At 48.8% G+C, this 57,671-nt stretch carries 47 protein-coding genes and 1 tRNA gene (1 of these 48 running past the window's edge); 32 read left to right on the forward strand and 16 right to left on the reverse strand.

The genetic code is table 11. From position 1 onward, the window contains the following. The first annotated feature begins 649 nt into the window (after positions 1–649). The gene (locus H141_RS0100005) at positions 650–892 is read left to right on the forward strand and encodes a DUF4282 domain-containing protein (RefSeq protein WP_019674184.1); all 243 of its coding nucleotides are present in this window, start codon (positions 650–652) and stop codon (positions 890–892) included. Between the two features lie 47 nt (positions 893–939). Here the strand turns inward: H141_RS0100005 and sbcB are convergent, their stop codons facing one another. Continuing rightward, entirely contained in the window at positions 940–2,370 is a 1,431-nt protein-coding gene (gene sbcB / locus H141_RS0100010) for an exodeoxyribonuclease I (protein ID WP_019674185.1), read from the reverse strand. A gap of 182 nt (positions 2,371–2,552) precedes the next feature. Between sbcB and H141_RS0100015 the strand changes: the two genes are divergently transcribed. The 4 genes from H141_RS0100015 to H141_RS0100030 all read left to right on the forward strand — a co-directional run bounded on the left by H141_RS0100015 (position 2,553) and on the right by H141_RS0100030 (position 8,441). Next, positions 2,553–3,578, forward strand: a complete 1,026-nt coding sequence (locus tag H141_RS0100015) for an isoaspartyl peptidase/L-asparaginase family protein (RefSeq protein WP_019674186.1) — start codon at positions 2,553–2,555, stop codon at positions 3,576–3,578. 65 nt (positions 3,579–3,643) lie between these two features. Then, positions 3,644–4,063 carry a CBS domain-containing protein gene (locus H141_RS0100020; protein WP_019674187.1) on the forward strand — a complete coding sequence of 140 codons (420 nt, stop codon included), beginning with the start codon at positions 3,644–3,646 and terminating at the stop codon, positions 4,061–4,063. Between the two features lie 62 nt (positions 4,064–4,125). Beyond that, positions 4,126–8,022: an ATP-dependent RNA helicase HrpA gene (hrpA, locus tag H141_RS0100025; protein WP_019674188.1), complete on the forward strand. Its 3,897-nt coding sequence runs from the start codon at positions 4,126–4,128 to the stop codon at positions 8,020–8,022. 119 nt (positions 8,023–8,141) lie between these two features. Further along, a complete protein-coding gene (locus H141_RS0100030) occupies positions 8,142–8,441 on the forward strand; it encodes a PilZ domain-containing protein (protein WP_019674189.1) in 300 nt (99 codons plus the stop codon). 51 nt (positions 8,442–8,492) lie between these two features. Here the strand turns inward: H141_RS0100030 and H141_RS0100035 are convergent, their stop codons facing one another. Then, complete coding sequence (locus tag H141_RS0100035) at positions 8,493–9,698, reverse strand: class I SAM-dependent rRNA methyltransferase (protein WP_019674190.1); 1,206 nt, start codon at positions 9,696–9,698, stop codon at positions 8,493–8,495. A gap of 98 nt (positions 9,699–9,796) precedes the next feature. Here H141_RS0100035 and H141_RS0100040 point away from each other — a divergent pair, with 98 nt between their 5' ends. Together H141_RS0100040 and H141_RS0100045 are read left to right on the forward strand one after the other, a co-directional pair. Then, positions 9,797–10,795 (forward strand): NAD(P)H-quinone oxidoreductase, encoded by a 999-nt coding sequence (locus H141_RS0100040; RefSeq protein WP_019674191.1) that lies wholly within the window; start codon positions 9,797–9,799, stop codon positions 10,793–10,795. Between the two features lie 70 nt (positions 10,796–10,865). Further along, entirely contained in the window at positions 10,866–12,332 is a 1,467-nt protein-coding gene (locus H141_RS0100045) for a hypothetical protein (RefSeq protein WP_019674192.1), read from the forward strand. 3 nt (positions 12,333–12,335) lie between these two features. Here the strand turns inward: H141_RS0100045 and H141_RS0100050 are convergent, their stop codons facing one another. After that, complete coding sequence (locus H141_RS0100050) at positions 12,336–13,730, reverse strand: MFS transporter (RefSeq protein ID WP_019674193.1); 1,395 nt, start codon at positions 13,728–13,730, stop codon at positions 12,336–12,338. A gap of 4 nt (positions 13,731–13,734) precedes the next feature. Further along, a complete protein-coding gene (metG, locus tag H141_RS0100055) occupies positions 13,735–15,792 on the reverse strand; it encodes a methionine--tRNA ligase (RefSeq protein WP_026349115.1) in 2,058 nt (685 codons plus the stop codon). 150 nt (positions 15,793–15,942) lie between these two features. On the opposite strand from metG, the gene apbC reads away from it, so the two are divergent. The 4 genes from apbC to H141_RS0100075 all read left to right on the forward strand — a co-directional run bounded on the left by apbC (position 15,943) and on the right by H141_RS0100075 (position 19,160). Then, complete coding sequence (apbC, locus tag H141_RS0100060) at positions 15,943–16,896, forward strand: iron-sulfur cluster carrier protein ApbC (protein WP_019674195.1); 954 nt, start codon at positions 15,943–15,945, stop codon at positions 16,894–16,896. Positions 16,897–16,898: 2 nt separating this feature from the next. Next, on the forward strand, positions 16,899–17,489 hold the full coding sequence (gene dcd, locus H141_RS0100065; protein WP_026349116.1) for a dCTP deaminase: 591 nt from the start codon (positions 16,899–16,901) through the stop codon (positions 17,487–17,489). A gap of 184 nt (positions 17,490–17,673) precedes the next feature. Continuing rightward, positions 17,674–18,570 (forward strand): DMT family transporter, encoded by an 897-nt coding sequence (locus H141_RS0100070; protein ID WP_019674197.1) that lies wholly within the window; start codon positions 17,674–17,676, stop codon positions 18,568–18,570. Between the two features lie 14 nt (positions 18,571–18,584). Further along, positions 18,585–19,160, forward strand: coding sequence for a glutathione S-transferase family protein (locus H141_RS0100075; RefSeq protein WP_019674198.1), 576 nt, complete (start codon positions 18,585–18,587; stop codon positions 19,158–19,160). Positions 19,161–19,174: 14 nt separating this feature from the next. On the opposite strand, the gene H141_RS0100080 is transcribed toward H141_RS0100075, so the two are convergent. The 3 genes from H141_RS0100080 to H141_RS0100090 form a co-directional block, all read right to left on the reverse strand. Continuing rightward, complete coding sequence (locus H141_RS0100080; protein WP_019674199.1) at positions 19,175–19,732, reverse strand: YaeQ family protein; 558 nt, start codon at positions 19,730–19,732, stop codon at positions 19,175–19,177. 83 nt (positions 19,733–19,815) lie between these two features. Continuing rightward, positions 19,816–20,508, reverse strand: coding sequence for a superoxide dismutase (locus tag H141_RS0100085; RefSeq protein ID WP_019674200.1), 693 nt, complete (start codon positions 20,506–20,508; stop codon positions 19,816–19,818). A 242-nt stretch (positions 20,509–20,750) separates the two neighbouring features. Beyond that, a tRNA-Pro gene (locus tag H141_RS0100090) sits at positions 20,751–20,827 on the reverse strand. A 135-nt stretch (positions 20,828–20,962) separates the two neighbouring features. On the opposite strand from H141_RS0100090, the gene H141_RS0100100 reads away from it, so the two are divergent. From H141_RS0100100 to H141_RS0100135, 8 genes are all read left to right on the forward strand, one after another. After that, positions 20,963–21,835, forward strand: a complete 873-nt coding sequence (locus tag H141_RS0100100) for a DMT family transporter (RefSeq protein ID WP_019674201.1) — start codon at positions 20,963–20,965, stop codon at positions 21,833–21,835. A gap of 119 nt (positions 21,836–21,954) precedes the next feature. Next, positions 21,955–23,067: a 1-acyl-sn-glycerol-3-phosphate acyltransferase gene (locus H141_RS0100105; RefSeq protein ID WP_019674202.1), complete on the forward strand. Its 1,113-nt coding sequence runs from the start codon at positions 21,955–21,957 to the stop codon at positions 23,065–23,067. Beyond that, entirely contained in the window at positions 23,067–23,918 is an 852-nt protein-coding gene (locus H141_RS0100110; protein WP_019674203.1) for an EamA family transporter, read from the forward strand. The genes H141_RS0100105 and H141_RS0100110 overlap by 1 nt, the downstream gene beginning before the upstream one ends. Further along, positions 23,919–24,164 (forward strand): DUF2960 domain-containing protein, encoded by a 246-nt coding sequence (locus H141_RS0100115; protein WP_019674204.1) that lies wholly within the window; start codon positions 23,919–23,921, stop codon positions 24,162–24,164. Between the two features lie 65 nt (positions 24,165–24,229). Further along, positions 24,230–25,357, forward strand: coding sequence for a M14 family metallopeptidase (locus H141_RS0100120; protein ID WP_019674205.1), 1,128 nt, complete (start codon positions 24,230–24,232; stop codon positions 25,355–25,357). A gap of 40 nt (positions 25,358–25,397) precedes the next feature. Then, positions 25,398–25,721, forward strand: a complete 324-nt coding sequence (locus H141_RS0100125; protein WP_019674206.1) for a zinc ribbon domain-containing protein — start codon at positions 25,398–25,400, stop codon at positions 25,719–25,721. A gap of 4 nt (positions 25,722–25,725) precedes the next feature. Then, positions 25,726–26,007 carry a YeaC family protein gene (locus tag H141_RS0100130; protein WP_019674207.1) on the forward strand — a complete coding sequence of 94 codons (282 nt, stop codon included), beginning with the start codon at positions 25,726–25,728 and terminating at the stop codon, positions 26,005–26,007. Then, complete coding sequence (locus H141_RS0100135) at positions 25,997–28,735, forward strand: DUF349 domain-containing protein (protein WP_019674208.1); 2,739 nt, start codon at positions 25,997–25,999, stop codon at positions 28,733–28,735. The genes H141_RS0100130 and H141_RS0100135 overlap by 11 nt, the downstream gene beginning before the upstream one ends. 37 nt (positions 28,736–28,772) lie before the next feature. Here the strand turns inward: H141_RS0100135 and ansA are convergent, their stop codons facing one another. After that, entirely contained in the window at positions 28,773–29,789 is a 1,017-nt protein-coding gene (ansA, locus tag H141_RS0100140; RefSeq protein WP_019674209.1) for an asparaginase, read from the reverse strand. Positions 29,790–29,887: 98 nt separating this feature from the next. Further along, positions 29,888–31,768 carry a signal peptide peptidase SppA gene (gene sppA, locus H141_RS0100145; protein ID WP_019674210.1) on the reverse strand — a complete coding sequence of 627 codons (1,881 nt, stop codon included), beginning with the start codon at positions 31,766–31,768 and terminating at the stop codon, positions 29,888–29,890. Between the two features lie 178 nt (positions 31,769–31,946). On the opposite strand from sppA, the gene H141_RS0100150 reads away from it, so the two are divergent. The 4 genes from H141_RS0100150 (at position 31,947) to H141_RS0100165 (ending at position 37,631) form a co-directional block, all read left to right on the forward strand. After that, the gene (locus H141_RS0100150) at positions 31,947–33,965 is read left to right on the forward strand and encodes an NADPH-dependent 2,4-dienoyl-CoA reductase (protein ID WP_019674211.1); all 2,019 of its coding nucleotides are present in this window, start codon (positions 31,947–31,949) and stop codon (positions 33,963–33,965) included. Between the two features lie 264 nt (positions 33,966–34,229). Further along, the gene (glgC, locus tag H141_RS0100155) at positions 34,230–35,471 is read left to right on the forward strand and encodes a glucose-1-phosphate adenylyltransferase (RefSeq protein ID WP_019674212.1); all 1,242 of its coding nucleotides are present in this window, start codon (positions 34,230–34,232) and stop codon (positions 35,469–35,471) included. 15 nt (positions 35,472–35,486) lie between these two features. Continuing rightward, on the forward strand, positions 35,487–36,902 hold the full coding sequence (locus H141_RS0100160; RefSeq protein WP_420834570.1) for a glycogen synthase: 1,416 nt from the start codon (positions 35,487–35,489) through the stop codon (positions 36,900–36,902). Between the two features lie 171 nt (positions 36,903–37,073). Then, positions 37,074–37,631, forward strand: coding sequence for an NAD(P)H nitroreductase (locus H141_RS0100165; protein WP_019674214.1), 558 nt, complete (start codon positions 37,074–37,076; stop codon positions 37,629–37,631). A 77-nt stretch (positions 37,632–37,708) separates the two neighbouring features. Here H141_RS0100165 and asnS read toward each other — a convergent pair whose 3' ends face one another. Then, entirely contained in the window at positions 37,709–39,109 is a 1,401-nt protein-coding gene (asnS, locus tag H141_RS0100170) for an asparagine--tRNA ligase (protein ID WP_019674215.1), read from the reverse strand. A gap of 103 nt (positions 39,110–39,212) precedes the next feature. Between asnS and H141_RS0100175 the strand changes: the two genes are divergently transcribed. Then, a complete protein-coding gene (locus H141_RS0100175) occupies positions 39,213–39,596 on the forward strand; it encodes a hypothetical protein (protein ID WP_019674216.1) in 384 nt (127 codons plus the stop codon). Here the strand turns inward: H141_RS0100175 and bioA are convergent. After that, a complete protein-coding gene (gene bioA, locus H141_RS0100180; RefSeq protein WP_019674217.1) occupies positions 39,586–40,857 on the reverse strand; it encodes an adenosylmethionine--8-amino-7-oxononanoate transaminase in 1,272 nt (423 codons plus the stop codon). The genes H141_RS0100175 and bioA overlap by 11 nt on opposite strands. A gap of 114 nt (positions 40,858–40,971) precedes the next feature. On the opposite strand from bioA, the gene bioB reads away from it, so the two are divergent. Genes bioB through bioD form a run of 4 tightly spaced genes read left to right on the forward strand, consistent with a single transcriptional unit; the run spans position 40,972 to position 44,714 of the window. After that, positions 40,972–42,021 carry a biotin synthase BioB gene (gene bioB / locus H141_RS0100185; protein ID WP_019674218.1) on the forward strand — a complete coding sequence of 350 codons (1,050 nt, stop codon included), beginning with the start codon at positions 40,972–40,974 and terminating at the stop codon, positions 42,019–42,021. Between the two features lie 2 nt (positions 42,022–42,023). Continuing rightward, a complete protein-coding gene (gene bioF, locus H141_RS0100190; protein WP_019674219.1) occupies positions 42,024–43,187 on the forward strand; it encodes an 8-amino-7-oxononanoate synthase in 1,164 nt (387 codons plus the stop codon). After that, on the forward strand, positions 43,184–44,011 hold the full coding sequence (gene bioC / locus H141_RS0100195) for a malonyl-ACP O-methyltransferase BioC (protein WP_240473067.1): 828 nt from the start codon (positions 43,184–43,186) through the stop codon (positions 44,009–44,011). Before bioF ends, bioC begins: the two co-directional genes overlap by 4 nt. Then, complete coding sequence (gene bioD / locus H141_RS0100200; RefSeq protein ID WP_019674221.1) at positions 44,001–44,714, forward strand: dethiobiotin synthase; 714 nt, start codon at positions 44,001–44,003, stop codon at positions 44,712–44,714. Before bioC ends, bioD begins: the two co-directional genes overlap by 11 nt. 92 nt (positions 44,715–44,806) lie before the next feature. Here the strand turns inward: bioD and pepE are convergent, their stop codons facing one another. Next, on the reverse strand, positions 44,807–45,508 hold the full coding sequence (gene pepE, locus H141_RS0100205; protein ID WP_019674222.1) for a dipeptidase PepE: 702 nt from the start codon (positions 45,506–45,508) through the stop codon (positions 44,807–44,809). A 167-nt stretch (positions 45,509–45,675) separates the two neighbouring features. Here pepE and htpX point away from each other — a divergent pair, with 167 nt between their 5' ends. The 4 genes from htpX (at position 45,676) to H141_RS0100235 (ending at position 51,623) form a co-directional block, all read left to right on the forward strand. Continuing rightward, positions 45,676–46,536: a protease HtpX gene (htpX, locus tag H141_RS0100210; protein WP_019674223.1), complete on the forward strand. Its 861-nt coding sequence runs from the start codon at positions 45,676–45,678 to the stop codon at positions 46,534–46,536. A 177-nt stretch (positions 46,537–46,713) separates the two neighbouring features. Then, positions 46,714–47,850 (forward strand): pyridoxal-phosphate-dependent aminotransferase family protein, encoded by a 1,137-nt coding sequence (locus H141_RS0100220; protein ID WP_019674225.1) that lies wholly within the window; start codon positions 46,714–46,716, stop codon positions 47,848–47,850. 125 nt (positions 47,851–47,975) lie between these two features. Further along, positions 47,976–51,311: a S41 family peptidase gene (locus tag H141_RS0100230; protein WP_205620314.1), complete on the forward strand. Its 3,336-nt coding sequence runs from the start codon at positions 47,976–47,978 to the stop codon at positions 51,309–51,311. Between the two features lie 75 nt (positions 51,312–51,386). Continuing rightward, entirely contained in the window at positions 51,387–51,623 is a 237-nt protein-coding gene (locus H141_RS0100235; RefSeq protein WP_026349120.1) for a TIGR02647 family protein, read from the forward strand. A gap of 36 nt (positions 51,624–51,659) precedes the next feature. Here H141_RS0100235 and H141_RS0100240 read toward each other — a convergent pair whose 3' ends face one another. From H141_RS0100240 to H141_RS0100255, 4 genes are all read right to left on the reverse strand, one after another. After that, complete coding sequence (locus tag H141_RS0100240) at positions 51,660–53,597, reverse strand: transglutaminase TgpA family protein (protein ID WP_019674229.1); 1,938 nt, start codon at positions 53,595–53,597, stop codon at positions 51,660–51,662. Further along, entirely contained in the window at positions 53,591–54,520 is a 930-nt protein-coding gene (locus H141_RS0100245) for a DUF58 domain-containing protein (protein WP_019674230.1), read from the reverse strand. The genes H141_RS0100240 and H141_RS0100245 overlap by 7 nt, the downstream gene beginning before the upstream one ends. Next, positions 54,517–55,425, reverse strand: coding sequence for an AAA family ATPase (locus H141_RS0100250; protein ID WP_019674231.1), 909 nt, complete (start codon positions 55,423–55,425; stop codon positions 54,517–54,519). Before H141_RS0100250 ends, H141_RS0100245 begins: the two co-directional genes overlap by 4 nt. Before the next feature lie 175 nt (positions 55,426–55,600). Continuing rightward, a protein-coding gene (locus H141_RS0100255; RefSeq protein WP_019674232.1) for a S8 family serine peptidase crosses the window boundary here: on the reverse strand, positions 55,601–57,671 show its 3' portion. The gene runs 419 nt beyond the window's last position; only the last 2,071 of its 2,490 coding nucleotides appear in the window; its start codon lies off the right edge, out of view — the gene reads right to left on this strand; the stop codon is at positions 55,601–55,603.

A 57,671-nucleotide genomic window follows, 5' to 3' on the forward strand; every position in this document is an offset into this window, starting at 1 on the left:
ATGGCGATCCCATGCGACAAAAACGTCAGGAACGTTTTTGGACAGCTTTAGCTGGCCGCGAAGCGGCGAACCCCAGGGATGGGGTGAGCAATGTAGTACACCGCCGCGCACCCTCCATGGCGCGCCCTTCCGGCTCGGCCGTCCCGGGGCCTCGCTTTCGACGCTGAAATAGCTCCATGTCTTCGCTATTTCCGGGCGCATCTCAACCCCAGCGCTGCGCTTGTGGCATTTCGAAACACTTCCGTGTGTTTCGCCCTTCGGGCCGTCGCATACGACGTCCTAAAACGCTCCCGGCGTTTTAGTGCTCGCCCCATCCCTGGGGCTCGTCCCGTTGCGACCTGCCTGCGGCAGTCTAAATTCGTTCCTGACGAATTTGTCGCCATGCTAGTTTATAGCTCCGAACTTATTACTAAGTTTTTGTCGCCGATGGCATATCAGGGGGCGCTTTGGCCTGCTCCTTTGCAAAAGGGGGAACTAGGGGGATGAATGTCGCCATACTGATCATCACTTTAAATTCTTGTTTTATAATAACTTGATTCAAACACATGTCGGAGTTGTTCATCGGTAAGAACTACTTTATGGTGACATGGACTGTTAGTGTGCCACTACAGTGTTACAGCTTGAAAAATAATAAAAAAAGGATATGACAATGAGAGATATACTATTTTTTGATGCAATGCTTACTCCGAAAATCATCACATTTGTGTATTGGTTACTTTTAGTTGCTGTGTTATTTAGTGGTCTGGGAGCGATGTTTACCGCATACGGAAGTTTTTGGTCCGGGCTGGGTATTTTAGTATTTGGTAGTATCGGTGTGCGGATATGGTGTGAATTATTGATCGTACTGTTTAAAATTCATGAAAACCTGAAAAAACTGGCAGATAAAGAATAATAGTTAACACCGGCCAGGCCGGTGTTTTTCATTGTAGCACACCTGCTCTAAAGGCTTTGGACATACATATACAGGGCTTTTAGAATCTTCATTTTTTGTTCGTCACTGGCATGCTCGTGTGCCAGGTTTTCAAGCGCCAGACTGAAATCTTCCATTGTAAGATTAGGGTTGTCCAGACCATGCATCAGTTTATCAGTACGATAACGTTGCCACTTTTGCTGTTCACTATCGCTTAAACTTTGCGGATAATTACGGGCCCGGTATAAAAACAATAAGCTGTTTAAACGCTCATCGCTAAATACCGGTGCATTTACCGCAAGTTGCTCCGGTGGTAACTGATGAAGCTGAATCATTTTTTGTTTATCAGCATCACTGATAAAGCCATTGTATAGCATATAATCCGGATTGCTTTCATTTGGGTATTCAGCTGTCTGCTGATAAAGCTCGATAACTTTTTGCTGTAATTCCCGGTGTTGTTTAAACCATTCCAGATGTTCAAGACAACGAGTCCGGTCAATTCCCAGTTCAGTAGCGCGTTCGCCGCTAAGCGTCTTAGCATTAGCAAGCACCGGGCACTTATTTAAATGAATTAACTTCAGACCAAGCCGCTCTTCACCCTCCGCCAGATCAGCATTGCGGGTATAGAGTTTGCTGTTTAACGCCTCAAGATCGTCCTGTAACAATGGAGTAGGGTCAGCTTGCAGGTTGTAGCAAATAACCGCATTTTTATTGGTAGGGTGAAAAGCCAAAGGCACTATCCAGCTTACGCAACCTGAGCTGGCAGGAAATTTTGACGATACATGTACCAGCGGTGTCAGGCCGGCGATATCAATCAACTCGCTTACTTTGGCTTTTTTTCGCAGTTCAAATAAATAGCTGAATAATTTTGGCTGGTGTTGTTTGATTAGCTTGGCAATGGCAATGGTCGCGTAAACATCGGATAAGGCGTCATGTGCCTGTTCATGTGCCAGGCCATTAGCTTTGGTTAAATGTTCCAGCTTAAAACTGGGACTGCCATCTTCCCGCAGTGGCCAGTTAATGCCTTCTGGTCGCAGTGCATAACAGGCACGAACGACATCAATTAAATCCCAGCGGCTGTTACCATTTTGCCATTCACGACCATAAGGCTCGTAGAAATTACGATATAAACTGTAACGGGTTACTTCGTCATCAAATCGCAGGCTGTTGTATCCGAGTACACAGGTGGTAGCTTCACTAAACCGCTCAACGATTTTTTGCATAAACTCTGTTTCGTTCAGGCCTTTTTTATTGCAGAGTTGTGGTGTTAAACCGGTAATCAGAGCCGCTTGCGGATGAGGTAAATAATCATTTGCCAGCTGACAGTACCAGACATCAGGTTCACTGATAATATTTAACGCGGTATCAGTACGAATGCCTGCAAATTGGGCCGGACGATCTCGTTTTGGATCGGCTCCCCAAGTTTCAAAATCATAAAAATACAGGCTGTTATTGTTCATAAATAGATGCTTAGAAATAAAAATTTTAGCCATTATAGCAAGTTACTATCGGGCTGCACCCGTTTAGTGCTATAAAACATCTACACGGCCGTCGCAGTGCTATGCTGTTTTATCGAGTTAAGCTACTACCAGCAGGCTAACCCGGCATAGTCTTTTGCACCACAAATGAGATAAGGTTTACTATGAAATTAACAACGCTACAAGCAATTACCTTAAGTTTGATTGCGGCTACCGCATGTTATAGCAGCGCGAGTATACCGGCAGGCATTGTTATCCATGGCGGTGCGGGCACTATTGACCGCAGCAAGATGACAGATGAACAACAGAAAAACTACGAAGCTGTGCTGGCGGATGCGGTAAACCAGGGTTACGAATTACTTGCTGCCGGTGGCAGCAGTTTAGATGCAGTGACGCTGGCTGTTACCGTGCTGGAAGATTCGCCATTGTTTAATGCCGGCAAAGGAGCTGTTTACACCTGGGATGAAACCCATGAGCTGGACGCTGCTATTATGACAGGGCAGGATCGCAACGCCGGTGCTGTCGCCAGCGTGACTAATGTTAAGAATCCAATCTTATTAGCCAGGGCAGTAATGGAGCAATCTGAGCATGTTATGTTAACCGGCAAGGGGGCAGAGCAATTTGCTACGGCCCAAAAACTGGAGCTGGTTAACAACGACTATTTCAATACTGAATTTCGCTATGAAGCCTTAAAACGGGCAAAGCAAGCACAGCAAAAGTTACCTCATCAGGCGGTTATCGTTGCAGATCCTAATTGGAAAATGGGTACTGTAGGAGCTGTGGCTATTGATAACAATGGGAATCTAGCTGCTGCTACGTCAACCGGCGGTATGACTGCTAAACGCTGGGGCCGGGTAGGTGATGTTCCGGTAATTGGTGCAGGTAATTTTGCCGACAATAGCAGCTGCGCAGTATCTGGGACTGGCCATGGCGAATATTTTATCCGCTACAATGTTGCGGCGGATATTTGTGCCAGGGTTAAATATCAGGGTAAATCAGCTGCCTCTGCTGGTAGAGAAGTTATTCAAGAGCTGTTGCAGGCAGGTGGTACCGGGGGAGTTATCATTGTTGATAACAAGGGGAAACTTAGCTGGGCGTTTAACACTCAAGGTATGTATCGTGCGAAACGTAATCATAGCGGAATCGTTGTCGAAATTTTCGCCGATCAAATTGAAAAAGCAGGCAATTAAGCCAGCGTTGGCTAAACTAATTAGCGAGAGGCAGGTTGCATTTGGATGTTTTTGGAGGGGAATTGATGGACTTACTGAAAGTAGCCGATTATATGCATCGTCACCCGGTAACCTTCACTGTTGATATGCCAGTTGAACTGGCTGTTGATCGGCTAATTAAAGGCCGCCAGACGGGGGGGCCGGTAGTTGATAGTAATAATAAGATTGTTGGTTTTGTCTCTGAACAGGATTGCCTGGCGCGGATGCTGATGTCAACCTATCACGACCAGCAGTCGGCGAGGGTAGCGGAGGTGATGAGCGTTGAGGTGTTAACCGTTAAAGCCTATTATGGCATTATCGATTTAGCACAAATGATGCTTAAAACTAAGCCTAAGGTTTACCCGGTTGTCGATGACGACGGCTACTTATTAGGCATAATTACCCGCACCGATGTACTGGGGGCGATAGACAAAGAATTACATTCTCACTATCGGCGTGTAGTTTAACGCTAGACCTAAACCCCGCTAGCTTGGTAGCATGACGCCCTCTGATTTATGAGGGTGTTATTTTGTCTGTTGAGCCCGTATTAACCGCTTCATCATTATATTCCGTATTAAATGATTGTCTGCTGCAGGACCAATTCCGGCTGCGCCGGCGCTTAGCTAATTGCAACAAAATCGCTGACGAGGCTGCCTTGCAACAGCTTTTGCAGAAAATAGCAACCGACATCCAACGCTCTGTAGCAAAGCGGGAACTACGCCTGGCTGCCGTGCCAGCCATTAGTTACCCGATGGAGCTGCCGGTCGCCGCTAAGAAAGACGATATCAAAGCAGCGATAGCAGCAAATCAGGTAGTAATAATTGCCGGGGAAACGGGGTCAGGCAAAACTACCCAGATCCCCAAAATCTGTCTGGAACTGGGCCGTGGCGTAGCCGGCAGCATAGGTCACACTCAACCCCGGCGGTTAGCCGCGCGCAGCGTAGCCGACCGGATAGCAGAAGAACTGGGTTGTCAGGCCGGACAACAGGTGGGGTACAAAATCCGCTTTGGTGATCACACCACAAGTCAGACTTTGGTTAAGCTGATGACTGACGGTGTATTACTGGCCGAGATGCAGCAGGATCGTTTTTTAAATCAATACGACACCATCATTATCGATGAAGCGCACGAGCGCAGTCTTAATATCGACTTTCTGTTGGGGTACCTGAAACAGCTTTTACCGAAGCGGCCTGACTTAAAGCTGATTATTACCTCAGCGACCATTGATCCGCAGCGGTTTTCCAAACATTTTTTTGATGCGCCGGTGATTGAAGTGTCAGGCCGTACTTATCCGGTTGAAACCCGTTACCGGCCTTACACCGACCAGGATGACAAAGATGCCGACCAGTTACAGGGGATTTTTGATGCGGTAGAGGAGTTATACCGGGAGCCCCGCGGCGACATTCTTATTTTCTTAAATGGTGAGCGCGAAATCCGAGATACAGCCGATGCCCTTGAAAAGCTGAAGCTACCGCACACCGAGGTGCTGCCACTGTATGCCAGGCTGAGCGCAGCTGAGCAGAACCGGATATTTCAAAGCCATGCCGGTAGACGGATTGTACTCGCGACCAACGTGGCTGAAACGTCGCTGACAGTACCCGGTATTCGTTATGTTATCGACCCTGGTACCGCCCGCTTATCCCGCTATAGTTATCGTTCAAAAGTGCAGCAGCTACCAATAGAGGCTATTAGCCAGGCCAGCGCTAATCAGCGTAAAGGTCGTTGTGGTCGGGTTGCTGCTGGTATTTGTATTCGCTTATACAGTGAAGAAGACTTTATTGGCCGGCCTCAGTTCACTGATCCAGAGATCCTGCGTACTAATTTAGCCTCAGTTATCATGCAAATGCTGGCGCTTGGCCTTGGTGATATTGATGCTTTTCCGTTTTTGCAGCGTCCTGATAGTCGCTTTGTTAACGACGGTATTAAGTTACTGGAAGAATTGGGTGCGATAGAGCCACAGCGAGGCCGGCAAAAATTAAGCTTAACTGCATTAGGTAAACAGCTTGCGCGGTTACCGATTGACCCGCGGCTCGCCCGGATGGTGGTGGCAGCCAGTGGTAACGGTGCTCTGAATGAAGTGTTGGTTGTGGTGGCGGCACTTTCTATCCAGGATCCACGGGAACGGCCGCTGGATAAACAACAAAAAGCAGATGAGAGCCATGGGCGCTTTGCTGACACGGATTCCGATTTCAGCAGTTGGTTGAAACTGTGGGCGTATTTACAGCAACAACAGCAGGATTTAAGCAATAATCAGTTCCGTCGCCTGTGCCGCCAGGAGTTTCTGAATTACCTGCGGGTGCGCGAGTGGCAGGATCTGGTTAGTCAGCTAAGCCAGTTAGCTAAAGAACAGAATATGACGTTCAACAGTGGGACTGCTGACTATCAGCAGTTGCATAGTGCATTATTGACGGGTTTACTGGGGCAGGTTGGCTTTAAAGATAATGAGGCAGACTACTTAGGGCCTCGTCAGACCAGGTTTTACGCCTTTCCAGGCAGTCACCTGTTTAAACGCAAACCCAAATGGGTAGTCGCGGCGGAATGGGTTGAAACAAGCAAGTTGTACGCCCGAAGCCTTGCTAAAATTGAGCCAGAGTGGATTGAGCCGCTTGCTGCGCATTTAGTAAGCCGTAGCTACAGCGAGCCACATTGGGAGAAGAAGCGTGGCGCGGTAGTGGCCTTTGAACAGGTTTCGCTTTACGGCCTGGTGATTGTGCCTAAACGGGCTGTGTTATATAGCAAAATTGATCAGCTTGTCTGTCATCAGATTTTTATCCGCGAAGCGTTGGTTAATCAGGAATTGGGTAGCAACGAGACGTTTTTAAGCTATAACCAACGATTGATTGATGACGTTACCGCGCTGGAAGAAAAATCGCGCCGGCGTGACATTCTGGTAGACGAAGATACCCTGGCCGCTTTTTATGCTGAAAAAATTCCGGTTTGGGCTAATAACCGGATAGATTTTGCTAAGTGGTGGAAAAAACAGCGCGCCGTTGATCCTAAGTTTCTAAATTTTGACCCTGACAGCTTAATTAACCGTGATACCAGTGACATAACGGCAGATAAGTTCCCGGAAAGCTGGCACCAGGGTAATTTAACCCTGCCACTGCAATACCATTTTGCTCCGGGCGAGCCGGATGATGGTGTCAGTGTCATTATTCCGCTGGCTTTGCTAAATCAAATTAACGACAACGGTTTTGACTGGTTGATACCCGCCCTTCGTCATGACTTGCTGGTGGCCTTGATTAAGTCTCTGCCTAAACAATACCGGCGAAACTTTGTACCTGCGCCAAACTATGCAGATGCACTGCTGCAATTAGTTAGCCCCGAGCAGGGGAAATTACTTGAGGTGATCAGTCAACGTTTAAAGCGAATGTCAGGGGTAACCATTCCGGATGATGCCTGGGAGTTATCTGCTTTGCCTGTGCATTTAACCATGAACTTTAAAATCGTCGATGACAAAGGCAAAACTTTGCGTCAGGGCCGGTCTTTGTCATTGTTAAAGCAAGGTTTGCAGGGCGAAGTGCAGCAAAGTCTTAGTCAGGTGGCAGAGCAGGGAATAGAGCAAACCGAATTGACTGACTGGAGCTTTGGTGAGTTACCACGGGAATACGTAAAATTACAGGCAGGCTATGAAATTAAAGCCTTCCCGGCACTGGTAGACGAAAGGAACTCAGTAGCAATAAAGCTGTTGGATAATCCGCAGCAGGCATTGCTGACAACCAGACTGGGATTGCGGCGTTTATTACTGTTAAATGTGCCATCACCGGTAAAGTATCTACAGGAATCGTTGCCAAACAAAGCGAAATTAGGGTTATATTTTAATCCTTTTGGTCGGGTACTCGAGCTAATTGACGATTGCATAGCCGCAGGGGTGGATGTGCTGGCAGATCAACAGGCTATTCCTCAGAATACGGCTGAATTTAATCAGTTAAGGGATAAAGTCAGAGCTGAACTCGGTGATACTGTGGTAGCGATAGCATTACAGGTTGAACAAATTTTAACGTTGGGGCACGATATTCAGAAGCGCTTAAAAGGCAAAGTTGATCTGGCGCATATTCAGTCTCAGGGTGATATAAAACAACACTTAACTGAGCTGGTTTTTAAAGGGTTTGTCAGTAGCCATGGTGCCAGCAGGCTTGCTGATATACTCCGTTATTTGCAGGCGATGCAAAAAAGACTGGAGAAGCTGGCGGTAGATCCGCAGCGTGATCGGTTATTGATGCACGAGTATCAGAAAGCGGCTGATGCTTATACTAACCTGCTGGGTAAGTTTGCTGGTTCAGCAGTGGTTCCGCCACAAGTTACCGCAATTTACTGGATGCTCCAGGAGTTAAAAGTGTCATTACATGCCCAGCAGTTAGGCACACCTTATCCAATTTCCGTAAAACGGGTGCTGCATGCTGTAGCGGAAATTAAAACAAGTTAGTTGTAATAGCTTGAAGCGGTAACCCAACATACTATGCAAATTGCTCCGGTATTTATGGTACTTTACACGCTGACAGGAAAGTTCTATAACTAACACAGTAGTAATAACAGGGGAAAGTTATGTTAACGAAGGGCGATGGACGGCATTATTTCAGAATGATGGTAAATGCCGATGTGCAGTTACTGCTTAATGATCCTGAAGCAGGCCGGATGATTGATGGTATTTGTCGTGACTTAAGCGCATCGGGAATGTCAGTGGATATTGATGAGCCGTTAGAGATGGGAACCTTAATAAAAATACGGTTAGAATCAAATAATGCCTCGGTACCGCCGCTTGATGCAACTGCAAAGGTGGTACGCTGTGCTCAGGAAAGTGAAGAGTGTTATCAGATTGGCCTGGCTTTTATGGAATTAAACTAACCCGCTGTTTAAAGCGGGTTAAATGTACTGGTTAGCTAAACTGTAAATTGTTTAAGCTATTTTGCAGATAAGGCCTTTCAGATAATGGCCTTCCGGAAAAGTGCTTAGTACCGGATGATCACTATCTTGCTGCAAGCGTTCTAAAAACTGGCATTGTCTTTTGGCATCAAGTGCCGCATCGGCAACTATTTTCTGGAATAAATTGTCTTCCATTAAGCCTGAGCAGGAAAAAGTAAACAGCAAACCGCCTGGTTTCACCAGTTGCATAGCAACCATATTAATATCTTTATAGCCGCGACACGCACCAACCAGTTGTGATTTATTGTCAGCGAATTTTGGCGGGTCCAGAATCACCATATCAAATTGTCTGCCTTGTTCCCGGTATTGGCGTAGTAATTTAAATACATCGGCTTTTACTTGTTCAACAGAGCTTAAATCCAGTTTATTTAGTTTGGCATTTCGTTCAGCTGTTGCAAGGGCCAGTTCAGATAAGTCAACATTGGTTATATTACTGGCACCACCTTGCAACGCAGCGACTGCAAAGGTGCCGGTATAACTAAAACAATTTAACACGGTTTTAGCTTTAGCATAGCGCTTAACCGCTTGCCGGCTGGCCCGTTGATCCAGATAAAACCCTGTTTTATGGCCATTGATCACGTCTACTAATAATGCCATACCGTGTTCCTGAATAACCACTTCACCCGTTTCGCGCGGCAGGTGCAACCAACCGGTAGTGGCTTCTAATCCTTCTTTCTTCCGGACGTCTACATCAGAGCGCTCAAAAATACTATGCTCAGGAAACAGCTTGATCAAAGCCGCCAGTAATGGCTTGCGGCTGGCTTCAGCGCCAGCGGATAATAATTGACATACCAGTACATCAGCATATTTGTCGATAGTAATACCTGGCAGACCATCGGACTCACCGGCAATAACTCTTACCGCATTGGTGGTTGCCTGATCAAACAAGCTTTGCCTTAACTGCCAGGCTTCAGCTAACAGTGTATAGAAAAACGCTTCGTCAATAACCTGGTTCTGGACAAAGCTCCATACCCTTGCCCTGATCTGGGAGCGTGGTGAATAAGCGGCCGTCGCCAGCCATTCCCCTTTACTACTTAATACATCAACAATATCCCCGCTGTTTGGGGTACTGATAACCTGACTTATCGCATTAGAAAAGATCCAGGGATGTTGGCGCTTTAGTGCTTTCTCGCGACCTGGAGCCAGAATAATGGCCGGACTTGCAGTTTGCTTGCTCATACGCTTAGTTACACTATGCTAGACTAAAAGCCGCATTTTAGAGAAGCTGGCAGTAAAGCTAAAGCAAAAACTGCCAGTTAGTAATAATTAGGGGATTTATGGCGGATGTTCCTTCGCAAATGCAGGTTGTTGCTGTGCGGCAACCAGGTAAAAGCAATACACTTATTATTGAACGGAGGCCTGTGCCGCAACCCGCACCCGGTCAACTCCTTTTACAAGTTAAAGCTGCAGGGATTAACCGGGCTGATTTAATGCAACGACAGGGACATTATCCAGCCCCAGCCGGTGAGAGCGATATTTTAGGCCTGGAAGTCGCAGGGATCGTTGTTCAGGTTGGCAGCGAGACTGAGCAACAGTGGCTGGGATGTGAAGTGTTCGGGATTGTTGCTGGTGGTGGCTATGCCGAATATGCATTGTTGCAGACAGGGCACGCCATTCACAAACCAGCGCATTGGAGTTGGCAGCAAGCCGGAGCCGCTGCCGAGACATTTTTAACTGCTTACCAATTACTATTTAGTCTGGCAGAGTTAAAAACCGGGCAACGGGTTCTGTTGCACGCCGGCGCCAGTGGTGTAGGTACCAGTGCATTGCAACTCGCCACGCTTGCCGGAGCAAAAGTGGCGGTCACCGTAGGGCGGCCTGACAAAGCTGAAGCCTGTCGCAAACTTGGTGCTGAACTGGCAGTGAATTATCGGCATAGTCGTTTTGCCGATGAACTCTCGGCTTACTGGCCTGAAGGGGTTGATATCATTCTTGATCCTGTTGCCGGTGCTTACCTGAAAGATAATGTTAGCGTGTTAGCCGAAGATGGCATTATTATCATTTATGCTTTAATGGGTGGGCGGTCGGTTGATAACTTTGATTTAGCTCCATTGTTTAAAAAGCGAGGCCGGTTGTTATGCAGTACTTTGCGTAACCGCAGTAATCAGTATAAAACAAATTTAACGGTCAATTTCTGCAAGGCTTTCGGCCAGGCAATGACTGATGGAGAAATTGCTCCTGTGTTAAGTAAAAGTTTTTACTGGTGTGATGCCCAGCAGGCCCACGATGAAATGGCAAATAACAATAATATTGGAAAATTGGTGTTAATCTTTTAGAAACTTAGTTAGTTTTAACTATATTAAGATTTCTAATACATTGATTTATAAACAAGGATATATAAGAACAATGCAAATTGGAAATGTAGGTAAATCCAATTTTACTAAAGCTGTTAAAGCGCTGTTGAATCGTACTTATGATGACACCGTGGTTGCTGATTCACTGTTCGAACAGGCTGCTCTTTGGTTCAGTAGTTTCGCTGAACGCGAACAGCAAAGGGCTGAACGGGATCAGCAGGTATTTCTGTTTAAAAACCGCCAGGCTCAGGCAAATAAGGGCGATCAGGCACTGATAGAGCGTAATTTGCAAAAAGCGCAACAGGAGCAGGAACTGTTTAACCAGGAACAGCAAGAAGAGAGGCTTAGCCGCTATGAATCATTACGGCTTTTATGTTTAGACATACTGGCGTTATCGGAAAGTGATTCTTTTAACGACACCAATCTCCAAACTGCAAAAATTATCGGTACTATTCAGCTGATGTCGCCAACCGTCGGCAAAAATGTTGCATCTTCAAATCAAAAAAGTAAGCATCTGTACAAAGCGCTGCTTAGTTTGCGGTTGCTGGACAGCCTGTTAGCAGACGGTAATATCAGCCATCCTTTCATCATTAAGCGACAACAGGCGATGGCAGATGCCGCAGCGGATGATGAATATCAGCCTTTTCGGGACGATGTTCAGGTGCCACTGCTGATGGCAGCGCTGTTACAGGATATTGGTAGTTGTCATCCTGATGCGCGGCTTATTCTTAAGGGACCTGCAGGCGATTTGGATGAGTTCAGGGTGCTGGAGAATGAGGAAAGAACAGAGCTTCTGAAAATAAGTTATCGGGAAAGCTTAAACTTTGTTGTGCAGGCGATCGGTATTGGTGCTTATCAGGGGAATTCAAAAGAACAACGCGACAGGTATCTGCAAAATGAGCGGGAAAAACAGGCATTTCTGATATTCCTTTTAAAAAACGCCATTAAACCTGAGCATGGCGTTGGAAATCTTTTGAAAATCCCGCAAATTTATACTTCAGTTGTGTTGTCGACCAAAGCAAATTATAGCTATGAATCATTACCTAAAGTAGGTTTGGTGCTTGAAAAAGGTGTTGAGAAGGGAGTTTACAGCCCGGTAGCAGTTTCAGCACTGCTTAAAATTACCGGCGTGTTTCCGCAAGGGTTTGGGGTAACTTATATTCCGAAAGATTCCGATCGTCAGGATTTAGACAGATACGAGTATGCCATCGTCACGGGTTTATATCCGGATGATCCCCGGATGCCAGTGTGCCGGATGGTTACCCGAAACCTAACTTATAACGTATCTGCTCAGGGCTGCGTTGTTAGCGTTGACAACAATCTATATTATCCAACCGCCCGAAAAAAACTCGAGCGGATCAGTGAAGAGCGATTGTTGGAAATTTTAAGCAAGCTGGTATCGAATTTTGAAGAGCGCAAGAGCATGGCCTTGTTGCCAAAGTGCTGGCACCCTGAAGAATACTTTTCCTACACTAAAAACCAGAATCTCTGGAATAAAGCATTAATTAACCAAAATTAGTGGTTAATCTGGTTTAGGTGATGCAGTTTCATGCACTTTTGCCAGTGTGTCGGTTTCAGGAGTTGGTTCAGCTTCTGGTCCGGTCGTTACCCCAGAGGTCTCCTCTGCAGTCGATTCACCTGTAAGCTCATCACGCATTTGTTGTTGAACCAATTCTTGATTAACCCTCGGGTCGAGTGCAGCTGCCAGTGGCGATGAGACTAAATCACCTGATGCAACCTGATAATCTGATGAATGTTGCTGTGATAACATTCGTTTAGCCATTTTCTGATTGTAGTTAACCCGTTGTAGTCTGATAAACAGTATTAAACAAGCCACCGCCATATAGCCGTATAACATACTGTTACCCAGTAGTTGCATTAAGCCTGAAGCTATCAGCGGGCCAATAGTTGCTCCAATGCCAAAAGTCAGTAAAATCGTGGCTGAAAGTGCAACCCGTTCTTCTGGTTCAATATGCTGATTTGCCAATGCTGTTGCCAGTGGGTAGAGGGTAAAAGCCAGAATGCCAAAGCAGAACGTTAACGCTATTAACAGCGGTCCTTTAACGGGCAAAATAGCCATTGTCAGCACTATCAAACCTAATAAGGCACTGTTCGCCCGCAATAACCTGCTGCGCGGGATTTTGTCAGATAGTTTACCCATCGGCCACTGTGCCAGCAAACCAGCCAATATGGTGGCCGACATAAAGACCGCAATTTCTTTGGTTGATAAGCCTGAGCCTGCTGCAAATGTTGGTGCTAAACCATAAAATGAGCCTGAGATACCGCCAGCCATCAGAATGGTGGTGAGTGACTGCGGCACCTGACGCCAGAAAGGCAAAATTTTCAATGGCGCCGGATGCAAAGGTGCCGGGTGTATCCGCTTGGTCAGCGCTATTGGCACAATACAAAGCGCATAACAAATACCCACCAATAGTAAAGGCTGTAAGCCCAGTTCCGGGAAAAAAGATAGCACGGTCTGGCCACCAACCATGCCAACGTAAGACACGATCATATAACTGGCAAACACGGTACCACGTTGATTGGTTTCAGCCTGCTCATTTAACCAGCTTTCCAGCACCATGTACTGACACATCATGCCAGTACCGACCATGAGGCGTAATGCCAGCCAGATTTGCAGCTGATCAGTTAAGGCATGGCCCAGGGCTGAAGCTGTCACAACGCCGGCACTGGCAACGAAGGTACGGATATGGCCAACCCGGCCAATTAACTTATGTCCAAGTTTAGAGCCTAGTACCAGCCCGAGATAGTAAGCCGACATCATGCCGCCAATCCACAGCTGCTCAATGCCATCTGCTGCTAACGATAACCCCAGGTAGGTCGTTAGCAGGCCGGCACCCAATACCATGATCAGGGTAGTGGCGAACAGTGATGAGAAACTGCGAAAGGGACTCGGCATCAGATTATTTTACCCGCATACCTGGCATAGCTCCATCATCAGGGCTTAAGATAAATATGTCGCTGCCGCCAGGGCCGGCAGCCAGCACCATGCCCTCTGATAAACCAAAGCGCATTTTGCGTGGCGCCAGATTAGCCACCATCACCGTACTGCGGCCAACTAAATCCTCAGGGGTATAGGCGGCTTTAATCCCGGCAAATACCTGACGGCTTTCACCGTTGCCAATGTCCAACTGCAATTGCACCAGTTTATCAGCACCTTCAACCGCACTGGCACTGATTATTTTAGCCACCCGTAAATCTATTTTAGCAAAGTCATCAATGCTGATAATATCGCTGATAGGTTCACGCCCGGCAGCGGCACCGGTTTGTTCAGCAGCTATAGTTTGTTTTGCTTGGGCATGAGTTTGTGGAGTTGCCTGCAGATTATCTGTTGATGCCTCAACCATTGCCGCCACTTTTAGCGGGTCAACCCGTTGCATCAGGGCTTTAAACGGGTTAATAGCATGGTTAAGCAGCGGGCTTTGGTAGTTCTGCCAGCTGAGCTGGGTATTTAGAAAAGCTTCCACTTCGCCGGCCATGACCGGCAATACCGGTTTTAAATAATGCATTAACACCCGGAATAAATTCAGGCCCATTGAACAAACGTCATGCGCCTCCTGCTGGCGTGCGTCGTCTTTTACCAAGACCCATGGCGCTTTGTTATCTATGTACTGGTTTGCTTTATCGGCCAGCGCCATAATATCGCGGATCGCCCGGGCAAATTCCCGTTTCTCAAAGCTATCGGCAATGCTGTCGCCGGCGCTGACAAACTCCTGCAATAATAAAGGCTCCGCTACATTGGCTGCGAGCTTGCCATCAAAGCGTTTAGTAATAAAGCTGGCACAGCGGCTGGCAATATTCACCACTTTGCCCACTAAATCAGCATTTACTTTCTGGGTGAAGTCATCCAGATTTAAATCCAGATCAGTAATACCTGAAGTCAGTTTCGAGGCAAAGTAATAGCGCAGATATTCCGGGTTTAAATTATCCAGATAAGTCCGGGCTTTAATAAAGGTGCCGCGCGATTTCGACATTTTGGCACCATTAACGGTGACAAAGCCGTGGGCATAGACTGCATTAGGTTTTCTGAAACCGGCACCTTCCAGCATGGCTGGCCAGAACAGGCTATGGAAATAAATAATGTCTTTACCAATGAAGTGGTAAACCTCGGCGTTGGAGTCTGGCTGCCAGAAGCTGTCAAAATCGATATTATGTTGGTCACAATAATTTTTAAAACTTGCCAGGTAGCCAATTGGCGCATCTAACCAGACATAGAAAAACTTGCCTGGGGCGCCTGGAATTTCAAACCCGAAATAGGGTGCATCGCGGCTGATATCCCACATTTGCAGGCCGTCGGTAAACCACTCTTGCAGTTTATTAGCCATTTCCTCTTGTAAGGCACCGCTGCGGGTCCAGTCCTGTAACATTTGGCTGAACGCCGGCAAATCGAAAAAATAATGCTCAGAATCTTTTAATACCGGCGTAGCACCTGACACTACAGAGCGGGGGTTTTTAACATCGGTAGGGCTGTAGGTCGCGCCGCATACATCACAACTATCGCCATTTTGATCCAGGGCCCCGCATTTCGGGCAATCACCTTTAACAAAGCGATCGGGCAAAAACATATTTTTTTGCGGATCGTACAGTTGGCTGATGGTTTTACGTTTAATGTAACCGGCAGCGTCTAACCGTTGATATATCAGACTGGCAAATTCGCGGTTCTCTTCACTGTGAGTAGAATAGTAGTTATCAAAACCAATGGCAAAACCGGCAAAATCCGCTTCATGCTCAATTTTGGTTTGGGCTATCATTTGCTCGGGGGCAATTCCTTGTTGCTGCGCTTTAAGCATAATAGGGGTGCCATGAGCGTCATCAGCGCAAACGTAATAGCATTCATGGCCGTGGGCCTTTTGAAAACGTGCCCAGATATCAGTCTGAATGTACTCAAGCAGGTGGCCCAAATGGATAGGCCCGTTAGCATAAGGTAAAGCGCTGGTGATTAATATTTTGCGTTGCGACATCTGGTGGGCTCTTTGCATAAATAACTGAAAAAATGTTGCTTAATGATACAATAGCCAGCATTAAATCGCATCCGCCAATGCCTTAATGCGGCAAAAATGTGGCAGATAACGGCGAATTCTTTCACAGATGCAGCAACGCCTGGAGCAACAATGTTTAATTGGTTGAAAAAACCGGTTGAAAAACCAACTAAGCTGGCAGATAGCAACAACAAGTCTGCTACTGATAGCGGACAGGCCGATACTTCGGACCATCAGCCTGCAGCAGAACTGAACGCAATGTTAGCGTTATTACGGGCAACTGAGCCGGTAATGTCCAATATTCAGCATATAGTGCTGGTTGCCTCTGGCAAGGGCGGCGTGGGTAAGTCGACTACCGCTGTTAACCTGGCGGCGACACTGGCGCAAATGGGCTTGCGTACCGGCCTGCTGGATGCTGATATCTACGGGCCTTCCATTCCACTAATGTTGGGATTGGATGGTGCCAGAGCTGATTCACCCGATAACAAGCTGCTTAACCCCAAGCAAGCCTTTGGTTTAAATTTGCAATCTATCGGTTTTCTGGTTGACCCGGATAAAGCCTCAGTCTGGCGCGGTCCGATGGCCAGCCAGGCTTTATTGCAACTGATTAATGAAACCCTGTGGCCCGAACTGGATATATTAATTGTCGATATGCCACCGGGGACTGGTGATATCCAACTTACTATGGCCCAAAAGCTTAAAGTAAGTGGTGCGGTAATTATCACCACGCCGCAGGATGTGGCGTTGGTTGATGCAGGCAAAGCGATTGCGATGTTTAACCAGGTAAAAATCCCGGTGCTGGGCCTGATAGAGAATATGGCCTTCTATCTATGCCCACACTGTGGTGAGGGGGATGATATTTTTGGCACGGCAGGCGGACTGAAACTGGCTGAGCGTTATCAGGTGCCGGTACTTGGGCAGCTGCCGCTTGAGCGACAAATTCGGGAGCAGGCCGACAAGGGGGAACCTGCGGTATTAAAGCTGCAGCCAATTGCCGAAATTTACCGTACAATCTGCCACAAAATGTTAACTAATATAACCGGCGCTACTGCGCAACAGGTTGAAATTATAATAACGGATGATTAAGCATGAGATTGAGTGACCGCGATATAGAACGCTACCTGGCTGAAGGTAAAATTGGTATCACCCCGGCGCCGGATGCCGATATGATCAGTGGGGTCAGCGTTGATATCCGCCTTGGTAATAAATTCAGAGTATTTCAGGCGCATGCAGCGCCTTATATTGACCTAAGCGGGCCGCGGGCGCAGGTAGATGCCGCGCTAAACTCAGTAATGAGTGATGAAATTTATATTGCCGATGACCAGGTATTTATTTTGCACCCAAGCGAATTAGCCCTTGGCGTAACCCAGGAATCAGTAAGGTTACCAGCGGATATTGTAGGCTGGCTGGATGGTCGCTCGTCATTGGCACGCCTGGGTTTGATGGTGCATGTTACCGCGCACCGGATAGATCCGGGCTGGTCAGGTAATATTGTGCTGGAGTTTTATAATAGTGGTAAGTTACCGCTGGCGCTGCGGCCTCATATGAAAATTGGTGCGCTTAATTTCGAGTTAATGACTACCCCTGCCGACAGGCCGTATAACACCCGGGCAGACGCCAAGTATCGCGAGCAAACGGGCGCTGATGCCAGCCGCATTAGTCATGATGATAAGAGCTGAGATTACCCAGGGCGAGTAAAAATAAAAAACCCACGACTAAGCGTGGGTCAAAAAGCTATAAAGCAAAAATGAAGCGGGATGATTATGCAATAAAACTGCATAGCTTGGCAAGATCAAGCTGTTAAATTTTTGCTGTTATTTTTTGTTATCTACTGATAGACCGCCTGAAGCAGGGAGCCGAGCCATGACGCCTGGTAGTATCATCCGCTTATTAAGTCTGGCCGCAATCTGGGGTGCCTCTTTTTTATTTATGCGGGTTGCGGTGGCAGAGTTTGGCCCGGCCTGGCTGATGTTTGGCCGGGTGCTGCTGGCGTCATTATTTCTGGCAGCAGTGGCGCTCGCTTACCAGCGCAGTTTGCCTATTCGCCAGTATGCCGGCCACTTTATGTTGTTAAGCCTGTTTAACACTGCTTTGCCTTTTTTGCTTTTTGCCTATGCGGCACAAACGCTGACTGCATCATTACTGGCGGTGTTAAATGCTACGGCGCCGTTGTGGGGAGCTTTAATTGGCTGGCTGTTTTTCCGCCAGCAAATGACATTAAAAGTACTACTGGGTTTGGGGCTAGGCATTAGTGGCGTTGCAATCCTGGTAGGATTTGATGATGTTGTGGCCAACAGTGCTGCCTTACCTGCTGTCGCTGCCGCCGCCGGGGCAGCTTGTTGCTATGGTATCGCGACCTGGTATACCAGACTGGCAAGGCCGGTGCCGGCTTTTATTAATGCCCACGGTAATATGTGGGGAGCAACATTATGGTTAGTGCCCTTACTGTGGTTTATACCCATGCCGGTTGCAGAGCCCGCAACGCAAAGTATTCTGGCAGTGCTGGCATTGGGTGTACTTTGCACCGGTGTGGCTTACTTATTGTATTTTCGGCTGGTGCAGGATCTGGGGGCAACACCCACCCTGACAGTCACTTTTCTGATCCCGGTATTTGGCGTAGTCTGGGGCCACCTGTTTTTAGATGAAATAATTGGCTGGCATACCCTGGCGGGCGCCGCTATTGTTATTGCCGGTACTATGCTGGTTACCGGTTTCAGCATCAGGGCTTTTCGTGCGGCACCCGTTTTAAAAGAACAATAGTTAAAGGAGCAATAATGAAACTTTATGGTTCACAAACCTCACCTTATGTCCGGCGGATCCGGTTATTCCTTGCAGATACTCATTGTGATTTTATTAAATTGAATATTCTGGAGGATTCAGATCGCAAAATTCTGGCCGCGATGAATCCGACCTTGCGCATTCCAATGCTGACCGATGCAAAACAGACTATTTTTGATTCAGGGGTCATTTACCGTTACCTCGCGGCTAAAAATGGCGAGCCGGCGCTTAGCTGGTATCAGGAAAATCAGTTAACTGTAATCAATGCCGTTAACGATTCGCTGGTGATGTTATTTCAGTGCAGTCGCAGCGGCTTAGATACTAACGAAGATAAGCTATTTTACAATTTGCAGCGCGAGCGGATTGCCACATCCTTATTTGTGCTGGAGCAACAAGCAGCCAACGCCGAGTTTGCACACTGGCGTTATCCGGCGATGGCACTATATAGCCTGCTTGACTGGATTATGTTTCGGGAGCTGCTTGAGTTGGATGATTATCCGGCGCTACTGGCTTTTGCTTACCAGAACAAACAGCAGCCGATGGTCGCTGAATCAGACCCGCGGCTGGGGTAATTAAGCGGTTATGATTATACCGGTTGCTGCGCCTGTTTCAGCACAACCGGTTCAATCAACACGCTCTGGTTAACATCAGATAACCAGATCTGGCCTTCACTAATGTTGCACTGCAGCTGCATATTACGATTAACCAGTGCGGCCATTTCTTTTACTGCGGTTTCCGGTACTTCAGTTACCTGCAGGTTTTGATAACGCTGCAACGCTGGTTCAATGTTTTTCCACCACACCGGCACACTGCGCCCACCATAACAGAACAACTGCACCTGCCGTGCACGGCCACAGGCCTTGCGCAGCCATTTCTCATCACTCTGGCCAAATTCGACCCACAGATTGATATTGCCGGTTAAATCGCAATCCCAAAGCTCTGCCTGATCTTCTTCTGCACTTAAACCTTTGGTAAACGTCAAGCTATCGGAGGCATTAATAATAAAAGCCAGTAATCGTACCATCATCCGCTCATCGTTCTCTGACGGATGCTGGGCTAACGTTAAACTGTGATCCTGGTAGTAATTACGATCCATATCTGCAATTTGCAGCTGAACTTTAAAAACTGTCGCTTTAAGTGCCATGGTGGGGTTCCAGCTATAAAAAAGCCGCAGTGTAACGCAGCACTGCGGCTATCGCATTAAAAACAGTTTATTCGGTGGCAGGCTTAATGAGTTGCAGAACGATATAGTTCGTTCACCTTATGCCAGTTTACCAGCGTCCACCAGGCAGTGGCGTAGTCACCACGCTTGTTCTGATATTGCAGATAATATGCATGTTCCCAGACATCTAATGCCAAAATTGGCGTGCCTTGTACCTCAACCAGATCCATTAGCGGGTTGTCCTGATTGGCGGTTGAGGTTACCACCAGCTTGTTATTCTCATCCAGAATAAGCCAGGCCCAGCCAGAGCCAAAACGGGTTGCTGCCGCCTGATTAAAAGCGTTCTGTAACGCGACTAAAGAGCCGAAATCACGCTTTATCGCAGCTAGCAGTTCAACTGAAGGCTCGCCACCCTGGCCGGCAGGGGCCATGATTTGCCAGAACAACTGATGGTTGTAATGGCCACCGGCATTATTGCGAACCGCATCATTATAACGGGACATCCGCGACATAATTGCTTCCAGCGGCAGCTGAGCTAAATCGGGGAAGGTTGCAAGCTGGCCGTTTAAATTGTTCACATAAGCCTGATGATGCTTACCATGATGTATTTGCATGGTTGCTTTATCAATAACCGGCGCCAGCGCATCCGCTGGGTAGGGTAGTGGCGCAAGAGTAAACGTATCAGCGTTGACTGTGGCAACACAACCGAGGGTAACCAAAGTGGCAAGCAGTAACGATTTAGCGGTTTTTAGAATCATGAAACACTCCTGTAAAATATCAGAAAAAGTCGACACCAATTGTAAGCGCTAGATAAATATAGGTAAATTTTATAGATATAACTAACGCAACTATAACGTTATGGACGACCGTTAGCTATTATCAGTCAAAATTAACAAAACACGAAGATGACTAAGTAAAAGCTATTAAAACAGATCAGTATTTTTTTAAGCATACAAAAAAGCCGTTAAGCAAAACTTAACGGCTTTTTTGTGAAAATTAATGGTCGGTACGAGAGGATTCGAACCTCCGACCCCTTCACCCCCAGCGAAGTGCGCTACCAAGCTGCGCTACGTACCGACGTAGCGCGTATCATAATGATTCCCCGCCAGAATGCAATGCTGGAATGGTTAACTGCAGCAATTTTCGCCAGCTGCTATTAATACTGCCACTTCCTTGCTAGCATAGCCGTCTTTACGTCTTTAGGTGCTTATTGTGCTGTGGATCCCTTTTACCTTGCTGGCTGCCTTTATGCAGGCCTGGCGCAATGCGTTTCAAAAACAATTAAGTAAAGAGGTAAAAGTAGCCGGGGTTACCCTGGCGCGTTTTATCTGGGCATCGCCTTTGGCCGCTGCCTATTTATGGGGGCTGTATCAGTGGCAACCTGCACCATTACCGCAGCTGAGTGGCAGTTTTACGGGCTTTGTGGTTGGGGCGGCGCTGGCGCAAATTTTGGCCACTGCGTTGATGGTGAAGCTGTTTATGCTCAGAAACTACGCTATCGGTGCCGGGCTGGCGAAAAGTGAAGCGGTACTGGCGGCAGTATTGGGCGTGTTGTTTTTCAGTGAAGCGTTAACACCGTTAGGTTGGCTGGGCGTAGCCCTTGGTGGCGGAGCGGTGTTTTTATTAAGTGGCGCCAGTCTTCGTCAGTTATCCTGGCCGGTCATGCTACTTGGCCTTGGTAGTGGGCTAGCCTTTGCGCTAACCTCTTTATGGGTGCGCCAGGCCAGCCTGGTGCTGGGCTTGCCGTTTCCACACGGCGCGGCCTGGGTATTACTGCTGGTGGTTTTATTGCAAACCACGCTACTACTGCTTTGGTTAGCTTTGAAAGACCAGCCAACATTGTTGGCATTGTGGCAAAGGCCAAAGTTAACTGTCTTGGTTAGCGTTTGTAGTTGTGTTGGCTCCGTTGGTTGGTTTACCGCGATGAGTCTGGAGTCGGTGGCGCTGGTTAAAACCCTTGGTCAGGTAGAAGTCTTATTTATGTTACTTATTTCGTCATTTATTTTAAAAGAGAAGTTAGTACGAAATGATCACCTGGGTTTAGCACTGATTGTATTGGCCGCCATTTGTGTTATGTGGGCCTGAACATGCTTTTTTGGCAACGACTATCATTAATTTGACAGAATTAAATGCGTTCTTTGCTGGTGAAATTTTACTAACTCAGTAAAATAGGCCGCTGTTTTAACCAACCAAACTGAGTAGAAGTGGAGCAATTGGAGCAGGATCCTTTCGCCGACATCCGGCCATATCATGATGACGAAGTTGCGCCGGCCATCGCGCGTTTAATTGCTGATCGCGAGTTTATTCAGGCCATTTTGCATTACCGTTTTCCGCGTTTATCCGGGCCTTTTGGCTGGTTGCTCTCGCCATTAGTGCAACTGTGGCTAAAACGACGTTGGGCCAGACTAAAGTCGGTGAAGGCTGTGCAGTTGCAGGTTGCCGGTTTTATGGACCGGATGATTGCCAGCACCACCGACAAAGTAACTTATTCCGGGCTGGAACAGTTAGACCCGAAGCAATCTTATTTATTTTTATCGAATCACCGTGATATTGCGATGGACCCCGCCCTGGTAAATTGGTGTTTGCATCAGCAGGGCTTTGCCACAGTAAGGATTGCTATCGGCGATAATTTGCTGCGTAAAGCCTGCGCCAGTGAATTGATGAAGTTAAACAAAAGCTTTATTGTTAAACGCGGTGCCAAAGGCCCGCGCGAAATGCTGAAAAACCTGTCGCAGCTCTCCTCCTATATTAAACACTCACTGGACGATAATCACTCAGTGTGGATAGCGCAGCGTGAAGGGCGGGCCAAAGACGGTAATGATCAAACCGACCCGACCATCTTAAAAATGTTTTACATGCAAGGTAAAAAACAAGGTCTGAGTTTTAACGAGTACCTGCAAAGCCTGAATATTGTGCCGGTATGTATATCTTATGAGTATGACCCTTGCGACAGTGACAAAATTAATGAGTTATGGCAGAAGAAAACCCAGGGTAGCTATCAGAAATCCGAATTTGAAGATATTGACGCCATTATCAAAGGTATTGTTGGCTATAAAGGCCGGGTGCATGTTGCTTTTGCCAGCCCGCTGCAAGCATTGCCTGATGATCCTGACGCTGCAGCAGATTTTATCGATCAGCAAATTTGGCAACACTATCGCTGTTACCCGATTAACGCTTTAGCTGCCGGCAGTACCGAACCTGCTGTGACTGAACAAGCCACAGAACAATGGCAGCAACGACTGCAAAGTGTGCCACAGGGCGCGCAGGAAATGATGACAGCTTTGTACGCCAGCCCCATACTTAAAACCCGGCAATAATGGTTTATTTAGTTAGTGTTACAGTATTGTGGGCGTTTTCGTTCAGTCTGATTGGTGTCTATCTGGCGGGCCAGGTTGACCCTTATTTTGCAGTGTTGAGCCGGATATTACTGGCATTGCTGTTATTCAGTCCTCTGCTGCTTCGTTACCGTTTTGCCAGCAGCCTGGTATGGCCGGTGATCGGCCTTGGTGCACTGCAGCTCGGCCTGATGTATTTGTTTTATTATCAGTCTTTTTTGCTGCTTAGTGTGGCTGAAGTATTGGTATTTACCATTTTTACGCCGATGTATATTACGCTGCTGCATGATGTGCTGGCCAAACGTTTTAACCCATTGTTTTTGCTGGCTGCGCTGATTGCGGTGCTGGCCGCAGCTATAATGCGTTACCAGTCGTTAAGTGAGCATTACTGGACTGGTTTTGTTGTAGTGCAGGGCGCTAATGTTTGCTTTGCAGTGGGTCAGGTCGGATATAAAAAGTTACTGGCAGGCCATCCGCATATTAAGCAATACCAGCTATTTGGCTGGTTTTATGTTGGTGCCGCCTTAGTGGCTGTGCCTGCCTGGTTTCTGCTTGGCAGTGATCAATATCCGGCCACTGCTGTACACTGGACAGTTTTACTGTGGCTCGGGTTGGTTGCATCAGGCATGGGTTACTATGGCTGGAATAAAGGCGCCACCCAGGTGTCGAGTGGTATGCTGGCGGTAATGAACAATGCCTTGATCCCGGCCGGGCTTTTGGTAAATGTGGTTATCTGGCAACGCGATACGGATTTAGTGCGCTTAAGTATTGGCTGCGTTATGATCGGTTTTTCAATCTGGTTGTGCCGCCGGCCGGCCGGGCAGGGAGGTTAAGTGGCAAGACAAGTACAATATACTTTCAAAGGTACCACAAAAATTATTGCTTTTAGCTATGATCGGTTCGTTGATTTATACGAGGCGGTGGCCGCGGCAGAAGGTATTGACCTTCGCAGTTTTCTGGCAATGGAGCAGCAGGTGGCAAAAACCGCCAAAGACAAAGCGGCGATTAAGAATTTCCGGCAGCAAGCCTTTACCAAAATGGGCTTTAGTAACATTACTTTTATCCGCGACGAGCCCTAAGATCCATGTTCAGCCCCAAGTGACTATGTTAGGCTTTGCCCATTTATAAAAACAGGAACCGAATTATGAAAATCACCAGTAATTTTGACAGTGGTAATATCGAAATTATCAAAGCCGACGACCCGGCTGATATTCAACTGGCTATTCGCAAAGACAACCAGTCCGATTTTTATCAGTGGTTTCATTTCCGGCTAAACAGCCCGCATCCACAGCTACACAAAATTACTATTACCAATGCGGCCGGATCAGCGTACCCGGATGGCTGGCAGGACTATCAGGCTGTGGCTTCCTATGATCGGCAAACCTGGTTCCGGGTAGAAACAGAGTATGACGGTAAGGCCCTGACGATTAATCATTACCCGGAAGCCGAGTCTGTTTATTTTGCTTATTTTGCTCCTTACAGCTACGAGCGGCATCAGGATTTACTGCATCAGGCGCAGAATGACTATAACTGCCAGCTGGTTGATTTAGGTGAAACCCTCGACGGCCGCGATATGAGCCTGTTGGTAATAGGTGAACCGGATGACAGTAAAAAGAAAATCTGGATAACTGCCCGTCAGCACCCGGGTGAAACCATGGCTGAATGGTATATTGAAGGCTTACTGGACAGGTTACTGGACGAAGATGATGGTGTAGCCCGTAGTTTGCTGGCCAAAGCAGTATTTTATATCGTGCCAAATATGAATCCGGACGGCAGTGTGCGTGGTAATTTACGGACTAACGCCGCAGGCGCTAACCTGAACCGCGAATGGCAGAATCCAACGCTGGATCGTAGCCCGGAAGTTTACCTGGTGCGGCAGAAAATGCTGGAAACCGGCCTTGACATGTTTTTAGATATTCATGGTGATGAAAATCTGCCATATAACTTTGTTGCCGGTTCAGAAGGCGTGCCTTCTTATAATGACCATATGCGTCAGCTGGAACAGGATTTTAAAGCGGCAATGCTAATGATAACGCCGGAATTTCAGATTAAATATGGCTACGACAAAGACGAGCCCGGACAAGCGAATTTAACGGTTGCTACTAACTGGGTGGCTGAGCAGTTCAAGTGTCTGGCCTACACCCTGGAAATGCCATTTAAAGATAATGCCGATTTACCTGACGCCGCGTTCGGCTGGTCTGATATTCGCTCAATGAAACTGGGCCAGGATAGCCTGAGCGCGATCCTGCAGGTGGTTGATAAACTGCGTTAAGGCATTCAGTTGGTAGATAAAAGAAGTAAAGGTAAGCATTATGGCAATTATTTCCTGCCCGTTTTGCGGGCAACGAATTTCAGATAAGGCCGCTGCCTGCAGTAAATGTGGTGGTGATCTCACTAGTAACACCCCGGAAAAACTGGCAGCGATTGAACGGGACAAGAAAAACCGCAAAATGCAGTCGCTGATGAACCAATCCATGCTGGCAATGGTATTGTTTTTGGGCGGCTTTGGTATTTTGTACTGGTGGCAGCCGGCAAATCACAGCTATAACCAATATCTGTCAAATGCGGCAATTGGCCTGGGGTTTTGCTGGTATGTAGTAACCCGGGCTCGTATTATCATGCTGAAGCGAAAATAACCTTATGGATTTCAAAGCTTTTGTCAGCGCTATGGCGCCAGAAACCTACCAAAAACTAGCAGATGCCGTTGCCACCGGCCGCTGGGCTGACGGCACTGCACTTAACGAGCAGCAAAAAGCCCAAACCTTACAGCTGGTGATGGCCTATCAGGCTACGGTGCTGAAATCAGAAGAATTATTTACTGTCGGTGCTGATGGTCAGCTGATCCAGAAATCGAAAGCTGAACTTAAAAAACAATTTGATAATAACGATGCAATAGCAAGGTTCGGACACGATGATATTTAAAAACTGGTTTAAACCGAAGTGGCAACATCCTGATAGCGCCACCCGCCAGCAAGCTATTGCCAGCCTGTCTGCCGGTCAGCGCGAGCATAAAGAAATTTTGCACGAACTGGCGTTTAATGACAGCAGTGAAACGGTGCGGCGCAGTGCGCTGGAACATTTGAATGACTTTTCGTTATGGTGGCAGGCCAGTAAACAGGATAATAGTGACAGGTTACGCCAGCATGCGGAGCAGCAATTACTGACAATGCTGCTACAACAGCAAATCCCTGCCTCGCAAAAACAACAGTTTGTCGCCGAGTGCAACCGGATGGCATTGCTGGAGCAGCTGGCTGAGCGGGAAACTGACGCCGAAATATTGTTTAGTCTGTTAGCGCGCCTGAATAAACCAGAGCTAAATATTAAAGCGCTAACCGGCCAGGTATTAACCATTACTCAGAAACAAAAATTGCTGGCGCAGCTGGACGATCAGAAACAACTGGAAAAACTCAGTAAATCATTAACTGGCGAACTGGCCCAGCAGCTACAGCATAAAATTACTGAGCAGGCAGAACAAAAGCAGAAACCGCTAAAGCTTCGTAAAGACATAACCTTGCTGCTAGCCAGGCTGAATGCACTGCGTGATCGCTTTTCGCCTGCAGAGATCCCGGCCCAGGTGGCTGAGCTAGAGAGTCAGTGGCAGCAATTGCATACTGAACTCGATTGCCTGCCTGCCGCTGAGGCAGCCAGTATTTGCGACAAATATCAGCAATTGGTTAGCAAGCTGGAAAGCTGGTTAGCCCCGCAATTAGCGCAACTTGCAAAAGCGCAAGCCGAAGCACAGCAACGGGCAGCTGCTGCTGCACAGTATCAGCAGTTATCTGATGTGATTACGGAACTGGCTGGCCAATTAACCGACGTGTTAGCTAATGTTGATATCAGCACTGCGGAAACTATTTCAGAGCAGTTAACAGCGCTTTCTGCACAGATAGACCAAAATACAATTATCAATGAGACGCAACGAAATAACCTGATAAAACAGCAACAAACGCTGGCAAACCAGCTAATTAGCTTGCCAGAAACTGCCGAAAAGCTTAGCCAGGCCTCAAGATTGGTCAGTGACTGGGCTGCCGAAGCGTTACCGGCAGATCCCGCTCAGCTCGACACAGCCAAAGCGCAACTCAGCCATTACAAAAATAGCTGGCGAGCTATTACCGCAGAGTTGCCGCTGGCGGTGCCGGAATCGGTTGCCACTGCCAGGCAGCAGTTACAACAACAATGGCAGCAAGCAATTGCGGCAATGACCAGCCAGACAGAGAGTGCGGTTCGCCAGTGCCGCAGCAAAATTACTGAATTTAAACGGTTGGACCAACAGGGCCGCTTTAAAGTGTTGTTTGGTTTGTTTAAAGGGATCAGCACAGATTACGCTTTGCTGAGCGAGGCCGAGCAGCAAAAGCTGGCAGCTGACTATGAGTTTGCCAGTAACCGTATTGCTGAGCTGGCCGACTGGCAGGAATATATCGCTACCCCGCGCAAGCGGGAATTATTGGCACAACTGCAGCAACTTGCTGCAGAGCAACCGGCTGATATTCCGGCCCGGGCTGAACAGGTTAAACAGGCGCGGCTGCAATGGGGTAGTTTTGGTAAAGCGGCTGCTGAGCAGGACGCAGAGTTAAATGCTGCCTTTGACGTTGCCTGTGAGCAAGCTTATGCGCCGTGCCGGACCTACTTTGCTGAACAGGACACAATAAAAGCGGCAAATTTAACAGTGCGCGAAGATATTATTGCGCAGTTAGAGCAGCTGGCAGCAGCGCAGCCGGATGCATCAGCGCTGGATAGCGGGTTAAAATCGCTCACTCAGGCCTGGCAGCAAGCCGGGCCGGTTAAACGTCAGGATTATCTGACTTTGCAAGCACGCTATCAAGCCTCACTGGAGCCGTTAAAAGCCAGGGCGGCTGAGTTGCAGCAGCAGGTTGCTGAGCAAAAGCAAGGCTTGATTAACGAGGCTAAGGCAGCATTGGCGCTTAGCGACAGCAATCAAAGCAGTAAAATTCTGAAAGAGTTGCAACAGCGCTGGAAACTACTGGGTTATGCCGGGAAGAAGCTTGATCAGCAGCTGTGGCAGCAATTCCGCCAGCTTTGTGATGGTTTTTTCAGCCAGCGGCAGGCTGATTTTGCTGAGCAGCAACAACAGCAACTGGCTCAGGAACAAGCCCTTAGCAACGCCCTTAACGGGATAGCTCAACAGCTGCAATCACTAACGGCTGAAAGTGCCAGTAGTGAATTCGCCGCAGTAAATGAGCAGCTGCAGCAACTGGATGTCGGGGTAATAGCCAGTGCCCGTAAGCAGCGTGATAACTTGCAGCAACAACTGGCAGCTTTAATAAAGCAACAGGCCAGTCAGGCGGCGCAGCACGATACCAAAGTGTTATTTGCACAGTTAGCTGAACCAGATAGCAGCTGTGACAGCTGGCCGGCGCAGTTTAAACCGCAAGCTGAGCTGGCTGGTGCGCTTGGTTTAGATCGCAAAGGCTTAACCCAGGCACTTGAGATTGTATGTGAAATAAATGGTCCGGAACAGGAGCGCAGCGAACGGCAGCAGGTACAGCTCACCTTGTTGACGTTAAAGCATAATGCAGGTGAAGTAACCGATAAGCACAGCCTGCTAAAGCATTGGCTGGCTTTTGGCCCGGTTACCCCGGCAGAGCGGGGTTTAGTAGAAAGGCTTAAAGCCATCTTCATAACCGGCTAATGGTATAGGGCGCTTCGGCGCCCTTATTTTTTTAGATTTAGTTACTGAGCTCGCCGCGCAAATTCTGCTGCATTTTCTGGCGGATCTGGCTGGCATCAAATTGCTGGCTCAATAAATAATGCAGCTTAGTCAGAGTGGCTTCGAGCGTCATATCAAAACCACTGATCACGCCAACGTTTTTCAGCGCATTGCCGGTGGCATAGCCATCCATATTTACCTTGCCTTTAAAACACTGGGTACAGTTAACCAGAATTTGCCCGCGTGCTGTCGCCGCCTGTAGGACTTTCAGTAATTCCGGCCGTTGGGGGGCATTTCCTACTCCGAATGATTTAATAATCAGTGCCCGGACCGGGGCATTCAGCATATTGCTGATAACATCGGTGCTGATCCCGGGATACAAAGTAACAACACTGATAGGTTGTGGCGTAATATCAGCTACCTGTAAGTCTGCTACTTTTGCCGGCACAGGGCTTACTTTGCCTTCAATCAAATCGATATTAATCCCTGCTTCCAGTAGCGGTAAAAAATTGGGTGAAGCAAAGGCGTTAAAGCCATCGGCATCGGCCTTGGTGGCGCGGTTGCCCCTAAACAGCTGATTATTAAAAAATAACGCCACTTCAGCAATAGGGTAGTTAGCTGCCAGGTATAACGCATTTAACAAATTTACCTGGCCATCAGAGCGCAGTTGGGCCAGCGGGATTTGTGAGCCGGTAATAATCACCGGTTTTTGCAGATTTTCCAGCATAAAGGATAACGCTGATGCGGTGTATGCCATGGTATCAGTACCATGCAGCACCACAAAGCCATCGTACTGCTGATAATGCTGCTGGATATCGGTTGCGATATGTTGCCAGTGAGCCGGCGTCATATCTGATGAGTCGATAACCGGATGATATTCATGAATATCAAACAAGGGCATATCCGGGTGAAAAAACTCCGGCATTTGCTTAACAGTGGCGCTTAAAAAGCCAGGCACAGGTACAAAGCCCTGAGTAGATTGTTGCATACCGATGGTACCACCGGTATAAGCAACATAAATGCGTTTTCTGTTCATATTCGTTTGTTCTTATTCTGACATGACTAAAAAGCCATGATTACCATATAAAAATGCCCGCGGGATGGCGGGCATTGTAGTAGATATTAAGGTAACTGTCAGTTAACGGTGCAGGTTACACAGTATGAATAGATACCATTAGGGTCGTTAAACTGGTTCAGAATTACAAAGTCCTGCCGTAGTTGCTTGCTAACCCGCTGCAGCATTTGCTGCTCTGGGCTGGCTTGGACCTGTGGTAACCAGCCATTAGCTTGAGCACTGCCAAACAGCTCTTTTAACATTTGTTCGGTAGGGCTTAATTCCTGAGTAATAACCTGCACATCATAGTTATCCAGGCCAGCTTTTTCAGCTGCCGCTGCGATGGCATCGTCAAAGGTACCCAGTTTATCAACCAGGCCCAGCTCCAGCGCTGTGCTACCGGTCCATACCCGGCCCTGGGCCACGGCATCCACTTCCGACACTGACATATTGCGGTTACTACCAACCATAGTTAAGAACTCGGTGTAACCACGCTCAATCAGTAACTGCATAATATCTTTTGCTCCGCTGGTCAGGCCCTGATACAGCGGCAAACCAGCAGATAAACCGGCCAATTCAGTGGTACCAACCCCATCTACATTTAAACCCAGTGTGGCCAATGAATTTTCAGCAGTGTGCAACAGGCCGAAAATGCCAATTGAACCGGTAATGGTGGTGGGGGACGCCCAGATCTCGTTGGCTGGTGCCGCTATCCAGTAACCACCTGAGGCTGCCACTGCACCCATAGAGGCGATAACCGGCTTGCCCGCTTCGCGTAGCAGGGTTATTTCCTGACCAATCACTTCTGAGGCAAAAGCACTGCCACCACCACTGTCAATCCGCAGCACCACCGCTTTTACTTTGTCATCAAAGCGTGCCCGGCGTAACAGCGCAGCAGTTGAATCACCGCCAATGGTGCCAGACTTGGCACTACCATCGACTATCATGCCCCGCGCTACGACTATTGCGACTTTCGAGGTTAACGGATTAACAAAGTTGCTGTTAGCAATGGCGTACTTGGCGTAGTCATCAAAGCCGACGTGGTTATAAACATGCTTGTCATTTTCACCGACAATGCCAATCAGTTTCTGGCGGAATTGCTCACGGGTAGCAATGTTATCAGCGAACTTGTTGTTAATGGCGTATTGGGCAGTGTCGCCATCTGCTACCTGCAGTTTCTGCAGCAAGGCCTCATAGGTTTCATCAAAATTGCCGATATCAAAGCCGCGACGGCTGCTGACATCCTGTTTGTAGGTGTTCCACAAATCAGATAACCAGGCAATATTGGCTTCTTTAGCCGCTGCAGACATATCATTACGCAGGAAAGGCTCTACCGCAGATTTATAGGTACCAACCCGGAATACATGGGTATTAATTTTCAGTTTCTCTAATGCTTCTTTATAGTACATCGGATAACTGCCATAACCTTCCAGGATAACTGCGCCCATCGGGCTTAAGCTTATTTCATCAGCGTAGCTGGCCAGGTAGTACTGGGTTTGGCCAAAATAAGCGCCATGGCTGAATACCTTTTTACCGGCGGCTTTAAAATCTTCGATAGCGGCGCCAACCCGTTGCATTTTATCCAGTGAGGCAGAGCGTAAACCAGATACATCTAATACCATGGCCTGAATTCTGTTGTCGGTTGTGGCAGTTTCAATCACTTTAACCACATCAGACACCAGCATTTCAGGTGATTCTTCACCAGCGCCCAGGCTTTCATTAACGGCTGCAGATACCGGGTCTACCCAGCGTTTTTCCTCCACCAGATCGCCGTTCAGGTTCAATACTAAAGCAGCGGTGTCAGCAATTTTAACTTCATCTTCTCCACTAAAAACAGCAATTAACACGATAGCGACAATAAAGATAAACAGCAGGTTCAGTACGGTAGAGCGGAAGCCTTTATAGACCCGCCAGATTGCGCCAAAGAAGCGACGGATTGGACCTTTTCTCGGTTCAGACATAATAAATTCCTGTATGAGTTCCTGTAATGGAAGCGAAATGATAGATTTATTACCGCTATGCTAACCAATTTAGCTGCAAAGACTAAATGGAATTTGTAAGTAAATGTTTAGCACTTGCTATCGGCAGCCAAAGCGGCTACATTCTTCCTATTTGACAGGTACGACCAGAGAGGCTGCGGTGGCATACCAACGATTATTACAACCACTGGAATTAGGTTTTACGACGCTGAAAAACCGCGTTATTATGGGCTCGATGCATACCGGCCTGGAAGAGGAAAAAAATGGCTTCGCCAAGCTGGCGGCATTTTATGCTGAACGCGCAAAAGGCGGGGTTGGCTTGATTATTACCGGCGGCATCAGCCCGAACTTTCGTGGCAATCTGGTGCCTTTTGGCAGCCAGCTCAGCCACTGGTGGCAAGTTAAGAAACACATTCAGATCACAGAAGCAGTGCATCAGCACGATGCAAAAATTTGCTTGCAGTTACTGCATGCCGGCCGTTATGGCTATCATCCTTTTAACGTCGCGCCAAGTAAGATCAAATCTCCCATCACCCCGTTTAAACCTGCTGAGATGTCGAAACGACAAGTTAACAGCACCATCAAAGACTTTGCCTATGCCGCCAAACTGGCCAAAAAAGCCGGTTACGATGGGGTTGAGGTCATGGGATCTGAAGGCTATTTAATTAACCAGTTTATCTGTCAGCGCACTAACCGCCGTCAGGACGAGTGGGGCGGCAGTTTTGCCAACCGTAGCCGCTTTGCCATCGAGACTGTAAAAGCCGTGCGCGAGCAATGCGGCAGTGACTTTATTATTATTTACCGTTTATCAATGCTCGATCTAGTGGAAGACGGCAACAGTTTTGAAGAAGTAGTCGAGTTGGGCAAGGCCATAGCCGGGGCGGGTGCAACCCTAATTAACACCGGCATTGGCTGGCATGAGGCAAGGGTGCCGACCATTACCACCCGGGTGCCGCGCGCTGCCTTTAGCTGGATCACCGAGCGGGTAAAAAAAGAGCTGAGTATTCCGGTTATCGCCACTAACCGGATTAACGACCCGCAGGTGGCCGAAGATATTCTGGCCAATGGTCAGGCCGATATGGTGTGTATGGCGCGGCCGTTTTTAGCTGACGCCGATTTTGTTAATAAAGCTGCGGCTGATAATGCCGATTTAATTAATACCTGTATTGCCTGTAATCAAGCCTGTCTGGACCATGTATTTCAGAATAAGCGGGCCAGTTGTCTGGTTAACCCCAGAGCCTGTTATGAAACCGAGCTTAACTTTACCCCGGCTGCGCAGCCGAAAAAACTGGCAGTGGTCGGTGCCGGCCCAGCTGGTTTAGCCTTTAGCGTGTATGCAGCACAGCGCGGCCATCAGGTGCACTTGTTTGATAAGTCGCATCAAATTGGCGGTCAGTTTAATTACGCCAAACAAATACCGGGCAAAGAAGAGTTTCATGAAACCCTGCGTTACTTTGGCAAAATGATCGAGCTGCATGCAATTAAGCTGCATTTAAACTCGGAGCAAACCGCAGCAAGCCTGGCCGAAGCCGGCTTTGATGAAGTGATTCTGGCCAGTGGCATTTTGCCACGTGATATTCAGTTGCCGGGGCAGGACCACCCGAAGGTTATGAGTTACCTGGATGTGTTACGCGATCATAAATCGGTTGGTAAAAACGTCGCTATTATTGGTGCCGGCGGCATTGGTTTTGATGTGGCGGAATACCTGACCGAAGATAACTCATTAACTCTGCAGCCCGATGCCTGGTTAAAAGAGTGGGGCGTAGATAAAAGCTATCAAAGCCGTGGTGCGTTGCTACCCGACAGCATGCCAGAGCCAGCTGCCCGTAAAATTTACTTAATGCAGCGCAAAGACAGTAAAGTAGGCGCGGGTTTAGGTAAAACCACCGGCTGGACTCACCGTGCTTCTTTGAAGAAAAAAGGCGTCGAGTCGATGGCTGGCGTTAATTATCTGAAAGTAGACGACAGCGGCTTGTGGCTTGAAATAGGCGGCGAAGAGCGTTGTCTGGATGTCGACAACGTTATTATCTGCGCTGGCCAGGTGCCGCAGCGCGCGCTACAGCAAGGCCTGACCGAACTCGGCATTCGTCACCATCTGATTGGCGGCGCCGATGTCGCTGCCGAGTTAGATGCCAAACGCGCTATCCGCCAGGGCGCAGAGCTGGCGGCACAAATTTAGCTGCATTCAGTCTGCTGCGCCTTTATGTCAAGCAAACCGCACCATCATGGTGCGGTTTTATTTTGTCATCCTGTTGTAACCTAATTTACGTTTCCCGCCGTTAAAATCTATTCATGACCATGCTTTGGCGAAAGATCACCGACTTAAGTCTGATTTTGCTATTGGCAAGTCACTTTTCTGGTGCTTTATTTGTTAATGCTGCTATCGTGGTATTAGCTTTGCAGTACAATTTCTATAATTACAAAGTCAATACAGGGAGTCTTTATGTCAGGTGTGTTAACCATGGTGCTGGCCGGGGGCGAGGGGACCCGTTTGGCGCCGCTTACCGGCATTCGCGCTAAACCAGCTGTGCCATTTGGCGGCAACTATCGGATTGTCGATTTTGTTTTAAACAACTTTGTAAATTCTGACTTGCTGCAGATTTTTGTGATCACTCAGTTTAAATCACACTCGTTAATGAAGCATTTAGGCCGCGCCTGGCGGGTAAGTGGTTTAACCAACCGCTTTATTGACCCGATACCGGCGCAAATGCAAACGGGTAAGCACTGGTATTTAGGTACTGCCGATGCCATTTATCAGAACTTGCATTTAATAGAAGGGCTGGACCCGGAGCATGTTTGCGTATTCGGTGGCGACCATATTTATAAAATGGATGTGCGGCAGATGCTCGACTTTCATCGCCATAACAAAGCCAAGCTTACCGTGGCGGCGATACCGGTGCCGGTAAGTCAGGCCCATGAATTTGGGGTGATAGAGGTTGATGAACACGGCAAAATGATTGGTTTTGAAGAAAAGCCCAAACAGAACCCCAAAACCATCCCGGGCCGGCCGGATTTTGTACTGGCGTCGATGGGTAACTACATTTTTGAAGCCAAATGCCTGGTTGACGTGCTGGAAGAGGATGCCAAACAGGCCGATTCTAAACACGACTTTGGTCATAACATTATTCCGGGCTTATATCCGCAGGGTGAAGTCTATGTCTATGACTTTTCCAGCAACCGCATTCGCGGCGAGTCTGAAAGCAGTGCCGGCTACTGGCGTGATGTTGGTACCATAGATTCCTACTATGAAGCCAATATGGACTTAATATCGATTAATCCGCCATTTGATGTCTACAACCGCTATTGGCCGCTGCGCAGTTACACGCCGCCAATGCCACCGGCCAAATTTGTGCATGACGAAACCAACCGTACCGGCCAGGCTATCAGCTCGATGGTGGCGTCGGGTTGCATTGTCAGTGGTGCAATCGTTTATCAGTCTATTCTGGGTTACAACGTGCATGTCCATAGCCACAGTTACATCGAGAAGTGCGTGCTGATGGGTAATAATGATATTGGCCGCGGTTGCCGTATTCGCCGCGCTATTATTGATAAAGACGTTAAAATTGCCCCCGGTACTATTATTGGCGAGGATCCGGTGCAGGATAAAGCCCGCTTTCATATTTCGCCAGGTGGGGTGGTAGTGATCCCGAAAGGGGCGAAAATTGGTTTTGATGACGCCGATTAAACTGTTAAGGAACTTGTGTTGCGTATTCTGTTTATTTGTAGTGAATATGAAGGGTTAATAAAAACAGGCGGTCTGGCTGATGCTTGTCGCGGCTTGGCCAGTAGCTTACTGGCCAGCGGCCATCAGGTTAGTGTTATCCTGCCCAGATACGGCGCTTTGTATCAGGTTGAGACAACGGCTGCAGACTCAGTATTTGTTGAGCTGGGTGGCCGTACCCTTGGCTGTGCGGTACGACATACTGACATAGCCGGTGTGTCGGTTTACGTGCTGGAGCATCATGACTTTTTTGCCAGAAGCCGGCCGTATGACGATGGCGAGCATGGCTATCCGGACAACCCGCTGCGCTTTGCGTTTTTCTGTAAGGCGGTATTAGAGTGGTGTACCGAGCAGCCTGCATTCGACATTTTACATGGCCATGACTGGCAGACTGCGCCGGCGGCGTACTATCTGGCAAATAGTTACCGGCAGCATCCGAAGCTGGCGGCAACACCTTTTGTTTTTACTATTCATAATGGTGCCTACCAGCAGCAGTCTGAGCCGCACTGGGCAGCCCAGCTTGACCTGCCGCTTAATGGCAATAGCGTTAATTTTTTACAGATAGCACTGCAATATGCAACGAAGATCAATACCGTCAGTCAGGGCTACCGGGATGAGTTATTAACGGAGCCGGCCGCCAACGGGCTCTCGGCCTGGTATCAGCAGCGCCAGTACGATTTCAGCGGTATCTTAAATGGCTGTGATTACCAGCAATGGGACCCGGCAACGGATAAAGCCTTGCCGGCAAACTATCAGGCGGCCGATTTAACCGGCAAAGCACAGTGTAAACAACAATTGCAACGGGATTATCAGTTAGCTGAAACCAACGAGCCTTTGCTGGTAGCGGTCAGCCGGGTTACCGGCCAGAAGGGCTACGATATACTGATCCCGGCGCTTAAACACATGCTGGCGAATTATCCGCTGCAAGTTGTCATTGTCGGCAGTGGCGAGGCGCGTTACTGTCAGCAATTACATCAGCTAACAGTAACCTTTGCTGATAAATTTCGGTTTATCGAAGGCTTTAATGAGCAATTAGCCCATCAGGTGGAAGCGGCTGGTGACTTTTTTCTGATGCCGAGTTTATTTGAACCCTGTGGCCTGAATCAGTTGTACAGCCTGCGCTATGGCACTTTACCGCTGGTGCGGTTAACTGGTGGCTTAAAAGACACGGTGGTGCCCTGGCCTGATAAAAAAGCAACCGGCATTGGTTTTACCGAGCCAACGGTTGATGCTTTGCAGCAGGCGTTACGTCAGGCCCTGGCGTTGTATCAGGACCAGAAGATGTATCTGAAAGTGCAGCAGAATGCTATGGCGCAGAGCTTTGGCTGGGCCGAAGCCGCTAAGCAGTACCTTGCGCTTTATCAGCAGGCCAGGCAAGCAGTTCAAGCCAATTGATGGCGCTATTTTAAGCGATATGGCGAGCGGCTGAGCAAACAGCCGTGCTGCTAGCCTTTTATCATGGGCATTATGGATAATCTTTGCTAGCCTGCTGGCAAGAATGTTTATTGAAAAGTTTACTGAGACGTTTGGTTAAAAGTTCACTGAGTTGTTTACTGAGGTTAAGTTATGGATGCGTTGACACTATTAACGACACGATACTCCACGCCGCGTTTAACTGAGCCGGCGCCCGAGGGCGAGGCGCTAGCGCTTATCAAAAAAGCGGCGTTGAAAGTGCCGGACCATGGCGGTTTACGCCCCTGGCGTTTTGTTATTGTTACCGGTAAAGAGGCCCTTAACCGGTTGGGAGATGTGTTTGCCGAAGCGGCTATTGAAGATGCGCCCGGTATTTCTCCGGAAATGCATGAGCGTGCCAGACAATTACCGCTGCGCGCGCCGATGGTGATTGTTTGTATTGCCAGGGTAACGGAACATGCTAAAGTGCCGGCCCATGAACAGGTGCAATCAGCTGCCTGTGCGGTAATGGCGATGCAACAAGCGGCATTTGCTCAGGGTTTTGGTGGTATCTGGCGCACCGGCAGCTATGCCCAGCAGGATTTTGTAAAACAATCTTTGGATGTCGGCGAAGATGATGAAATTGTAGGCTTTTTATATTTAGGTACTGCAGCGTCTAATGCGCCGGTACGCAGTGATCCGGATCCGGAAGCGTTTTTCTCGTATTTTTAAACTTTTTCACCTTCAACATGCCCTCGTAATAACAAACCCGCCAATGGCGGGTTTGTTATTTTACGCTAAGCAGTTATTTAGAACTCGGCATTGCCCGGGGTGCGGGGGAAGGCAATAACATCGCGTACATTGCCGACACCGGTAACATAAGACACTAAGCGCTCAAAGCCCAGGCCAAAGCCGGCATGAGGTACAGTACCGTAGCGGCGCAGATCGCGATACCAGCTGTAATCTTCTTTGTTCAGGCCCATTTCATCCAGCCGCTTATCAAAGTGCTCCAGTCGCTCTTCCCGCTGACTGCCGCCGATTATCTCGCCAATGCCGGGGGCAAGTACATCCATGGCAGCAACGGTTTTACCGTCATCATTCAAGCGCATGTAAAAGGCTTTAATGTCTTTCGGGTAGTTTTGCATAATAATGGGCGCGCCCACATGCTCTTCTGCCAGGTAACGCTCGTGCTCAGACTGTAAGTCTACACCCCATTCCACCGGATACTGAAAGCTCTTGCCGCAGGTTTTTAAAATCTCAATGGCGTCGGTGTAATCCATCCGCACGAAGGACGAGTCAACCAGCTTTTGTAAGCGGGTGATTGCAGTCGGGTCGATGCGCTCGGCAAAAAACGCCATATCGTCAGCACGCTCGCTCAGCACCGCTTTGCAAACATACTTCAGCATATCTTCGGCCAGCTGGGCGATGTCTTTTAACTCTGCAAAAGCCACTTCCGGTTCAATCATCCAGAACTCAGCCAGGTGACGGCTGGTGTTAGAGTTTTCAGCCCGGAAGGTTGGGCCAAAAGTGTAAATTTTTGACATGGCGCAAGCGTAGGTTTCGCCGTTTAGCTGGCCAGATACCGTCAGGTAAGTTTCTTTGCCGAAAAAGTCCTGGCTATAATCCACCTTACCCTTATCGGTGCGAGGCAGATTTTCCAGATCAAGGGTGCTGACCCGGAACATTTCACCGGCACCTTCCGTATCTGAACCAGTAATAATAGGGGTACTGATCCAGTAGTAGCCCTGCTCATGGAAAAACCGGTGGACAGCCTGAGCTAAACAATGCCTGACCCGGGTTACGGCGCCAACCACATTGGTGCGCGGGCGCAAATGGGCGTGTTCCCGCAGATATTCCATGCTATGGCGCTTAGGAGCCATCGGATAGGTATCCGGGTTTTCTACCCAGCCAACTACGGTGACATTTTCTGCCTGAATTTCGAATGCCTGGCCTTGTCCTTCAGAGCGGGCCACTGTGCCGCTGACAATAACTGAACAGGCGGTGGTTAAGCGCTTAATTTCATTTTCATAATTAGCCAGATTAGACGGCACAACGGCCTGCACCGCATCAAAACAGCTGCCATCGTGCACAGCTAAAAAAGAAATACCGGCTTTGGAATCGCGACGGGTGCGGATCCAGCCTTTAACGGTGATCTGTGAACCGGTGTCGTACTTACCGGCCAACACATCTTTAACTACGGCGTGCGTCATGCAACAAACTCCAGATGGTGTTATAACTAGGCTATATTTATGAAAGCTGTAATCATACTTAGCCAGAAGCTGAACACAAGTAAAAGTTGGAAGGAAGCCAAAAATGACAGCATATAATAAGGCCGGGCCGGATAAGGGCGGGCCTGATTTTGAGCGCAGGGAAGGGCCTGATTTATTATGCAGAGCATTTAAGTATCTGGCGGTGGCTGCCTGGCTGCTTTTTTTTGCCGCGTTGGTCGTCAGCCATTATGCCCGGCCGGAAATGGACTCGGGTTTAGTCCGCTACCTCGGGCTGGATGTTCGCGACTACTGGCGACCCCGTTTAACCTTTTGGTTAATATATTTACTGTGGGGCTGTGTGTTGATTAGTGTCGCCAGTTTGCTGTTAAACAGAATGCGCTTAAAGCGACGTGGTGATCATATGCATTTTAATATTATTTTATTACTACTAAGTGCCAGTGGTATGTTGTTTTACATTATGCGTTAGCCACTTTCACCATGGCTGCGGTGAGCTTGCTCAACTGAGCCAGGTTGATAATAAAAGGCGGCATAATATAAATCAGGTTGTTAAATGGCCTTATCCATACTCCCAGATCTACAAACTGCTGCTGTAACTTAGCAACATTTACTTTTTGCCGCATTTCCAGCACGCCGATAGCGCCCAACACCCGCACATCCTTAACGGCTGGCAAGCTCTTACAGGGCGCTAGTTCCCGCAGCAGTTGCTGCTCTATTGCCGTTACCTGGGCCGGCCAGTTATTCTCAAGGATAAGCTGAACACTGGCATTAGCCACCGCACAGGCCAGTGGGTTGGCCATAAAAGTCGGGCCATGCATTAAACCACCGGCCGCGCTCTGGCTGATGCCCCTGGCCACTTCATCGGTGCACAGAGTTGCGGCCAGGGTAATGTAGCCGCCACTCAAAGCCTTACCCAGACACATAATATCGGGTGTAATGCCGGCATGTTCGCAGGCAAAAAGTTTACCGGTGCGGCCAAAGCCTGTGGCAATTTCATCGGCGATCAGCAATACATTGAATTGATCGCACAAGGCCCGGGCCTGACGCAGATACTCCGGATGATAAAAGCGCATGCCGCCATAACCCTGGACAATTGGCTCCAGAATAAATGCAGCAATCTGGTTATGTTGCTCTGCCAGCAGTTCAGCCAGAGGCTGCATATCTGCCGGATTAAACGCCGCATCAAAGGTACTTTGTGGCGGCGGCAAAAAATAGTGCTGGTTTAAAATGCCGCTAAACATGTCGTGCATGCCATCCACCGGATCACATACCGCCATCGCGGCAAAGGTATCACCATGGTAGCCCTTACGCAGGCTAATCAGTTTAGTTTTTGCCGGAGTAGCGCTGGCAAGCCAATATTGCAGGGCCATTTTAATGGCCACTTCAACCGCGACCGAGCCACTGTCAGCCAGAAACACTTTAGTTAATGCCGCAGGGGTTATCTCAACTAACTGCTGACATAAACTAACCGCTGGCTGATGGGTAATACCGCCAAACATCACATGGGCCATTTGTTGCAGCTGGTCTGTTACTGCCGCATTTAACACCGGATGGTTGTAGCCATGAGCGGCAGCCCACCAGGATGAGGTGCCGTCAATTAACCGCTGGCCATTTTCCAGAATTAATTCACAGCCCTCAGCCCGGCTTACCGGATAAACCGGCAAAGGGTTCAGCATGGAGGTGTATGGATGCCAGATGTGGTCGCGATCAAATTCTAAGTTAATGGCCATAATTAATGCTCATAAAATAACCAGTAGTAAAGTTTGTGGCGTGGTCAGCGTTGACAAGCTGTAACTGCCGGTTAGACTAGCCGAAAAACCGCATAACAACAATGGATACGCCCAATGCACGCAGCTACCAATCAGGTTCGACATAACTGGACCCTCGCTGAAGTTAACGCGCTTTATGCCCTGCCTTTTAATGATTTATTGTTTCAGGCGCAAACTGTCCATCGCCAGTTTTTCACTCCTAATGAGGTGCAAATCAGCACCTTGTTATCGATTAAAACCGGCGCCTGTGCCGAAGATTGTAAATATTGCCCGCAAAGCGGCCATTATAATACCGGCCTTGAGCGCGAGCGTTTGCTGGAAGTTGAAAAGGTACTGACTCAGGCTGCCGCTGCTAAAGCTCAGGGGGCTAGTCGCTTTTGTATGGGTGCCGCCTGGAGTAATCCTAAGCAACGCGATATGCCCTATATTGTTGAAATGGTAAAAGGTGTCAAAGAGTTGGGGCTGGAAACCTGTATGACGCTTGGCATGCTTGATAGCAGCCAGGCTCAGATTCTGGGGCAGGCCGGCCTGGATTACTACAACCATAATCTTGATACCTCACCGGAATTTTATGGTGAAATTATCACGACCCGCACTTATCAGGACCGCTTAGATACCTTAAGCCACGTGCGCGATGCCGGTATGAAAGTATGCTGCGGGGGTATTGTTGGTATGGGTGAAAGTGCTAACGATCGTTCGGCGCTGTTAATGCAACTGGCCAACCTGCCAGAGCATCCGCAAAGCGTACCTATTAACATGCTGGTAAAGGTGCAGGGCACGCCGCTGGAAAATGTTGATGATTTAGACGGTTTTGAGTTTATCCGCACTATTGCCGTCGCCCGGATCATGCTGCCAGAAAGTCATGTCCGGCTATCTGCGGGTCGCTCGCGGATGAACGAGCAAATGCAGGCGTTATGTTTTTTTGCCGGCGCCAACTCGATTTTTTATGGCGATAAATTGCTGACGACCGATAATCCGGAAGCTAACGCCGATATGCAGCTGTTCGCCAAGCTGGGGATTAAGCCAGAGCAGCGAGCCGATGTATCAGACGAAGCCCATGAGCTGGCGTTGGCTGATGCGATTAATGAACAAGCTAACCCACCGCTTTATCACGCGGCGCAGTAACCATGTCGCAAGCCAAACTGGCGCAGTTGCAACATGCTCTTGCTGAGCGTGCGGCAAAGCAGTTATTGCGCCAACCCGTCATCTTAGATAACTATAACGGCCGCTTAATCACTATTAACGGCCAGCAGTATCTGAATTTCTCCGGTAATGATTACTTAGGGCTTGCTACCGCGCCGCAAGTGCTGCAAGCCTTTGCTGACGGTGCAGCGCAATATGGCGCAGGAAGCAGTGGCTCGCCGCTGGTAACCGGCCAGCATAGAGTTCATCAGCAACTTTGCGATACGCTGTGTGACTGGCTTGGAGTAGAGCGGGCTCTGTTGTTCTCATCTGGTTTTGCCGCAAACCAGGCAATGCTGTTAACCCTGGCCGATAAACAGGATCTGCTACTGCTGGATAAACTCAGCCATGCGTCGTTGATTGATGCCGCGCTTTGTAGCAAGGCTGGCTTAAAACGCTTTGCTCACAATGATTTAAGCTCGCTTAGCAGTCTGCTTGAGCAACAAACAGCGGGAGCTTTACAACCGATGGTGGTGACAGAGGGCGTATTTAGCATGGATGGCGACAGCCCTAATTTACCGGCATTACTGGCATTATGTCAGCAACATAAGGCACCGTTATTGCTGGATGATGCTCATGGCTTGGGGGTGCTTGGGCCTGAAGGCCGTGGCAGTGCGGCAGCACAAGGCATGGCGAATAGCGAGCTGTTTTGCCTGATGGCCAATTTTGGCAAAGCCCTCGGGGTTGGCGGTGCTTTTGTTGCCGGTAGTAAAACCGTAACAGATTATCTGGAACAATTTGGCCGCCATTATATTTACAGCACGGGCTTATCACCGGCCCTCTGTGCAGCGGTGTTAAAAAGTATCGAACTGTGCCGCAGCCAAAACTGGCGGCGCGAGCAACTTGAGCAAAATATCAGCTTATTTCGCAAGTTAGCGGCTGAGCTGCCGCTATTAGTTTCTGACACGGCGATTCAGGGGGTGGTGCTGGGCAGCAACGAGCGGGCACTTGCCGCCAGTCAACAATTAAAGCAGGCCGGCGTCTGGCTAAGCGCTATCCGGCCGCCAACCGTGCCCTCTGGCAGTGCCCGCTTAAGAATAACCCTTAGCGCTCAGCATACTGCGCAGGACATCAGGTTACTGGTGCAGCAGTTAAGGCAGTTAGTATGATGAGCTCAGAGCAAATTGCGCCGGTGGTGGCAGAGCAGCAGGCGCCGCATGAAACCCACTTTGTGAAACAGGTCGCAGCCAGTTTCGGTAAAGCCTGTGACAGCTATTTAGCTGCCGCCCGGTTGCAACAGCAGGTTGCCCGGGATGCGCTTGCCCTGTTGCCTGAGATTAAGCAAGGCCAATTGCTCGATTTAGGCTGTGGCCCGGGTTGGATCCACCCTGAATTCAGCAAGTATTGTTCTGCTTTTACAGCGGTTGATTTGAGCGAAGGTATGCTGGCCAAAGCCAGCAGTCAGCAACGGGCCATGGCTTATGTTCAGGCTGATGCGGCGGCACTGCCCTTGGCCGCTGAGCAGTTTGATAACGTTTTTTCCAGCTTAATGTTGCAATGGTGTCCCAGGCCTGCTGCGGTATTGTCAGAGATGACCAGAGTGCTCGCGCCACACGGCCAGTTGATTGTCAGCACGCTGGTGCAGGGCACCTTACATGAGCTGCAAGATGCCTTCGCTACCCTGGACCAGCATCCGCATATTCACTCGTTTTTACCTGAAACAGCGCTTATTGCTGCCGCCAGCCAACTGCCGGGTATTAGCTGGCAGTTTGAATTGCGCAGCTATCCTTTGTATTACCCTGATGTGCAGAGTTTAGCCCGTGAGCTAAAAGCCCTTGGCGCAAACCAGATAGCCGGACGCGGTCAGACCGGTTTAACCGGTAAAGGCTACTGGCAAAAACTGGCTGCGGCTTATGAAAAGCATCGTACCAGTGAAGGCATAACCGCTACTTATAAGGTGTTGTTCATTCGTGGAGAGAAGTATGGCCGTTAAATCGTTGTTTATTACCGCCACTGATACCGACGCAGGTAAAACCTTTGTCAGTTGTTTATTGTTACAAGGCTTAACAAAACTTGGCGTGGCTGGAGCAGGGGTAAAGCCCATAGCGGCAGGGGCTGACGAGCATAACCAGAACGGTGACGCGTTACTGCTGCAGCGTCATTCAGGTATCGCGTTACCCTATCGGCTGGTAAACCCGATATGTTATCAGGCACCGGTTGCGCCGCATCTGGCAGCAGTAAACGAACACCGACCGTTAAGCGAAGCAGAACTTGATGCAGCGCTTAGCAGCTGGCAGCAATTGCCACTGCAGCAACTATTAATTGAAGGTGCCGGCGGTTGGTTATTACCCATCAGCGATAAGCGCTATCTGGCTGACTGGGTAGCGCAGCAGCAGTTACCGGTACTGCTGGTTGTTGGCATGAAGCTGGGGTGTTTAAACCACGCCATGTTAACCGTGCGGGAGATTGCCCGCAGTGGCTGTAAACTGGTGGGCTGGGTAGCTAATTGTGTCGACCCGGCGATGGCACTACTGGAGCAAAACATTGCTGACTTACAGCAACGGATCCCCGCGCCTTGTCTGGGAGTGGTGCCTTATGCACCGGATAACCAGCAGCAACTGGCAGTTACGCTCACTGAAAATCTGCTATTGGCCACAGAGGTTGGAATACCCGATCAGTCGCCACAGAGTGTCTGAGCGAACGCGAGTTGCTGTGGCGAGCTTAGCGGGTGTTGCAACCGGCGTTTTCCAACCTTCGTTTTATTACCTGCTTTTTTAAATTCGTTATTTCAAACTAATAAATACGATAAATCACTATTTTCAACTATCGTCGTTTTAGCACCGCCTTTAAAAAGATATCCGCCGTCAGTGCCCAAAAGTGTTAGTTTATCGCCACTGCATTTAAGGGCAGTACCTTCCGGTAAGGCAATTATCGGTGTTGTCGGATTTAACACCATAAATTCGGCCAGGCGCATATCCCGGGTTTCACCGTGAAAACCTTCTGGTTTATAGTCGCTGTAATGCGGGTTTAATTGCACGGGCAACAAGTTTAACGCATTAAACGATGCAGGTTCGACAATCGGCATATCGTTGGTGGTCCGAATAGTGGCGCCAGCAATGTTGGAGCCTGCGCTCCAGCCAATATAGGGCACGCCATCAGTTACGCGTTCCCTGATTAACTGCACGATATCTTGTTGATATAGCTTATGAAGTAGCTGAAAAGTATTACCACCACCTACTGCTATTGCCCGGGCGTCGCTAATCGCTGTTTTGGGGTCAACGTACTGGCGCAAGCTGGTCACTTTTATCGACAATGGGGTTAATGTACTGGCCACCTGCGAAAGATAAGCATCGTCACTGACAGTTACACCCGCGTAAGAGACAAATAACAACTCGTCGATGCCTTGCAGATGGCTTTGGATCCAGCTCATATAAGGTGCGAGGTAAGCACTATTATTGGCGCGGGAGCTACTGAGTAAAAGTAATTGCATGAAATCCTCTGGTTTTAACCTGCTGTAACAACAGGCTATTGTAGCGAAAAGTGCGCAGTGACACATGTTTTCTTACACTTTAGCTAATTAAATACCGTGTTTGGTAATTTGAAATTTAGCTTGCTGACCATATATTAATGACAGTTAAGTCACTGAGGTAAGAGTATATGAAAAGAGTTTTGCTGTTTCTGGCAACTAACCTGGCGGTAATCTTAGTACTGAGTATTGTACTGAATATCGTCTTCAGCTTTTTAGGGATTGATCACAGTAGTATTGGCGGTTTGTTGGTATTTGCAGCCATTTTTGGTTTTGGTGGCTCGTTTATCTCTTTAGCATTGTCAAAATGGATGGCGAAACGATCAACTGGTGCTGTGGTAATAACCCAACCACGTAATGCCACCGAGCAATGGTTGATGAATACCGTGGCCCGGCAGGCCAAACAAGCAGGCATTGGTATGCCGGAAGTAGCGGTGTACGACTCGCCAGAGATGAATGCCTTTGCGACCGGTATGAACCGGAATAATGCGCTGGTGGCGGTCAGCACCGGTTTGCTGCGCAATATGAAAGAGGATGAAGTAGAGGCAGTACTGGCGCACGAAGTATCGCACGTTGCCAATGGCGATATGGTGACACTGACGTTAATTCAGGGAGTGGTCAATACCTTTGTTATCTTCTTCGCCCGCTTGATTGCCGGTGCTATTCGCAACAATAACCAGCAATTGGGTACCTTTGCCTATTTTGGCATCGTTATTGTGCTGGAAATAGTATTTGGTTTCCTGGCTAGCATGATCGTGATGTGGTTCTCGCGTCAGCGGGAATACCGGGCCGATGCCGGCGCCGCGCGCCTTTCCGGGCCCGATAAAATGATTGCTGCGCTTGAGCGGTTGAAACACAACCATGAAAGCCGGTTAGAGGGCAGCATGATGGCCTTTGGGATCGCCAGTAAAAAAGCGAAATCTGAGCTGCTGCTAACCCATCCACCACTGGAAAAACGGATTGAAGCGCTGCGTAGCCGGCGTGAGTTTTAATTAGCCACATTAAGTTATTGTCATAAATAGTATAAAAAGGCCCCTTGATTCGGGGCCTTTTTTATAAGGTTTTAAAAGGTATTACGCCGCTGAATACCCATTATTAACTTAGCAAACAGGGCAACAGTGATAATTTTTGCTAAGGTAACGCCTAAGCGACAACAGATTGGAGTCAGCATGCAAGCAGCACCGCAATTTACCAGTTTTAACCCTCCTCGCCGCATTTTGATGGGCCCTGGCCCGTCTGATGTTTATCCACAAGTATTGGCCGCGCAGGCACGGCCTACTGTTGGTCATTTAGACCCATTGTTTATCGGTATGATGGATGAGCTGAAACAATTGCTGCAATATGCGTTTCAAACTACGAACCCGATGACCATTGCTGTCTCGGCACCGGGCTCTGCCGGGATGGAAACCTGCTTTGTCAATCTGGTTGAGCCGGGCGAGAAAGTGATTGTTTGCCGTAACGGCGTGTTCGGTGAACGGATGCGCCAGAATGTAGAACGTTGCGGCGGTGTTGCAGTAACTGTTGATAATGCCTGGGGTGAACCAGTAAGCCCGCAACAGGTTGAAGATACGCTAAAACAGCATCCTGATGCCCGCTTTCTGGCCTTTGTCCACGCCGAAACGTCGACCGGCGCATTGAGTGATGCGAAGGCATTGTGCGAGCTGGCCAGGCAATATGATTGCATTTCTATCGTGGATGCTGTGACATCCTTAGGCGGGGTGGAACTGCGGGTAGATGAGTGGGGTATTGATGCCATTTATTCCGGTAGCCAGAAATGTCTTTCGTGCGTACCAGGTTTGTCACCGGTGTCGTTTTCTGAACAGGCGGTAGCAAAAATTCAGCAGCGCACAAGCCCGGTGCAAAGCTGGTTTTTAGATCAAAGCCTGGTAATGGGCTATTGGAGCGGAAAGGGTAAGCGCAGTTATCATCATACGGCGCCGGTAAACAGCTTATATGCACTGCATGAAGCATTGCGTCTGCTCGCTGCTGAGGGGCTGGAGCAGGCCTGGCAACGTCACCGCACCATGCATCAGTTACTGGCGCACGGTTTGACAACGCTTGGGCTGGAGTTCGTAGTGGCAGAACCGTTCCGGCTGCCGCAGTTAAACAGTGTCTATATTCCGGCCGGGGTAGATGATGCCAGGCTTCGCAGTACGTTACTTAATGAATACAACCTGGAAATTGGTGCAGGCCTTGGCGAACTGGCTGGGAAAGCCTGGCGCTTAGGATTAATGGGCTATGGCGCCCGCCGGGAAAACGTGGCGCTGTGTATTCAGGCACTTACTGAGCAGCTTGCTGCCAACTGACAGGCGCTGCCAGCAGGCTATTGGTCGTGTTTTTGCTGGCACGCTGCTGGCGTATCTGCTAGCTTCTTTGCTAATTTATATGCTCATTTGTATGCGCATTTACAATATGTGGCGAAGAGGCTTCGATGAACCCAATTTCAACTGCTTTAAAACGTTTCCAGCGGCGTGTTGCCGTTTCTGCCGGCATTAGCCGTCGCAGCTCTGTGGCCAGCATGTTGTTGCTGGTGCTGACCAGTGGCCATGTTGCCGCCAGCGAAGGCTATTACCGTTACCCGGCATTGCACAGCGATACCGTACTGTTTACTGCAGAAGGTGATATCTGGCAATTAAATGCGGGTCAGAAGCAGGCTTTCAGGCTAACCAGTCATCCACAACTCGAAACTCAACCATTGTTGTCTGCCGATGGCAGCCAGCTCGCTTTTGTGGCTAATTATGATGGTGCCGATGAAATTTACCTGATGCCGGTAACCGGTGGTCAGGCAAAGCGGGTCAGCTTTGAAAACAGCCGGGTGCGAATTCAACAATGGCTGGCCGATGGTCGTATTTTATATGCAACCGACAGTGAAGTGGGGCCGGCAAATTACTGGGTGTTAAAGTTACTCGACCCGATTAGCCTTAAAACCGAGGTGCTGCCATTGGCCGATGCTGCTAGCGGCATCATTGATCCTGCCACTAACAGCTTATATTTTGTCCGCTTTGGTTTGCAGCTGACCGGCGACAACAGCAAAGTTTACCGCGGCGGTGCAATGGGCCAGTTGTGGCACTGGCAACTTGGCTCAACCAGCGAAGCCACTTTATTAAGTGCAGAGCATCCGGGTTCAGTCAGCCAACCCATGTTCTGGCAAAGCAGAATATATTTTAGCAGTGACGCCGACGGTAACAGCAATATCTGGTCGCTGGCAGCAGATGGCAGTGAGCCACAGCAACATACCCGACACAGTGATTGGCGGATAGGCCAGGCCAGACTTAATCAGGGCCGGATAATCTATCAGCTGGCGGCTGATTTACATCAACTTGATTTAGCCAGCAAGCAAAGTCAGCAGCTGGATATTGCACTGAGCTCTGATTTTGTCCAGCAACGCGAACGCTTTATCGAAAAGCCCCTTGAGTATCTTACCAGCGCCAATTTCAATGAAACACAACAACAGGTGGTTCTGACGGCCCGCAGCCAGGTTGCCCTGGCCAGTACCGGCGTCAAGCGTTTAAGTCAGATCCATACTGCTGCGGGTAGCCGCTCGCGCAATGCCGTGAGCAGCCCGGACGGTAAATGGGTATATGCCATTAACGATGCCAGCGGAGAAAACGAAATCTGGCGCTTTGCCAGCGATGGTGCTGCCAACACTAAACAGTTAACCAAAGACGGTACTGTATTTCGCTGGGGCCTGCATTTATCTCCGGACGGTCGTTATCTGGCACATGATGATAAAAACGGCGATTTATGGTTACTTGATTTAGAAACTCATACCAATAAACGTATTTATCAGCAGGGATATGGCCATTCACCCTATGCTGATGTGCAGTGGTCTGCCGATAGTAAACTGCTCGCGTTCACCCTGAGCCATCAGCAACGACCTCGCAGCCAGGTGGTGTTGTACAGTCTGGCAGATGCCCGCTCAGAAGTGCTGACCAGTGACAAATATCAGTCCTATTCGCCGGCATTCAGTGCTGACGGGTTATGGCTGTATTTTTTGTCAGATCGCCAGTTTACCGCGACGCCGTCCAGCCCGTGGGGCGATCGCAATCTGGGGCCGATGTTTGATAAACGTGGTGAAATTTATGCAGTCAGCCTGAAGCAACAAGCCTGTTTTGCTTTTGCGCCACCACAAGAGCTGACAACATGTGATGACAATGCAGCGAAGGCTGGCCGCAGTGGCAATAACGCAGGCCTGGTGGACTGGCAAGGTCTGGCCGGCAGATTATGGCAGGTACCTTTACCAGCCGATAATTACAGCAAGCTTAGCCTGAGCAAAGATCGTTTATATGTGCTGAGTAGGGCGGCTGGAAGTCGCAGCGCGGAGTTAAAACAAGCAAAATTAGCCGGCGAAGGAGCCAAACTGACAACGTTTAGTATTGAAGTGGCCGATTATCAGCTGGGCGCCAAAGGTGACAAGCTGTTTATCCGCAAACAGGCTAACAATGGTGCAGGCGATATGCTGATAGTGGCTACCGGCGAAAAAATGCCCGGCGATCTTAGCCTGGCCAAAGTGAACAGCACAGCATGGCAATTACGGGTAGAGCCGCAACAGGAGTGGGCCCAGATGTTTCGGGATGCCTGGCTGATGCACCGGGATTTTTTATTTGATAAAGGCATGCGTGGCCTGGATTGGCCAGCCAGCCGTGACAAGTATCAACCTTTGTTAGCCCGGGTAACAGACCGGCATGAACTGGATGATGTGTTGGCTCAGATGATGGGAGAACTCAATGCTCTGCACTCCCAGGTTCGCGGCGGTGAATATCGTACCGCTCAAGCCAGACCCGCTGCGGCGAGCCTGGGAGCCGGTTTAGCCAGTACTGGCCGGGGTGTCAGCATAACTCATATTTACCAGTCAGATAAAGAACTGCCTGACCAGGCATCACCACTCGCTAAACCGGGGGTAAATGCAGCAGTTAACGATGTGATTCTGGCGGTAAATGGCAGGGAAATTAGTAATGTTGCCGATCTGAATGCACAGTTACGTAATCAGGCCGGCAAGCAGGTTCTATTAAGCTTAAGCCGGGGTAAACAGCAACTGCAAACTGTAGTGCAACCAGTGGCCGCGCAGCAGGAAGCGATGCTTCGTTATCGTGATTGGGTGCAGCGTAACCAACAGCAGGTCAGCGCTGCCAGCAATGGCCGGCTGGGCTATTTGCATTTGTATGCGATGGGTGGCAATGACATTGCCAGTTTTGCCCGGGAATTCTACGCGCAGTACCAGCGTGAAGGGCTGATCATTGATGTCAGGCGTAATCGCGGGGGTAATATTGACAGCTGGATCATTGAGAAGTTGTTGCGCCGGGCCTGGTCATTCTGGCAGCCTACTCATGGCGCGCCTTACACCAATATGCAGCAAGCATTTCGTGGCCATCTGGTGGTACTGACAGATCCATTAACCTATTCTGACGGTGAAACCTTTGCCGCAGGGGTGAAAGCTCTGGGCCTCGGGCCATTAATCGGCAACCGGACCACAGGCGCCGGCGTATGGTTATCAGGCAGGAATCAACTGGCTGATAAAGGCCTGGCCCGGGTAGCAGAGACCCCGCAATTTGCTATGGACGGACGTTATATTATTGAAGGTTATGGGGTAACTCCGGATATAGAAGTCACTAACTTACCCTATGCCAGTTTTAATGGTAGTGACAGTCAGTTAGAAGCTGGCGTGAGCTATTTACTGCAACGATTAACTGAGCAGCCGGTAACGCCAATAAAAGCGATGCCGCTAACCCCGGCACCGGCAGAAGATATTTTGCCGGTTAATCGTTAATTTTCTGCAGAAAAGGCTGCCAATATTTGACGATAACGGCTATCTTGAAGCTGCGAACAACAGAGGATGTATGCTATGCCGGTAACAGCTGAGCTTAATGCTGAGATAAAAATTCTTAATTTATATAATCTCGATTCACAGATGGAAGGGTTGAAAGTACACAAAGATGCGGATAGCGAAACCCGGGCAGCAATTGCCCGCTTACATGAAAAAGGTTTGCTAACTCAAAATGACGGTGGATATCTGACTGATCTGGGCGTGCACTGTGCGGAACATATCCAAACCGCACTGCGTATTTTAAATAATCGTTAGACTTTTAACTGCTCGCTAAACCTTAAACTGGCCTGGTTAGTCAGGCCAGTTTAAGGTTGTCAGCGTTTTGGCATGTTGTTTTAAGTAGTTTTCTAACTGTAATAACGCCTGCTGCTCATCAGCGAACAATGCGCGTTGGTATAACATATCTACAGTGTCCAGCAAGCTGCAATGCGCCGGGTTATGTATTTTAAGTTGATTAATAAACTGGCTTAAATGCTGGCCCACAGGTTTATTGTTAAGTACTTTGCCAAAGTAACGCTGGACCAGCACTACCGGTGCGGCAAATTTTGCCGGCTGCCGCTGCAAGCGCAGCAGCCACCACATTACTAATGCCAGTAGCAGACCAGTACCCAGCAGTGCCAGCCACTTACTGGCCGCTTTTAATTGTTGCCACAGATTATGCTGCTGGCTGTCATCGAATCCCAGCACCCACACCGACCAGTAGTAATCAAGGTGCAGTAGCTGCTGATTAAGGTAATTAAAGGCGGAGAATCGACGCCAGTTAGCTTGTAATTGATCCTGCTCCTCAGCAGAAAGCACTGCATCCAGGCCGGCCAACACCCGCTCAGGAGCGATAACCGCTGTGGGGTCAAACCGCTGCCAGCCACCGTTATCGAAATATTCAACCCAGGCGTGAGCTTCGCGTTGCCGTACTTCCAGATATTGTTGCTCTTCATGCCAGACCCCGCCCTGATAACCACCAACAACTCTGGCGGGTACACCCGCTTCCCGCAGCAAAACTGCTGTTGCTGAGGCATAGTGACTGCAAAAACCGGTGCGGCTGTCAAATAAGAAGGCATCAATACTGTTTTCACCAAGGCGGGGCGGATTTAAACTGTAATAGAAAGGCTGCTGGCGGAACAGGGCGCTTATTTGTTCAATTAATTCAGCGGTAGAACTGCTGTTAGCGGCCAATTGACTGGCTAAGACTCTCGTTTCAGGATTTGCATTTACTGTGCGGATATTCAACCGTTGTTCCATAGCAACATCTTCCGGTACAGCCTGCAGTTCACTTACCAGCTGATAGCTCAGCCGCTGACTGACCGGGCGGCGGGCTTCAACTAAATATGCAGCAGCTGGCCGCACTGTATTAGCATATTGCACCGGGACGCCCAGGGCAAACAGGCTACGCTGATTACTGACTTCAGCAATAATCTGATAGCTGACTGCTTGCTCACTGTTATTGCTGTCTGGTTGTCGGTTAACCGCTTGACGGCGGTCAAAGCGCTGATTAACTGTCCAGCTGCGGCCATCAAAATCTTCATATACTTTTGCCCGCCAGTACAATTGTTGGCGCGGGGGCAGCGAGTCGCTGAATATCGCCCTGAATGCCAGTTTGTCGCTTTGTACCAGGTTTTCAATACTACCCGGATCCAGGCTGTCTGCCAGGCCAGTTATTGCAGCTTCAGCCGTTGGGATCCGCCATAACGGCTCCAGGCGGGGAAATAGTAGAAATAGCGAGATCCAAATTGGCACCGTAAGCAAAATTGCTTTAACCAATTGTTGTAGCTGCAACCGATATTGCTTGCTGGCATATAATTGATAATGGCAGTTTAGCGTAAACAGCAGCAGCGCCAGAATAACCAGACTGATCAGAATACTCTGATAAAAAATAAAACAGCATGCTAACAGGAAATATAACACCCATAGCAGTTGATGACTGTCGTGGCGCTGCCGGATCAGCACCAGACGACTGGCGGCGGAGAGCAGCAATATTTGTAACATAAAATGAAAAACACCGCTTTGCCTGATGCTGATAAGCAGTAACAGCAGGATTAAAGCCGCAATAATATTAATACGTTTTAGCTTGTTAACCGAGGCCTTGCTTTGCTGTAACGGCCAGCGGTACAACAATAGCAGCAGTAAGATGGCGCTGTACCACAAGGGTAAGGCCTGATGTAGCAGCACTATCACCGCCACCAAAATGGCATAAAATGAAAGTATCGCCTGTCGACTTAACAACACTAGCATAGCGCCAACTCACGGAGACAGCGCTCCAGGTGTTGCTGACCACAGGAAGGGTTGATACTTTTACTGTTAATTCGCAAGCCATAGGGCTTGCTGCACTGCTCAAGCTGCAGCATCAGGTAACAGGCTTTTGACAGGGCAACTTCCAACGCCGCGCCGCTAACGGGTGGTATAGTGATCCAGTCTGGTTCTGCTTGCGGGTTGCTTGGAGCATGCTTTACCACTGGATTAGACGGGTCGCGGGCCAGCCGTTTCCATAACATTAATTTGAGGCTATCACCAGCCTGATAGCTGCGGATTGTATCGTAATCTTCAGCTTGCTGGTTTTTGTTACCACTGTTATCAGCAAAACTGGTTAGTGTCTCCGCAGTAACAGGCTTAGGAAACACCCAGTAGTGGTAATCAAGGTTGAGTATACTTTTACAGTTGAATAATCCAAAAGGGTAATAGCTATGCACGGTAAGCCGGGGCAGTGAAAAATAGCCACGATGGTGTGTTGGCAGCGGCACCATTACCTGCGGGCTGCTATCGGCAACGGAGGCTGGTTGATTATGGTTGAAGTAACAATGAAGCTGCTGCCGCGGAATTGCTGCTTGCAGTGATACTGGTACCATCAGTGTTTCTTCAGCATACGCACTGAGCACCGGTGCGCAGCTTACCGTCAAATTGTGCAAATTGCGCCAAGCTAAAGTGAGCGCTAATAGCAATGCTGATACCAACATGTAACTCATTAACAATATTAAATTATTCTGATAATTGGTTCCAAGTAAATAGAGCAGGATAAGTAACAAAATAAACCACAGACCAAACCGGCTTGGCAGAATATAAATAATTTTCTGGCTAAGCGTGACTTCCCTGGCTTTTGGCTGGCGCTTATCCAGCCAGTTACTAAACCAGTGCTGCCATCTTGCTTTGATACGTTTCATAGCGGACAAACAGTTTGCTCAAGTAATATCTGACTGAGGCTGTGACTGGCGGCACTGGAACGAGGATCTAACCGATGCTCTGCTACCGATGGAAATACCTTTTGCACATCATCGGCGCTGGTAAAATCTCTTCCCGCAAGCAGGGCATGGGCTTTACTTGCCCGTAACAATGCTTTTGATGCCCGCGGAGATAACGGTAACATGTCGTTGCGGTTTCGACTGGCGTCTACCAGACTAAGCAGATAATCAATCACTGCATCAGTGACTTTAACCGAGCTTACCTGCTGTTGCAGATGTTTAAGGGTGTCACTGTCCAGCTGTTGCGTTAAAAATTGTAAGCGTGAACCTTTACTGTCATCAACCAGTAACTGGTGTTCAGCTGCACGCGCAGGAAAGCCCAATGACAAGCGCATTAAAAAGCGATCCAGCTGTGACTCCGGTAACGCAGAGGTTCCGGCATGAAATAGCGGGTTCTGGGTTGCTATAACAAAAAATGGACTGGGCAGCGGGCGCGTTTCTCCATCAGTACTAACCTGACGTTCTTCCATTGCCTCTAACAATGCACTTTGGGTTTTCGGGCTTGCCCGGTTAATTTCATCGGCTAGTAGTACCTGTGAAAAAACCGGCCCGGCCTGAAAATGAAATTGTTGTGACCGGGCATCATAAATGCTAATGCCGGTTAAATCGGCCGGTAAAAGATCACTGGTAAATTGCACCCGGCGATAACTTAAACCAAGGCTGTTAGCTAATGCGTGGGCGAGGGTAGTTTTGCCAAGCCCAGGCAGATCTTCCAGTAATAAATGGCCTTCTGCCAGCAAACAACATAGCGCCAGACGAATTTGCTGTTGTTTGCCAAGAATAACCTGGTTAAGGCTTTGTTCTACCTGATGTAGTTGCGCTAACACGCCGTCTCCTTACTGCTGATCTTACTAAGCGGCTACTGCCACTCAACCGGATTGTATTAATAATAGCCAGCAACAATTGATTGCTTGCGTTCTCTATACTAGCTGCTCTGGCGAGGGGATCAACAAAAAGAATAAGGCAGCCGAAGCTGCCTTATGTAGATTGGTTAGCGCTAAATTAGAAGTTCACTACCAAATCAGCAGAACATACCGTGGTGCCCTCCAGACACAGGCTATAAGTTGCTATAGCGGCCATCGAATTAAACCGATCACGATGTCTGCCATCGTTTTCGATTGTTTCGATAAACTGATTATCACGATACAAATCCAGGCTGCCGGTGGCACCTGTCCAGCGTAAATCAACTATTGTTGAGCCGGTGCGTGCCCGAATGGCACGGTGCAGGGTAAGATTGATATCACTTGTCACCAAAGCGACAGACTGGTTAATGGTGTCAGTTAAACCCGTGCTGTCGGTAACAGTAAGGCTGACAGTGTAAGTTCCCTCTGCGGCATAGTTATGGCTTGGGTTTTGTTGCGCTGACACTGCGCCGTCACCAAAATCCCAGTTCCAGCCGGTAATATCAGCATTGGCGTCGGTTGAGCTGTCAGTAAAATCTACGCTCAGGCCAGATGCGATATAACTAAAGCCAGCTACTGGTGCTTCCGGATCCGGATCGACCACGTCACCGCCAAGACCCGTTATGGTCAGGCTCCAGCTATTCAGATTACCAACGTCAGCACCGGCATTATCTGAGACATTTAAGGTCCAGTCGCCTTGCATAGGCTCACCGTTAAAGGTGTCCACATTCCAGCTTTGAACTAAATCATCTTCACTGCCACCGCTGCGGTTATGCAGCATGTGTTCAGTGCCTGCTGGTGAGGTAAGCGAAACAATTAAGTCTCCACGCCAGGTATGGCTAATATCAACACCGGCTTCAACACTGAATACGGTGCCCTCGTTTGGCACGTTTATAATGCTGGTAATACCTTCAGGATTGTTGTCAGGGATATCAACCGGATCAGTGTTTTCAAAACTGAAATCAGCCAGACCTTGTGGTAGTACATTGAGGGTAGCTGATACACTCTTAACAACTTGCGGATCTGCCGCATCGATACCGGTAACGGTGACTAAGTAATCACCCCATACGGTTTCAGCTGTGGTCGGAACCGAGACAGTTATCATATCACCGGGTTGTGCAGTGTCCGCTGATAAAGCTACTCCGTCAATATTGGGGTCAACACTGACACTGAGTTCAACATCTCCCATCCATTCAGCCAGATTACCAACATCCAGGCTAAACTCGGCAGTTTCACCGGCAACAACTTGTTGGCTACGCGGTGCTAAAGATAAGCGGAAACTGGGAGTAGGGTCTGCATCAGCCAGCGCATTCACCAGGTTCAGTCGCTTACCAGATACCGTTTTACCGTCCAAAGCCGTAAGCTCGTCGCCACTATCCATCAGGATTGTTTTCATTTCCAGTGGCGTTATTTCCGGGTTAATTGACCACAGCAGTGCGGCAGCGCCTGCAACATGCGGCGAGGCCATCGATGTACCGGAATATGCCGCATAAGCGTTATCCGGAATGGTAGATAATATTGCCGAGCCCGGCGCGCCCATATCGACTGTGGTCGCGCCGTAATTCGACGCACCTACTGCAAATACAGACAAATCGTCGTTACGGTCTGTCGATGCCACTGATACGATGACATCCAAATCATATGCCGCCGGGTACATTGGGCTGACATCTGCATCAGCTCCATCGTTACCTGAGGCCGCGATAAACAGAATTCCTGCATCACCACCTGATTGAATGGCCGCTCTTAAGGTTTCAGAAAAGCCTCCGCCGCCCCAGGAATTATTAGTTGCTTTAATGTTTACGCCGTAATTTGTTTTTAAATCCGTATAGTAGTCGATACATTCGATAGCACCAGCTGTGCTGCCACCAGTCGAGCCGAGAAACTGACATGGCAATAAAGTGACATTCCAGCTTACCCCGGTAATACCAACGCCATTGTCGCCGCTTGCACCAATAGTACCTGCCACATGAGTGCCGTGACTGCCACTGTCCATCGGGTCGTTATTCTCGTTTAAGGTTGAATAGCCGTATGGGTGGCCCGGATAGCTACCATCATTTTCCCAGCGGTTAGGGATTAAATCAGGGTGGGTGTAGTCCATCCCGGAATCGATTACGCCAATAACTACATCCTGGCTGCCCGTTGTAATGTCCCAGGCTGCAACAGCGCTAATG

The organism is Arsukibacterium perlucidum DSM 18276, assembly GCF_000382165.1.
Taxonomy (GTDB): domain Bacteria; phylum Pseudomonadota; class Gammaproteobacteria; order Enterobacterales; family Alteromonadaceae; genus Alishewanella; species Alishewanella perlucidum.

Bases quoted from the DNA above. Each gene is read 5' to 3' on its own strand.
- H141_RS0100005 (WP_019674184.1), top strand. From the start codon at position 650: ATGAGAGATATACTATTTTTTGATGCAATGCTTACTCCGAAAATCATC.
- sbcB (WP_019674185.1), bottom strand. From the start codon at position 2,370: ATGAACAATAACAGCCTGTATTTTTATGATTTTGAAACTTGGGGAGCC.
- H141_RS0100015 (WP_019674186.1), top strand. From the start codon at position 2,553: ATGAAATTAACAACGCTACAAGCAATTACCTTAAGTTTGATTGCGGCT.
- H141_RS0100020 (WP_019674187.1), top strand. From the start codon at position 3,644: ATGGACTTACTGAAAGTAGCCGATTATATGCATCGTCACCCGGTAACC.
- H141_RS0100030 (WP_019674189.1), top strand. From the start codon at position 8,142: ATGTTAACGAAGGGCGATGGACGGCATTATTTCAGAATGATGGTAAAT.
- H141_RS0100035 (WP_019674190.1), bottom strand. From the start codon at position 9,698: ATGAGCAAGCAAACTGCAAGTCCGGCCATTATTCTGGCTCCAGGTCGC.
- H141_RS0100040 (WP_019674191.1), top strand. From the start codon at position 9,797: ATGGCGGATGTTCCTTCGCAAATGCAGGTTGTTGCTGTGCGGCAACCA.
- H141_RS0100045 (WP_019674192.1), top strand. From the start codon at position 10,866: ATGCAAATTGGAAATGTAGGTAAATCCAATTTTACTAAAGCTGTTAAA.
- H141_RS0100050 (WP_019674193.1), bottom strand. From the start codon at position 13,730: ATGCCGAGTCCCTTTCGCAGTTTCTCATCACTGTTCGCCACTACCCTG.
- metG (WP_026349115.1), bottom strand. From the start codon at position 15,792: ATGTCGCAACGCAAAATATTAATCACCAGCGCTTTACCTTATGCTAAC.
- apbC (WP_019674195.1), top strand. From the start codon at position 15,943: ATGTTTAATTGGTTGAAAAAACCGGTTGAAAAACCAACTAAGCTGGCA.
- dcd (WP_026349116.1), top strand. From the start codon at position 16,899: ATGAGATTGAGTGACCGCGATATAGAACGCTACCTGGCTGAAGGTAAA.
- H141_RS0100070 (WP_019674197.1), top strand. From the start codon at position 17,674: ATGACGCCTGGTAGTATCATCCGCTTATTAAGTCTGGCCGCAATCTGG.
- H141_RS0100075 (WP_019674198.1), top strand. From the start codon at position 18,585: ATGAAACTTTATGGTTCACAAACCTCACCTTATGTCCGGCGGATCCGG.
- H141_RS0100080 (WP_019674199.1), bottom strand. From the start codon at position 19,732: ATGGCACTTAAAGCGACAGTTTTTAAAGTTCAGCTGCAAATTGCAGAT.
- H141_RS0100085 (WP_019674200.1), bottom strand. From the start codon at position 20,508: ATGATTCTAAAAACCGCTAAATCGTTACTGCTTGCCACTTTGGTTACC.
- H141_RS0100110 (WP_019674203.1), top strand. From the start codon at position 23,067: ATGGTTTATTTAGTTAGTGTTACAGTATTGTGGGCGTTTTCGTTCAGT.
- H141_RS0100120 (WP_019674205.1), top strand. From the start codon at position 24,230: ATGAAAATCACCAGTAATTTTGACAGTGGTAATATCGAAATTATCAAA.
- H141_RS0100125 (WP_019674206.1), top strand. From the start codon at position 25,398: ATGGCAATTATTTCCTGCCCGTTTTGCGGGCAACGAATTTCAGATAAG.
- H141_RS0100130 (WP_019674207.1), top strand. From the start codon at position 25,726: ATGGATTTCAAAGCTTTTGTCAGCGCTATGGCGCCAGAAACCTACCAA.
- H141_RS0100135 (WP_019674208.1), top strand. From the start codon at position 25,997: ATGATATTTAAAAACTGGTTTAAACCGAAGTGGCAACATCCTGATAGC.
- ansA (WP_019674209.1), bottom strand. From the start codon at position 29,789: ATGAACAGAAAACGCATTTATGTTGCTTATACCGGTGGTACCATCGGT.
- sppA (WP_019674210.1), bottom strand. From the start codon at position 31,768: ATGTCTGAACCGAGAAAAGGTCCAATCCGTCGCTTCTTTGGCGCAATC.
- glgC (WP_019674212.1), top strand. From the start codon at position 34,230: ATGTCAGGTGTGTTAACCATGGTGCTGGCCGGGGGCGAGGGGACCCGT.
- H141_RS0100165 (WP_019674214.1), top strand. From the start codon at position 37,074: ATGGATGCGTTGACACTATTAACGACACGATACTCCACGCCGCGTTTA.
- asnS (WP_019674215.1), bottom strand. From the start codon at position 39,109: ATGACGCACGCCGTAGTTAAAGATGTGTTGGCCGGTAAGTACGACACC.
- H141_RS0100175 (WP_019674216.1), top strand. From the start codon at position 39,213: ATGACAGCATATAATAAGGCCGGGCCGGATAAGGGCGGGCCTGATTTT.
- bioA (WP_019674217.1), bottom strand. From the start codon at position 40,857: ATGGCCATTAACTTAGAATTTGATCGCGACCACATCTGGCATCCATAC.
- bioB (WP_019674218.1), top strand. From the start codon at position 40,972: ATGCACGCAGCTACCAATCAGGTTCGACATAACTGGACCCTCGCTGAA.
- bioF (WP_019674219.1), top strand. From the start codon at position 42,024: ATGTCGCAAGCCAAACTGGCGCAGTTGCAACATGCTCTTGCTGAGCGT.
- bioC (WP_240473067.1), top strand. From the start codon at position 43,184: ATGATGAGCTCAGAGCAAATTGCGCCGGTGGTGGCAGAGCAGCAGGCG.
- bioD (WP_019674221.1), top strand. From the start codon at position 44,001: ATGGCCGTTAAATCGTTGTTTATTACCGCCACTGATACCGACGCAGGT.
- pepE (WP_019674222.1), bottom strand. From the start codon at position 45,508: ATGCAATTACTTTTACTCAGTAGCTCCCGCGCCAATAATAGTGCTTAC.
- htpX (WP_019674223.1), top strand. From the start codon at position 45,676: ATGAAAAGAGTTTTGCTGTTTCTGGCAACTAACCTGGCGGTAATCTTA.
- H141_RS0100220 (WP_019674225.1), top strand. From the start codon at position 46,714: ATGCAAGCAGCACCGCAATTTACCAGTTTTAACCCTCCTCGCCGCATT.
- H141_RS0100230 (WP_205620314.1), top strand. From the start codon at position 47,976: ATGAACCCAATTTCAACTGCTTTAAAACGTTTCCAGCGGCGTGTTGCC.
- H141_RS0100235 (WP_026349120.1), top strand. From the start codon at position 51,387: ATGCCGGTAACAGCTGAGCTTAATGCTGAGATAAAAATTCTTAATTTA.
- H141_RS0100240 (WP_019674229.1), bottom strand. From the start codon at position 53,597: ATGCTAGTGTTGTTAAGTCGACAGGCGATACTTTCATTTTATGCCATT.
- H141_RS0100245 (WP_019674230.1), bottom strand. From the start codon at position 54,520: ATGAAACGTATCAAAGCAAGATGGCAGCACTGGTTTAGTAACTGGCTG.